Source organism: Sporichthyaceae bacterium, assembly GCA_036493475.1.
Taxonomy (GTDB): Bacteria; Actinomycetota; Actinomycetes; order Sporichthyales; family Sporichthyaceae; genus DASQPJ01.
This window is the reverse complement of the sequence record DASXPS010000070.1, coordinates 1-45,678: the sequence shown is the minus strand read 5'-3', so window position 1 is coordinate 45,678 and position 45,678 is coordinate 1. Positions and strand designations below refer to the sequence as shown.

Below are 45,678 nucleotides of genomic sequence, written 5' to 3'. Positions count from 1 at the left end.
GCCGACCGACGTCCGGGTGTGACGGACGTCGGGCGAGGGGGATCAGGGCGACGTTCCGCCGTCGGTCGGCGTGGTCGCAGGTGGATCGGCCGGCGGGTCGACGGGGGGGTCGGCCGGCGGGTCGACGGGCGGGTCGACGGGCGGGTCGGCCGGTGGCGTGACGGGTGGGTCGGCCGCCGGGGTGACGGGTGGGTCGGCCGGCGGGGTGACGGGCAGGTCGGCCGGCAGCGTGGTCGGCGGTGCGGGCGTGCTCGGTGCCGGTGCCGGTTTGGGGGCCGGCGGCGCGGGTTTGGGAGCCGGTGCGGGCTTGGGCCGTCCCAAGTACTCCAGTCCCGATTCCAGGTTGTTGAGGTAGACCCCGTTCGCCCCGTCGTTCACGATCTGAGCCAGCGTCAGCGGATGCCCCTGCACCGGCAGCACCAATTGGCCGCGCTTGACCGCCTTCTTGATGTAGTGCGCATTGACCACCGAGGTGTACGCGCTGTAGGGCACCAGCACCGGATACTTGGTCAGCTTCCAGTCCGCGGCGGTGTGCACCATACGACCGAGCCGGTGGCCGCCGGCCTTCTTCAGGTACTTCATCTCGGTCTCGTTCTCGCCGACGTAGGTGGTCCGCGAGGTGTTCAGGTGGTCGTCCTTGACCACCTTCACCAGCCGCTTGGCCTGCGACTCGGTCAGCCCGGAAAAGTTGATGTGCAAATAGATTTTGGTGGTTTTGGAGTGCTTGGCGATGTAGGTGACCGCCTCGTCCACACTCGGTACGTGTTCGTCGGAGAACGCGTGGCCGAACCAGCTGCCCGCATCGCACATGTGCAGCACGGCCCAGGTCAGGCTGCTGACCAGTCCGTCGCACTGTTTGCCGTCCGTGGTGCGGTCCACCGTGTGGTCGTGCATGGCGACCGGCACGCCGTCGGAGGTGAACTTGATGTCGAACTCGATGGCGTCTGCGCCGTCGCGGATGGCGTCGCCGAATGCGGCCAACGTGGCCTCCGGGGCGTCATTGCTGTCACCGCGGTGGGCCACCACCTGGATCTTGCTCTTCGAGACAGCCGCCGCCTCACCCGTGGCCAACGCCAGACCCGAGACGGTCAGCCCGGCGACCAGGGCGCCGCTGGTGACCAGCCGACGCACGCGAACGCGCAGCAACAACACTCCCCCAAAGGCGGCGACGGGCCCCCACCCGACGCATGCCGGGTTCGACGTAGCCGGCGCACCGGCGGTTATCCCGATCAGTTGTTGCTTGGGTCAACCTTTCGGTGCAGGTCAGGGCCCCAATCGCTACCCAATGGGGAGCAGTCGGGAACCCGTCTATCTGATTACCCGTCAGACTGAACCGGCCGGTCACAACGCGTGCCCTCACATCTGGCTCACATGTTGGATGGACCATGCTCAGCGGGTGCGCGTGCTCGTCGTCGAGGACTCGATCCGGATGGCCGGGGTCATCCGTCGCGGGCTGGAGGAAGAGGGCTTCGCGGTCGATATTGCGCACGATGGTGGCGACGGGCTCTGGATGGCCACGGAGTACGACTACGACGTGGTCCTGCTGGACTGCATGTTGCCCGGTGTGGACGGATTTGAGGTGTGTCGTCGTCTGCGCGAGGCCGGACGTTGGTCGCCGGTGCTGATGCTCACTGCCCGCGGCACGGTGGCCGATCGGGTGGCCGGGTTGAACGCGGGTGCCGATGACTATCTGCTCAAGCCGTTCGCCTTCGCCGAGCTGGTGGCGCGGGTGCAGGCGCTGTTGCGCCGCGGCGCGCCCGCCCGCCCGACTGTATTGACCTGCGGCGACCTGCAGCTGGACCCGGTGACCAAGAAGGCCGGCCGGGCGGGTCAGGACCTCAAGCTCACCGCGAAGGAGTTCGCGGTGCTGGAGCTGTTCATGCGCCGACCGGGTGAGGTGTTGTCCCGCACGCAGATCCTCGAGCACGTCTGGGACATGGCCTTCGACCCGGCCAGCAACATCGTCGACCAATACGTGGGCTACCTGCGCCGCAAGATCGACAAGCCGTTCGGTCGGTCCGACCTGAAAACACTGCGCGGCAGCGGCTACCGATTGGACGCGAGCGGGGCCGCCGGGTGAAACTGCGCGGCCTGCGCGCCCGGCTGGTGGTGACCTACACGCTCGCCGCCACCGGGCTGTTCGGGGTGTGGGCCGTGGTCGCGGTGCAGGCGCTCAACAACAACCTGCATTCCACCTTGGACACCACATTGGCCGCTCGCGCCACCCCATTCCTGCAGGCGCTCAACGAACCCGAGTCGCCGGACCTTCCGGCTGCGGCGGCCGAGCCGGGCACCGGGCGGGTCACCGATGGGCTGGCCGTGGTGCTGGGCCCGGACGGTGGCGTGCGGTACAGCGATCCATCAGCCGCGGCCGCCGGGGTGCGGGCGGTGCTGCCGATTGTCGACGTCGAGACCCCGGCGCTGCTCGACCGCGACGTCAACGGTCAGGAACTGCGACTGCGGGTGGACACAGTGGCGCGCAAGGACGGCGTGTGGCACGTGGTGGTCGGGGTCGGCCGGGAGACCACCGATGAGGCCAGCGACCGCATCGAGGCGGTACTGGCGGTCGCGCTGCCCGCGCTATTGGTGCTGATCGCCGGCGGTACCTGGTTCCTTGCCGCTTCCGCTCTGCGCCCGGTGGAGCGGATGCGCGCCGAGGCGGCGGCGCTGGGCGCGAGCGATGTCGAGGCACGCCTCACCGAGCCGGCCACCGGCGACGAACTGCACGCCCTGGCCGTTACGTTCAACGACCTACTCGACCGCTTACACCACTCCCTTGCCCAGCAACGCGAGTTCGTCGCCGACGCCGGCCACGAACTGCGCACCCCGTTGGCCATCGTGGTCGCCGAGCTGGAACTGGCCGACCGCCCGCACCGCACCCCGGAGGAACTGCGCGAGGCGATCGCCACCACCCGCAGCGAGGTGGAACGGTTGCGCAACCTCGCCGAGGACCTGCTGCTGCTGGCCACCGAGGAACGGCTGGTGCCCGACCTGTCCGACCGGGTCGACCTGCGCGAGGTGGTGGCCGCCGCGGTTACCGGCCGGCAAGGCATCGCGGATCGGCAGGGCGTGCACCTGCGCGCGGTGCTGCCCACGGGGTGTCCGGTGCAGGGCGAGTCACCGGCCCTGCGCCGGGTGGTGGACAACTTGCTGTCCAACGCCCTGGACCACACCCCGCCGGGTGGGGCGGTGAGTGTGGCATTGCGCCCGGCCGCAGCGGGCAGCGTGTGCCTGGAGATTTCCGACACCGGGCCGGGCTTCCCGCCCGAGTTCTTGCCGCACGCCTTCGACCGGTTCCGTCGCGCGCAGACCGCGCGCACCTCGAGCACCAGCACGGGGTTGGGCTTGGCCATCGTCGCGGTGGTGGTGCGCGCGCACGGCGGCACAGTCGCGGCGAGCAACCGGATGCCCGGTCCGGGCGCCGTGGTCACTGTCACGCTGCCGATGGCCCGGCCGAACGGGTGACGGGCACACCGTCCTCACATCCTGGGCCCCGCACTCTGGAAGTGCGTCACCGCACTGACCCCATGGGCGGGGGCACGTCGCCCCGGTTGCGGCAACTTCCGGGGCGACGTTGCGGTACGCCCCGCGGGGTTCAGCCCGCTCGCCGCAGTTCCTCGTGCTGGTGCGGGACGCCGGGGACCAAATGTTCGAAGCGACGCCCGTGCGCCAACACGACCCCACCGTTCGGCGTCTGCAGTTCGCCGGTGGTCCGATGCCGCGGGAACGGAACGAAGCCGAGCGGGCTGCGCCGCACGTGCGCCGCTTGAATCAGGACGAGCAGCACCAGCAGGCCGAGCAGCGCGGCCGAGCCGCCGGCCGTTCCCCACCCGAGACCGCCCTCGGACGTGGGCTTGGTCAGCGAGTCCCCACCCGCGGCACCGAGGGGGCGGGTGAGCACGAACGCGATCCAGAACAACACCACGCCGTTGATGCGGGTCAGGTAGTGCAGCGCGAGGATTCCCGCCATGATCGCCGCGATCACCAGGAAGGCATTGCGGAAGCCCAGACCGGTGTCGTCGGATAGCCAGTCCCCGCTGGCGGTGCCCAACGTGTTCGACAGCAGAATCGCGGTCCAGTAAAGGATTTCGCCCTTGCGCGTGGCGATGTTCTCCACGTCGTAGGTCTGCCCGGTCGTCCGCCAGATCACAAAGACCAAGCCCAGACCCGCGGTCAGAATCAGCATGCCCCAGCCGTAGCCGACGCCGTTCGCCTCGCTGCCGGAGCCGGGCCCACGGTCCAGGAAATCGGAGATCTCAGTGCCGACCAGGCTGGTGCCCAGAATTACCGACCAGAACAACGCGGCGTGGAATCGTCGGGCGCGCACCTGCAGTGTGACCACGATGGCGAAGAACACGGCGAAGGCCGCCGCGGTCGCCACGTAGCCCAACTTGAAGGTGATGCCGAACAAATCGCCGGCCGTTTCACCGAGCGTGACGGCCACCGTCTTCAGAACCCAGAACAGCAGCGCCACGTGCGGCAGCTTCCGCATTACATAATGAGTCGGCGTCGTGGTGCGATTGCCCGCCTCGGTCGTCGTCATTTGCCGCACTCCCTAGAAATGCCAGTGATGGTGGTGCTGGGAGTGGCAGTGGATCGGATCGTTGGACGGATCGAAGCCAGGATCACCGTTGCACTGGCTCACCACCGCGCTCGGTGCCGGGCTGACAACTGCTGCGTTGCCGACGCCGGCACCGACCACGACGAAAGCCAAACCGACGCCGACCGCAATTACAGAGCGCTTCATTGAATACACGAACCTGCTCCCACCCTGTCGAGAGATGATGGTCAGGTTCCCAATATGGAGAAGCGAGCGTGTGAAGACCATTTACCGGACGCTAACCATACGACAAGTCTTCGCCTTTTTCGTAAATGGCTCACACTTTCTCTTCACACAAATGCTCGGTGACGTGAGAAATACACAAATTCCAACGGCGAAATGTCACCAGCGGTGATGATGAGCCGAACGCCACTTTCGATCGGGCACCGGGTGCTGATAGGTGCAGTGGACCGGGTCGTTCGAGGCGTCGATGCCGGGGTCGGCGTTGCATTGCGTGACGGGAACGGCCGGGTGTGAAGCCGTGGCCGGCAGCACCAGGAAGGCCAACCCGAGGCAGGCGGCGACGGCAGAGCGGTTCAGCGGATGCATGGAGTCCTCCACGGCGCGAGGGGACGTGGGTCCCGGTGATCCCCCGGGGGGACTATCCGCCGAAGATCATTTGAAGATCATTTAGCGGTGGCCTGCTCGCGGCAGCGCCGGCACGACCGCGTTGGCCACCAGGACCCCAATGATGCCCACGGTCCAGCCTGCCACCACGTCGGTCGGCCAGTGCACGCCGAGCTCGACCCTGGTCCAGCCGATGGCGACGGCGAAGGCCGCACCGGTGGCCACGATGAGGGTGCGCGCCCACTGACTGCGCAGCAGCGCGGCCACGCCGACCGCGAGTCCGAGGTAGCCGGCGGTGGTGACCGTGGTGTGCCCGGACGGGAAGGAGTTGCCACTCGCGTCGGCGATCAACCAGCCCGATGCCGGCGGCCGGGCGCGGTCGGCCAGCAGCTTCACCACCGTGGAGATCACCGCACCGAGGGCCACCGCGCCGCCGCTGGTCAGCAACGGCCGCCAGGAGCGCAGCGCCAGGAAGGCGAGAATCCCGAGCGCACAGAGGACGGCGACCAGCGGCGCCCCATCGCCGATGCCGGTCAGGCGCTCGGCGAACCGAGCGGTACCGGACCCGGCCCGGCCGCGCAGATCGTCGTAGATGTCCCGGTCCAGATCATCCGGCGAGTGCCGGACAAAGACCGTCCACAGCGCAAGAATTACCCCACCCGCGCCCAGCACCGAGCCGACCATCGGTCGGGTCGCACGGACATCGGTCAGTTGCAGCATTGGACTCCCCCCGAAGCCCCGGCCACGACATTCGTCGCCGAACCTGCCAACAGTACCCGGCGCCCGATGTGAGGAGGATGTAACGACGTCAGTGCAACAAACCGAATGCCGCCTCGAGCGCGGGCGCCCCGGCCGCGCAACCGACCGGGTTCACGGCCAGTAGGTCGGTGATCATTCGGGACACCGCGCACTGGGTCGCGGGGGTGGCAACGCTTCTCTTCGTGGTCGTCGGTGACATCACCAGCAGCGGGATGTGGTTGCTGGTCGCCGAGCCCTCGTCCCAGGTGACGATCACCGTCAACCGGCCGCTGCGCCAGTCCGGGGCTTTCTGCACGGCGGCGGTGAAATCCCGCATCCAGTCATCGCCGGCCCGCACCAGGTCCTTGCCGCACCCCGTGCCGCCATGCATGTCGTGGCATACGTCGGGGATGGCCATGGAGAAGGCGGGTAACGTCCCGGCGGTCAGGTCGTTGTGCAGCGCGCCGTTCTGCAGCGTGCCCATCGGAATTTGCCAGCGCGCGCAGTCGGCGGAGATTGCCGGGTAGTACGGCGCAGCGGTGTGCCGCACGGCGTAACTGCCGCCGTTGCTCGCCTGGCAGTTGGTCGTCATCGACTCCGCGTACACCCGCCACTGCTGCCCGGCGTCGGTCACCCGCTGAAAGATGGTGTCCCCGGTCAGTTGGTGCTTGGCGGGTGGTCCGTCGTCGCAGACGCCGTGTTGGTCCCCGCTGGTCAGGATCAGATAGGCGGCCAGCGACGGGCACTGCGTCGGATAACCGGCGTCGAGTTGGGTTGCCACGCCGTACTTCTTGCTCATCTGAGTCAGGAACGGTGCCTGGCCGGAACCGAGTATCTGGTCAATGGTCTCGTTCTCCTCGAAGACCACCAAGACCTTGCGCTGCGCATCGGCCCGGACGACGGCGGATCCCTGCGAGGCCGGCCCGGGCGCGTGGGCGGCCGGCGCGCCGGCTTCCGTCCCGCAGCCGGCCAGGGCGGCGGTGAGCGCGGTCACGGCCACACAGATCATCGTGCGCTGACGCGTATTGCTGCGCATGCCCGGTTGGTCCCCCTTCAACGGCCGTCGGGCCGCACCCTCTCACCACAGTAAGGGGGTGGCATGTGAGCACCATGTGCGTCGACGTTTGTTCACCCGGAGGGAGTCAGGCGCCGCCGGTGGCTGGATGGAGTGCGCCGGATCGGGATCGGTGCGGCCGTGTGGTCACGAGGTGGTCGTGACGGCGACGTTCAGTCGCGATGGTGGTGACGCCACCAGTGCCGATCGGGCAGCGGATGCGCGTAGTGGCAGTGCACCGGATCGTTGGAGGGGTCGTAGTTGTAGTCGCCGTTGCATTGCGTCAGGCGCACGTTGCCGGAGGGTTCGGGTGCGCCGTCGGTAGCGGCGACGGCGGATCCGCTGACCCCAACCAGGGCCAATCCGAAACAGCTGACCGCGAGGAAGCGCTTCATCTGGCGGACGGGAATCCTCCCTGTATATGTGAGGGCGTCCGGAATGTCGTTCAACGGCATGGACGCGCACCCCGGGAGATGGCCCAAGGTGGCAGGGCGCTCGTGTGAGGAGCATTTGCCCGGCGTTAATGTGACAAACACCCAACGGCTCTTGTGCCCACGTCACTAGTACGCCTTGCGATACTACGTCGCACGTAGTTCAATCGAAGCATGCCACGAACGACTTCGCAGCCGGCGCCGCTCGCCGGTCGAGTGAACGACCCGCCGCTGCTGATCCTGACCAGCCTGGCCTCGGGGAAGAAGCACGGCTACGCCCTCATGCAGGACATCGCGGGCTTCGCCGGTGTCACCCTGGGACCCGGCACCCTGTACGGCGCGATCGGCCGGCTCGAGGAACGAGGACTCATCGAACCTGTGGGGGAGAGCGACCGGCGGCGGCCCTATCGGTTGACCCCGGCCGGGTCGGTCGCACTCGAGGCCGCGCTGGCCGAACTGCGAGCAATTCTCGACGAGGGCGCGGCGCGTTTGGCCCGCCGGCCGGCGCCGACCCGGGTGCGGCCGGCGTTGGGCGCGGCGCGATGAACACGCCTGCGTCCCACCGGGTTCTGCTCACGCTCTATCCCCGAGCCTGGCGCGCGCGGTATGGCGAGGAACTGACCGATCTCGTCGCCGGGATGCGCGCCGCCGGGGTCAACCCTTGGCGGATCCGGGCCAACGTGGTGCGCGCGGCGAGCGTCGAACGCCTCCGCGCCGCGGAGGTGGTCGGCGATGGGCCCGCGCCCGCGCGGGCCCGCGGCGGCTCGCTGATGGTGCTGTGGGCCTGGGCACTGTTCGTCCTGGCTGGGTGCACCGTGCAGAAGTTCGCCGAGCACTGGTCGGACACCGTCGCCCCGGGGAACCGCAGACTGCCCGCCATGGCGTTCGGGGTCCTGGTGGGGTCTGCGCTGTGCGCCGCGGTGCTGATGGCCTCCGCGCTCACGCTCGCGGTGCCCCGCCTGGTGGGCGGGTTGCGCTCGGGACTGTGGCCAAGGCTGCATCGCCGCGTCACGGTGGCCACGGGCCTCAGCGTCGCGGCCGGAGTCTGCACGATCGGCCTGTTGGCCCGGGCGTCTGACCTGACCGCACGTCAGCGAAACGGCCACGACCTCGCCTATGCCGTCGATTTCCTGGCCTGGACCGCGCTCGGCGCGGCCTGTCTGGTGGCCTGGACCGCCGTGGCGTCCGCCGCGGCGCGCGGGATCGAGTTGCCCGACCGCTTGCTGCGCTTCCAGGCGGGGCTGTGCGCCGGCGTCACCACGGCCATGGTGGCGATGACCGCGGCCACGATTACCTGGTGGATCGCGCTCGCCCGTCAGGCACCCTGGGTCCTGCACGGCCGACCCGCCGGCGCGCCGGCTTCCGGATATGTCGGCACGCTCGCGGTCGCGGTGGTCGCGATGGCCGCGGCGACGGGGCTTGGGGCTGCCGGATCGCGGCGCTCGGCTCGCGCGGTCCGCGAACTGGCGGGTTAACATCGGGCTAACGCTGCGTCAGTTGTCGTTTTGGGCAGGGTTTGCGCGGTATTGAGCACACGGTCCTCACACGCGGTCCCGGGCAAGGTCATGATCATGACGACGACGCGCTCACCGCAGCGCACTTTCTGGCTCAACAAGGTTCCCGAGGTCACCGTCTGGTTCTGGATCATCAAGATCCTGTGCACCACGGTGGGGGAGTCCTTTGCGGACTGGATCAACATGACGCTGGGCGTCGGTCTCGACGCCACCGCACTGCTGTTCACCGCCGTGCTTGCGGTAGTGCTGGGCATGCAGTTCAAGCTCGACCGGTACGTGCCGTTCGTGTACTGGTTCACCGTTGTGGTGATCAGTGTGACCGGCACGCTCTACACCGACATCCTCACCGACAACAAGGGCGTGCCGTTGCGGGACAGCAGCACGGTCTTCGCCATCGTGCTCGCCGTGGTCTTCGGCATCTGGTACGCGCGGGAACGCACGTTGTCCATTCACTCCATCGTCACCCCGGCCCGCGAGGGCTTCTATTGGCTGGCCATCCTGGTCACCTTCGCGCTGGGCACCGCGGTTGGCGACTGGACGCTGGAACTCACCGGTTGGGGCCCGGGCATATCGGTGCTGCTGCCCGCCGGCCTGATCGCCGCGGTCACCCTCGGGTGGCGCGGCGGGGCTAACCCCGTGCTCTCGTTCTGGCTGGCCTACATCCTGACCCGTCCGCTGGGCGCCAACCTCGGCGACTGGTTCGCGGGGCCGCACGCGGAGAAGGGCCTCGGTCTGGGCACGGCCGGTACCAGTGTCATCTTCCTGAGCCTGATCGGCGCCACCGTGTCCTATCTGACGCTCAGTAAGGCCGACGTCACCCCGGCCGGCGCCGTGGTGGTTGACCACCCGGTCGCGATCGCCCCGCTGCCTCGGCAGCGGATGGTGCTCGCCGGGTATGGCGTGGTCGCGCTGCTCACCGCGGCGCTGTTGCACCACACATCGCAGCAGCCGCACGCCAACCCGCTCGACGATGAGGAGGGTGGCTCCTCCGCGGCTGCCGCACCGGTGGTGCCAATCGCTACGGACACCACCGACGCGGGGCCGGCGACCAGGTTCAGCCCGGCGCAATTGGAGCCGTTTCAGCAGATCGCGACCGACGACCTGGCGCTGCTGCAGGCGGGCAACCAGGCGACGGCCACCAAGCGGGTCACCGACCTGGAGACCGCGTGGGATCGGCAGGAGAAGACGCTCAAGCCGCTGGACAAGGCCGGCTGGACGCTGCTGGACGGTCGCATCGACGTGGTGCTGCATCAGCTGCGCAGCAAGAACCCGGACCTGAACTCGGAGGAGACGGCTCTGCAGAACCTGATCCAGACGATCGGGTGACCACAGAGTTCCAACGTGCCTGGCGCTCAGCTTCCCCCCGCTGAGCGCCGGTACCTTGACCACCAAGGTAAGAATGAACATGCCGTAGCGATTGGACGCCTACCGTGAGCACCCACAACGCGCGCTTCGAACGCCCGATGAGCGAGGGGGATCGGGCGCACGTCGAGGCCGCACTCTGGGATCCCACGCATGCCCGTGCTCTCCGCGAACGAATCGCGCAGGGGCGCACTCCGACAGATCAATGCGACGGCCCGACCACGACGGGATGCGGCAGCGATTTCCAGCCGACCCGCGGGGTCCCGTCACCGCGTCGCCCCGACTGACCGGGCACACGGCTTGGCCTGACGTGCTGTCATGCGCAACATGGCGCGCCCCGGTCAGGGATGCAAGCGACCGGGGCGCGCAGGTAGCAGTGCGCAGACCTACCAGTCGCCGCCCCCGCCGCGCCAACCACCATCCCGGTCGTCGTCCCCATCGCCACGCCCGAACCAGTGATGGCGGTGCCAATGGTGCCGGTGATGCCGCCGGCGCCACCACCAGTCGTCCTGCGCGTGGCCGGGGAAGAAGTTCATGCGCGCCATGGCTGTCGCTCCCTTACTTCGAATCCGGGCACACCACCCGAATACGGCCGCACCGTAGTCGCGCCGTGATGTGTCGAAGATTTGCTGCCCGCGGCCCCAACGCGGGCTTTCGGCGCGGTTCCCGGGAGATTGATCCGCAGCAGATCCCGTGGAAAGGACCCGGATGAGCGAGCAGGTCGCAGCCACCCCGTCGTTGAGCAGACAGGGCACCGTTGCCGTGCTGTCGCTCGGGTCCGCCGAGGGCCGGTTCAGCGGCGAGTCCGTTGCCGCGCTGCACAAGTGCCTGGACGAGGTCGAGGCAAGCGACGCGACCGCGCTCATCACCACTGCCGAGGGCAAGATCTGGTCCAACGGTTTCGACACGGACTGGCTGGGCGCGCACAAGAGCGAGGCCGCAGCGACGATGGTGGCCACCGAGAAGTTGTTCGCCCGGGTGCTCACCTTCTCTCTCCCCACGGTGGCCGCGATCGGCGGGCACGTGTTCGCGGGCGGGGTGATGCTGGCGCTGGCCCACGATGTCCGGTTGATGCGCGCGGACCGCGGTTTCCTGTGTCTGCCCGAGGTGGACATGGGCGTGGTGTTCACCCCCGGTATGACCGAGTTGCTCACCGCGGTAATGACCCCGGCGGCCGCCCACCGCACGATGGTGCTCGGCGCCCGACTGCCCGCGCCGGAGGCGGTGGCGCTGGGGATCATTCAGGAGGCCGTGCCGCTGGAGGAGATGGCCGGGCGGGCGATGACGATTGCCGGCGAGTTGGGCGGCCGCAGCCGCGCCACGGTGGCCCGGCTGAAGCACCGCATCTATGCCGACGTGGTCGCCGCGCTCGGTGCCACCCCGCCGGACGATGCGATGTTGGATGCGTTGTGGTCCGCCACCGGTTGAAATCTCCGCCCAACGTCCGAAGAACAGTGTCCGCGCACCCTCACTTCTTCGGACGCTGCGAGGGGGTCAGGCCTCCAGGGCCTGGCGTACCGCCAAGAACTTCGCTTCGGCCTCGGCCAATTCCAGGGTCGGATCCGAGCCGGCCACGATCCCGCAGCCGGCGAACAGGCGCAGCCGCGCGCCGTCCACCTGGGCGCAGCGCAATGCGACGCCCCATTCGCCGTCGCCGTTGACGTCCATCCAGCCCACCGGTCCGGCGTAGCGGCCGCGGTCCATGCCCTCCAGGTCGCCGATCAGCCGGATGGCCGCCGCCGTCGGGGTGCCGCACACCGCCGCGGTCGGATGCAGCCGCCCGGCCAACTCCAGCGCCGGGATCTCGGTGTGCAGGGTCCCGGTCACCTCGGTTGCCAGGTGGGTCACGTTGGGCAGCGCCATCACGATCGGCTCGTCCGGCACCGACAGTCGACTGCAGAGCGGCCGGAGCAATTCGGCGGCCGAGCGCGCCGCGTAGTCGTGCTCCTCGCGATCCTTGTCCGACCCGGTCAGTCGCGCGGCCACCGCTGCGTCGGTGACCCCGTCGCCCTCCGAATGCCACGCGGTGCCCGCGAGCACCCGCGAGCTGACCCGGCGGCCCTCGCGGGCGATCAGCAACTCCGGTGTCGCGCCGACCAGACCGGCCACCGAGAACGTGAAGCACTCCGGAAAGCGGGCGGCCAGGTCGCGGACCAGGTACCGCGCGTCGACCGGCTCGCGGGCCCGCCCGAGCAGGTCGCGGGCCAGCACCACCTTGGACAGCTCACCGTCGCGGATCCGCTGCACTGCCGCGGTCACCGCCGCGGTCCAGGCGTCCGCGGACAACGCGCCCTCGCCGATCACCACCTCGGCCGGCGGCCGGGGCAGCGGGGTGGGCGCGATCACCACGTCGTCCGGCTCGCCGATGGTGGTGAGCCAGGTGCGTCCGCCACGGCGGCCCAGCAGCACCCGGGGCAGCACCAGCACCGAGGGTGTCGGTGAGTCGGCGAAGGCAAAGCTGCCGAACACCACCGGGCCGCTGCCGGGGATGCCGAGCCCGGCGTGCAGGTCCGGGCTCAACCCCAACGATTGCCACCACTCGACGGCCCGCTGGAACCGGTCCGGTCCCGAGACGGTGAACCGGGCCACCTCACCCCAGCCGACCAAGCCCTCGCCGTGCTGAATCCAGGCCAGCGGGGCGGTCGGCGGCAGCACTGCGATCAGGTCGGGGACCATCGAGGCCGTCAACTCCACCGTACGCACGGTGAGCGACTCCAGCGATGCCGCCGTGCTCAACGCTCGCCCTCGGCCATCACAAGGGGAAGGGTAACCGGCCGGCCGGAGTCCGGGCGCACCCACCCGTTCGGGCAGGATGACCCCGTGACCAGGGCGACGTTGGAGAAGCAGCCGGCCGAGGTGGCCGCCATGTTCGACGGCGTAGCGCGGCGTTATGACCTGACCAATGACGTGCTGAGTCTGGGTCAGGACCGGCGCTGGCGCCGTGCGGTGACCGACGCGCTCGCCGTCCGGCCGGGCGAGCGGGTGCTCGACCTGGCAGCCGGCACCGGTACCAGCTCGCTGCCGTTCCTCGCGGCCGGGGCGCACACCATCTGCTGCGATTTCTCGCCGGGCATGCTCGCCGTCGGCAAGCAGCGCCGCCCGCAGCTGGACTTCACCGCGGGCGATGCCATGCAGTTGCCGTTCGCGGACGGTGCCTTCGACGCGGTGGCCATCTCCTTCGGGCTGCGCAATGTGGCCGACCCGGCCCTGGCCGCCGCCGAGATGTTGCGGGTCACCCGGCCCGGCGGGCGGCTGGTGGTCTGCGAGTTCAGCCGGCCCACGTGGGCGCCGTTCCGCACCGTCTACACCGAGTACCTGATGCGGGCGCTGCCCGCGGTGGCCCGGCGGGTGTCCAGCAGCCCGGACGCCTACGTCTATCTGGCCGAGTCCATCCGCGCCTGGCCCGATCAGGCCGGTCTTGCCGCACTGCTGGCCGGGAGCGGCTGGGACCGCGTGGGCTGGCGCAATCTGTCCGGCGGCATCGTCGCGCTGCACCGCGCGCGCCGGGCGGGCTGAACCCGCCCGGCCCCCCCGCCGGCCCACCCTGCCGCCGGTGCAGGGGCACCGCTCCGCCGGGCGTAGACTCGCCCGTGGCGCGTTCTCGTGAATCGATTCACAAGGCAGGTCCCGATGGGTGATACGACCGCCCGGGACGCCGACGTCATCGTCGTCGGCGCGGGTCCTGCGGGCGCCACTGCTGCCTTTAACCTGGCCCGGGCCGGGCTCGACGTGCTGCTGCTGGAAAAATCCCGGTTCCCCAGAGAAAAGGTCTGCGGTGACGGCTTGACCCCGCGCGCGGTCAAGCAACTGGTGGCCATGGGCGTCCCGATCCGGGAATCCGACGGCTGGATCCGCAACCAGGGCCTACGCATCCTCGGCGGCGGCTCCCGGCTGGAGGTGCGCTGGCCGGACCTGTCGGCGTTCCCCGACTACGGCCTGGTCCGCACCCGGATGGACTTCGACGAGATCCTCGCCCGGCACGCGGAGAAGGCCGGCGCCCGACTGCACGAGGGCACCAACGTCACCGGCCCCATCCTGGACTCCCGGACCGACCGGGTCATCGGCGTGACGGCCAAGCAGGACGGCACCGTCACCGAGTTCCGGGCACCGATCACGCTGGCCTGTGACGGCAATTCCACCCGGCTGTCGCTGGCCCTGGGCCTGCACAAGCGTGACGACCGACCGATGGGTGTCGCGGTGCGCACCTACTACGAGTCCCCGCGCCATGACGACGACTGGCTGGAGTCCTGGCTGGAGCTGTGGGACCGCACCAGCTCCACCCCGCGCCTGCTGCCCGGCTACGGCTGGATCTTCGGGGTCGGTGACGGCACCAGCAACGTGGGCCTGGGCATCCTCAACACCTCCAGCGCGTTCGGCCGGACCGACTACAAGGCCATGCTGCGCACCTGGATGGACTCCACCCCGGCCGAGTGGGGCTACCGGGAGGAGAACCGGCGCGGGGAGATCCAGGGCGCGGCGCTGCCCATGGGCTTCAACCGCACACCGCAGTACACCCGCGGGGTGCTGCTGGTCGGCGACGCGGCCGGGATGGTGAACCCGTTCAACGGCGAGGGCATCGCCTACGCCATGGAGTCCGCGACCATCGCCGCCGAGGTCGTCGCGCAAGCGCTGTCCGCCCGCACCGACGAAGCCAGGGAACGGACCCTGCACGGCTACCCGCAAATCCTCAAGGAAACGTACGGCGGTTATTACCGATTGGGCCGGGTGTTCGTGAAGGCCATCGGGAACCCCAACGTGATGAAACTGGCCACCCGGCACGGATTGCCGCACCCGACGCTGATGCGCTTCATGTTGAAGCTGCTCGCCAACCTCACCGACCCGACCGGTGGTGACGCCATGGATCGACTCATCAACGGCCTGTCGAGACTTACGCCGGCGGCCTGACCCGGCGCCGGGGGAAACGGACAAGATCCATAGGATGGGGCGCCCTTCGCCGGGGCCACCGACCAGCAGAAGAGAGCAGGTGCGATGCACGGAAACGTCTACATCCCGATCGCCGTGCTCGCCGCACTCGCGTTCGGCTTCGCCGCATTCTCGGTGGTGATGGGCATGCTCACCGGGCCCAAGCGGTACAACCGCGCGAAGCTCGACGCCTACGAGTGCGGCATCGAGCCGACCCCGCAGCCGGTCGGTGGCGGCCGCTTCCCGGTCAAGTATTTCCTGACCGCGATGCTGTTCATCATCTTCGACGTCGAGATCATTTTCCTCTATCCGTGGGCGGTCACCTTCGACTCCTTCGGCATCTCGATCCTGGTCGAGATGGTGCTGTTCATCGTGACGGTGTTCGTGCCCTTCGTGTACGTCTGGCGCCGAGGCGGCCTGGACTGGGACTGACCGCACCGCCCACATCTGCCTAGAGGACAAGGACTTTCACCCCATGGGGATCGAGGAGAAACTCCCCAGCGGCTTCCTGCTCAGCACGGTCGAGGATATGGCCGGGTACATGCGCAAGAGCTCGCTGTGGCCCGCGACGTTCGGGTTGGCCTGCTGCGCCATCGAGATGATGGCCACCGGCACCGGCCGCTACGACATCGCGCGATTCGGCATGGAGGCGTTCCGGGCCTCGCCGCGACAGGCCGACCTGATGATCGTGGCCGGCCGGGTCAGCCAGAAGATGGCCCCGGTCCTGCGTCAGGTCTACGACCAGATGGCCAACCCCAAGTGGGTGCTGGCGATGGGCGTGTGTGCGTCGTCCGGCGGCATGTTCAACAACTACGCCGTGGTGCAGGGCGTGGACCACATCGTGCCGGTGGACATCTACCTGCCCGGCTGCCCGCCGCGCCCGGAGATGTTGCTGGACGCGATTCTCAAGCTGCACGCGCAGATCCGGGACACCAAGCTCGGTGCGCACGGCGTACGGGAGCGCAACGAACTCGAGGCCGCCGCACTGGACGCGCTGCCCACCTCGGAGATGAAGGGGCTGCTGCGATGAGCGAGCGAAGCGAGCTCATGATGAGCACCATCGCGAGGGACGAGCGATGACCGTCGAGCAGCCGGCCGGCACACAGCCGGAGAACCTGCCCACCCCGCCGGGCGCCGGGGGCACCACGGTCGATGTGCGCCAGGGCATGTTCGGTGTGCGGGGTACCGGCGACACCTCGGGTTACTCGGGTCTGGTGCGCGAGGTGCACCTGCCCGCGTCCACCGTGCCGCCCTACGGCGGGGAGTTCGACGAGGTCGCGGACCACCTGCGGCGCGCCCTGGTGCCCCTCGGCCTGGGCTGGTATCAGGCGGTCGAGGCCGTGGTGGTGGACCGCGGCGAACTGACCTTCCACGTCGTGCCCGAGCGCATCGTCGAGGTGGCTCGCGCCTTGCGCGACGACCCCGACCTGCGCTTCGAGTTGCTCTCCTCGGTGTCCGGCGTGCACTACCCGCACCAGACCGGCCGGGAGCTGCACGCCGTCTACCACCTGACCTCGATCACCCACAACCGGCGCGTCCGGTTGGAGTGCTCGGTGCCCGACGAGAAACCGCATCTGCCCTCGGTGTTCGCGGTCTACCCGACCTGCGACTGGCAGGAGCGGGAGACCTACGACTTCTTCGGCATCATCTTCGACGGCCACCCGGCGCTGACCCGGATCGAGATGCCGGACGACTGGCCCGGACACCCGCAGCGCAAGGACTACCCGCTGGGTGGCATCCCGGTGGAGTACAAGGGCGCGCAGATTCCCCCGCCGGACGAGAGGCGGTCCTACAACTGATGACCGAGCAAACCGACGCGTACGCCGCGGCCACCGACACCACCGAGGGACGGATCTTCAACGTCAGCGGCGGCGACTGGGAGGGCCTGGTCGCCGACCTCGGCGAGTCGCCCGAGGAACGCATCGTGGTGAACATGGGGCCACAGCACCCGTCCACCCACGGTGTGCTCCGGCTCATCCTCGAACTCGAGGGCGAGACGGTGACCGAGGCTCGGTGCGGCATCGGCTACCTGCACACCGGCATCGAGAAGAACTGCGAGTACCGCACGTTCACCCAGGGCGTCACGTTCGTGACCCGGATGGACTACCTCTCGCCGTTCTTCAACGAGACCGCCTACTGCCTGGCCGTGGAGAAGTTGCTCGGCATCACCGAGACGATCCCCGAGCGGGCCTGCGTCGCGCGGGTGTTCCTGATGGAGCTCAACCGCATCTCCTCGCACCTGGTGGCCATCGCCACCGGCGGCATGGAGATCGGCGCCATCACCCCGATGATGTTCGGCTTCCGCGAGCGCGAGGAAATCCTGGACATCTTCGAGGAGTGCTCCGGGCTGCGCATGAACAACGCGTTCATCCGTCCCGGTGGCCTGGCCGACGACATCCCGGCCTCCGCGATCGACAAGGCCCGGGCGCTGGTGAAGGTGTGGGGAAAGCGCAAGAAGGACTACGTCCGGCTGCTCAACGGCCAACCGATCTGGCAGGGCCGCACGGTCGGCGTCGGCTACCTGGACCTGACCGGGTGCATGGCGCTCGGGATCACCGGTCCCTGCCTGCGGGCCACCGGCCTGCCGCACGACCTGCGCAAGTCGCAGCCGTACTGCGGATACGAGACCTACGAGTTCGACATCGAGACGCACGACGGCTGCGATGCCTGGGGCCGTTACATCATCCGGCTGGAGGAGATGGGCCAGTCGATCCGCATCGTCGAGCAGTGCCTGGACCGCCTGGAGAAGACGCAGGGGCAGCCGGTGATGGTCGAGGACAAGAAGATCGCCTGGCCCGCGCAGTTGGCACTGGGCGGCGACGGGCTGGGCAACTCACTCGAGCACATCAAGCACATCATGGGCGAATCCATGGAGGCCCTGATTCACCACTTCAAGTTGGTGACCGAGGGCTTCCGGGTACCGGCCGGTCAGGTCTACCAGGCCATCGAGTCCCCGCGCGGGGAGCTCGGCGTGCATCTGGTGTCCGACGGCGGCACCCGCCCGTACCGGGTGCACTTCCGCGATCCCTCGTTCGTGAACCTGCAGTCGGTGGCCGCGATGTGCGAGGGCAGCTTGGTCGCCGACGTGATCGCCGCGGTCGCCTCGATCGACCCGGTGATGGGTGGGGTGGATCGATGAGCTTGACCGACGACGCGACCCGCGCGCAGCTGCGCGAGATCATCGCGCGCTACCCGGAACCGCGCTCGGCGTTGCTGCCGATGCTGCACCTGTGCCAGGCCGAGGAGGGCTATGTCTCCCCGCAGGCCGTGGCGATCTGCGCGGAGGAACTGGGCCTCACCGTGGCCGAGGTGGGCGGGGTGGCCACCTTCTACACGATGTACAAGCGCCGCCCGATCGGGCAGTACCACGTCGGGGTCTGCACGAACACCCTGTGCGCGGTGATGGGCGGCGACGCGATCTTCGCCGATCTCAAGGCGCACCTGGGCATCGGCAACGACGAGACCACGCCGGACGGCATGGTCACCCTGGAACACATCGAGTGCAACGCGGCCTGCGACTACGCGCCGGTGATGACCGTCAACTGGGAGTTCTTCGACAACCAGACGCCGGCCTCGGCCCGGCAGTTGGTCGACGACCTGCGCAGTGGGAACTCGCCCGCGCCGACCCGGGGCGCGAGCTCCGTGTGCACCTGGCGGGAGGCCTCCCGAGTGCTGGCCGGATTCCCGGACGGGCGGGCCGACGAGGGTCCCGCCGCGGGCCCGCCGACGCTGCTCGGGTTGGAGTACGCCAAGCAGCGCGGTGACAACGCGCCCGCGCTGCCCGACGGGGGGAACTGAGGCGATGCTCACTCCTGTGCTTTCCCGGCACTGGGACGACCCGGACTCCTGGAAGATCGGCGGCTACGAGCGGCACGGCGGGTATTCCGCTGCCCGTAAGGCGCTGAGCATGGACCCGGACGCGCTGATCGCGCTGGTCAAGGAGTCCGGTCTGCGCGGCCGCGGCGGTGCGGGCTTCCCCACCGGCATGAAGTGGAGCTTCATCCCGCAGAACGACAACAAGCCGCACTACCTGGTGGTCAACGCCGACGAGTCCGAGCCGGGCACGTGCAAGGACATCCCGTTGATGATGGCCAACCCACACGTGCTGCTGGAGGGCGTGATCATCGCGTCCTACGCAATCCGCGCCTCGCACGCGTTCATCTATGTGCGCGGTGAGGTGCTGCACGTCATCCGTCGCATGCAGCAGGCGGTGGCCGACGCCTACGCGCGCGGCTATGCCGGCAAGGGTGTGTTCGGCACCGGATACGACCTGGAGATCGTGGTGCACGTCGGTGCCGGTGCCTACATCTGCGGCGAGGAGACCGCACTGCTGGACTCACTGGAGGGCCGCCGCGGCCAACCGCGACTGCGTCCACCGTTCCCCGCGGTGGCGGGTCTGTACGGCTGCCCCACGGTGATCAACAACGTGGAGTCCATCGCCTCGGTGCCCTCGATCGTGGCCGGCGGTGCGGACTGGTTCCAGTCCATGGGCACGGAGAAGTCCAAGGGCTACACGCTTTATTCGTTGTCCGGGCACGTGGCCAACCCCGGACAGTTCGAGGCCCCGTTGGGTGTGACGCTGCGTCAGTTACTCGACCTGTCCGGCGGCATGCGGCCGGGCCACCAGCTGAAGTTCTGGACCCCCGGGGGCTCGTCCACGCCGATCCTGACCGACGCGCACCTGGACGTCCCGCTGGACTACGAAGCCATTGGCGCGGCCGGCTCCATGCTCGGCACCAAGGCGTTGCAGTGCTTCGACGAGACCACCTGCGTGGTGCGCTCGGTGCTGCGCTGGACGGAGTTCTACGCCCATGAGTCCTGCGGCAAGTGCACCCCGTGCCGGGAGGGCACCTACTGGCTGGTGCAGATGCTCAAGCGGTTGGAGAACGGCCGGGGTTCCGAAGCGGAGATCGACCAGCTCCTGGACATCTGCGACAACATCCTGGGCCGCTCGTTCTGCGCGCTCGCTGACGGTGCGGTCAGCCCGATCACCTCCGCGGTGCAGTACTTCCGCGACGAGTTCATTGCGCACCTGACCGACGGTGGCTGTCCGTTCGACCCGGTCGCCGCCACTTTGTTCGCTGGAGCATCGGTATGACAGTGGAAGTAACCCGGGCCACCGACCTGGTGAACCTGACCATCGACGGGATCCCGGTCACGGTGGAAAAGGGCACGCTGGTGATCCGGGCGGCCGAGCAGGTCGGCATCCAGATCCCGCGGTTCTGCGACCACCCGTTGCTGGATCCGGTCGGTGCCTGCCGGCAGTGCCTGGTCGAGGTTGCCGGGCAGCGCAAGCCCGCGGCTTCCTGCACCATCACGGTCACCGAGGGCATGGAGGTGCTCACCCAGCTCTCCTCGCCGGTCGCAGACAAGGCGCAGCAGGGTGTGATGGAACTGCTGCTGATCAACCACCCGCTGGACTGCCCGGTGTGCGACAAGGGCGGCGAGTGCCCGCTGCAGAACCAGGCGCTGTCCAACGGACGTGCGGAAACGCGGTTCGCCGACGTCAAGCGCACGTTCGCCAAGCCGGTGTCCATCTCCGCGCAGGTGCTGCTGGACCGGGAGCGCTGCGTGCTGTGCGCGCGCTGCACCCGGTTCTCCCAGCAGATCGCCGGTGACCCGTTCATCGACATGTTCGAGCGCGGCGCGTTGCAGCAGGTGTCCATCTACACCGACGCCCCGTTCGAGAGCTACTTCTCCGGCAACACCATCCAGATCTGCCCGGTGGGCGCGCTGACCTCGGCGGCCTACCGGTTCCGCTCCCGGCCCTTCGACCTGGTCTCCAGCCCGAGCGTGTGCGAGCACTGCTCGGGTGGGTGTGCGCTGCGCACCGACCACCGCCGCGGCAAGGTCATGCGCCGACTGGCCGGTGAGGACCACGAGGTCAATGAGGAGTGGAACTGCGACAAGGGCCGGTTCGCGTTCGCCTACGCCCAGCGCCCGGACCGCATCACCACCCCGCTGATCCGCGACTCCGACAACACCCTGGTGCCCGCGTCCTGGCGGGAGGCACTGGCCGTGGTGGCCGAACGGCTGGAGGCCGAGCGCGGTCGGGTGGGCGTGCTGGTCGGTGGGCGGATGACGCTGGAGGACAACTACGCGTACTCGAAGTTCGCCCGGGTCGCACTGGACACCAACGACATCGACTTCCGCAGTCGGCCGCACTCGGTGGAGGAGGCTGAGTTCCTGGCCGCCCACGTCGTCGGGCGCGGCATCGGCATCGGCGACGGTAAAAGCCGATCAGACAACACCAGCACGCCGGATGCGGTGACCTACCGCGGCTTGGAGAACGCCCCCATCGTGCTGCTGGTGGGGCTGGAGGCCGAGGAGGAGGCCGCGGGTGTCTTCCTGCGGCTGCGCAAGGCGTATCTGAAGCGCAAATCCCCGGTGTACTCCCTCGCCCCGTTCACCACCAACGGGTTGTTCAAGTGCGGCGGCACGCTGATCCCGACGGTGCCCGGCGACGAGGCGGCGATTCTAGACCGCATCCTGGCCGGTGAGTGGGAGCTGACCGACAAGCTGCGGGAACCGGGCGCGATCATCGCGGTCGGTGAGCGGTTGGCGGCTCTGCCCGGCGCATTGTCCGCGGTCAGCCGGCTGTCCTCGACCACGGGTGCGGCGATCGCCTGGATCCCGCGGCGGGCCGGCGAGCGCGGTGCGCTGGAGGCCGGTGCCGCCCCCAACCTGCTGCCCGGCGGCCGGCCGGTCACCAACGAGGACGCCCGGCGCGAGGTCGGTCGCGCCTGGGGTCTGGGCGATCTGCCGCGCGCGGTGGGTCGGGACACCGCCGGGATCCTGGCCGCGGCCGCGGCCGGTGAGCTCAAGGCGCTGGTGGTCGGTGGCGTGGACACCGACGACCTGCCCGATCCGCACGCCGCGCTGACCGCACTGAGCATCGTCGATTTCGTGGTCAGCCTGGAGATGCGGGTCAGCGAGGTCACCGAGCGCGCCGATGTGGTGTTCCCGGTTCCGCCGGTGGCGGAGAAGGAGGGCACGTTCCTCAACTGGGAGGGGCGGGCCCGCCCGTTCTCCCAGGCGCTGCGCGGCGCCACCTCGATGACCGACCTGCGGGTGTTGGAGGCGATCGCGGAGGAGATGGATCGGTCGCTGGGGCTGCGCGACGCGGCCGACGCGGCCGCCGAGCTGGCCTCGGTGGGCGTGTGGTCCGGGCCGCGTCCGGTGCCGCCGTCGCTGCCGGCGCCGAGCACGCCCACCCCGGCCGCCGGCGAGGCGGTGCTGGCGGGTTGGCGCATGCTGCTCGACCTCGCGCGGCTGCAGGACGGTGAGCCGCACCTGGCCCGTACCGCGCGCAAACCGGTGGTCCGGCTGTCCGCGAGCACCGCCGCGGAGATCGGTGCCGCCGACCGGTCCTTGGTGGTGGTCTCCGCCGAGCGCGGCACGATCCGGCTGCCGATGGTGATCACCGAGATGCCGGACCGGGTGGTCTGGTTGCCGATCAAGTCGCCCGGCTCGGCCGTGCTGCGCGACCTCGGGGCCCGGCCGGGCGCGGTGGTCCGGATCCACGCGGGAGGTGCCGCATGATGCCGTTCAACCACGGTGGGGCCGACGGCTCGCATCTGGCCAAGTTCGGCCACGATGTGTGGTGGATCATGCTGATCAAGGTGCTCGTCATCTTCGCGTTTCTGATGGTGATCACCCTGTTCAACATCTGGTTCGAGCGGCGCGCGGTGTCCTGGATGCAGCAGCGCGTGGGGCCGAACCGAGTGGGTCCGCAGGGCCTGTTGCAGTCGCTGGCCGACGGCATCAAGTTGATGCTGAAGGAAGACATCATCCCGAAGAACGCGGACAAAATGGTGTTCGTGCTGGCTCCGGTCCTCTCCGCGACCGGCGCGTTCCTGGCCTTCTCGGTGATCCCGATCGGGCCCGAGGTCTCCATCGGCGGGCATCACACGGTGCTGCAGCTGACCGACTCACCGATCGCGGTGCTGTTCATCCTGGCCGCGGCATCCTCGGCCATCTATGGCATCGTGCTGGCCGGCTGGTCGTCCGGGTCGACCTATCCGCTGCTCGGTGGGTTGCGTTCCACCGCGCAGATGATCTCCTACGAGCTGGCCATGTCGATGGCCTTCGTCGCGGTGTTCCTCTACTCCGGCTCGATGTCCACCTCGGAGATCGTGGCCGCGCAGCAGAACCTGTGGTTCGGCGTCGCGCTGTTGCCCTCGTTCGTGGTCTACGTGATCGCGATGGTGGGTGAGACCAACCGCCCGCCGTTCGACCTGCCCGAGGCCGAGGGCGAGCTGGTCGGTGGCTTCCACACCGAGTACTCCTCGATCAAGTTCGCGCTGTTCTTCCTCGGCGAGTACATCGCGTTGACCACCGTCTCGGCGTTGGCCGTGACCATGTTCCTCGGCGGTTGGATGGCGCCGTGGCCGCTGGGTGGGCCGATCTGGCCCGGCGCCAACGAGAACTGGTGGCCGGTGCTGTGGTTCCTCGGCAAGTTGATGGCCTTCGTGTTCTTCTTCATCTGGCTGCGCGGCACGCTGCCCCGGATGCGCTACGACCAGTTCATGCAGTTCGGTTGGAAGGTGCTGATCCCGGCATCGGTCGCCTGGATTTTGCTGGTCGCCACCATCCAGGGCGTGCGCAACCAGGGCTACGACGTGCGCAACATCGTGCTGGTCGCGGCCGGTGCGATCGTGGTGGTGCTGGTGGGCACCTGGATCTGGGAGCTGACCCAGCGTCAGCCTGTCGAGGAGAGTGGCCAAGAGGCGTTCGACCCGTACGCGGGCGGCTTCCCGGTGCCGCCGCTGCCCGGTCAGCCGGCCGCCCCGGCCTACAGCGGTGCGAGCACGCGCACCATCGGTCAGGAGGACGAAGGTGCCTAAGCTCACCGATGGCTTGGCCGGCTTCTGGGTCACGTTTGTGGCCATGTTCCGGAAGAAGACCACGGAGTTCTATCCGGAACAGGTGAAGGGCCAGGAGGGCGGACCTCCCATTGCCGAACGGTCTCACGGTCGCCACCAGCTCAACCGGCACCCGGACGGGCTGGAGAAGTGCATCGGTTGCGAGCTGTGTGCCTGGGCCTGCCCGGCCGACGCCATCTACGTGGAGGGTGCGGACAACGACGACACGGCCGGCGAGCGGTTCTCTCCGGGCGAGCGGTACGGGCGGGTGTACCAGATCAACTACCTGCGTTGCATCTTCTGCGGCCTGTGCATCGAGGCCTGCCCCACCCGCGCGCTGACCATGACGCACGAGTTCGAGTTGGCGGACTCCTCGCGGGAGCGGCTGATCTTCACCAAGGCCGAACTGCTCGGCCCGCTGCTGCCCGGCATGGCCCCCGCCCCGCACCCGATGTACCCCGGCACCACCGATCAGGACTACTACGCGGGCAAGATCACCGCGGCCGACCCGGCGCTGCGCAAGGCCGGTGAGAGCTGATGCATTCGACCTCCAACGGTGAGGCCTTCCTGTTCTGGATCCTCGCACCTTTGGCGGTGCTGGCCGCGTTGGGCATGGTCGGGGCTAAAAAGGCCGTGCACTCCGCACTGTTTTTGGCCGTGGTGATGATCTGCCTGGCGCTGTTCTTCGCCGTGCAGTCCGCCCCGTTCCTGGCCGTGGTGCAGGTGGTCGTCTACACCGGTGCGGTCATGATGCTGTTCCTGTTCGTGCTCATGGTCGTCGGCGTGGACTCCTCGGACTCGCTGATAGAAACCATCCGCGGGCAACGCTGGGCGGCCATGCTGGCCGGGCCCGGCTTCGGCATCCTGGTGCTGGCCGGCTTCGGCAACGCGGCCATCAGCACCTTCCAGGGGTTGGACCGGGCCAACTCCGGTGGCAACGTGCAGAGTCTGGCCACGCTGATCTTCACAAAGTACGTGTTCGCGTTCGAGGTGACCGGCGGTCTGTTGATCACCGCCGCGCTCGGCGCCATGGTGCTCACCCACCGGGAACGCATCGGTGCCCGGCGCACCCAACAGGAACTGTCCGTCCAGCGCTTCAAGGACGGCGGCATCGTCACCCCGATGCCACCGCCGGGCGTCTACGCACGGCACAACGCGGTGGACACCCCCGCGCTGCTGCCCGACGGCAGCCCGTCCGAGCTGTCCATCTCCCGGGTGCTGCGCGCCCGCGGTGACGTGCGCACGATCTCCTCGGCCCGTCGCGGTGCACGCACCCCGCAGGCCGACCTGCCCGAGGTCGACGACGAGGCGGCCGCCACCCACGGCTCCCAGCTGGGGAAGGGTCCCACGCCGTGAACCCGGCCAATTACCTGTACCTGTCCGCGCTGCTGTTCACCATCGGTGCGGCCGGTGTGCTGATCCGGCGCAACGCGATCATCGTGTTCATGTGCGTGGAGCTGATGCTCAACGCCGCGAACCTGTCCTTCGTCACCTTCTCCCGCCGCTACGGCAACCTCGACGGGCAGATCATCGCGTTCTTCGTGATGGTGGTCGCCGCCGCGGAGGTGGTGGTCGGTCTGGCCATCATCGTGACCATCTTCCGGACCCGACGCTCGGCCTCGGTCGACGACGCGAACCTGCTGAAGTACTGAGGGCGAGCGATGAATCTGGCAAGTGAGCAGGTGACCAACGCGACCGGGATCTTCTCGGCGACCTGGCTGATGATCGCCTTCCCGCTGTTCAGCGCGGCGATCCTGCTCTGCTGTGGCAAGCGCGGTGACTCCCGGGCCCACCTGCTCGGCTGCGCCAGCGTGTTCGGCTCGTTCGTGATCGGTCTGCTGGAGTTCGTCAAGCTGACCGACCGGGAGTCGCAGTCCCGCGCGGTCAACCAGCACTTCTACAACTGGATCGACTCCGGCCGCATGCACCTCGACGTGGGCTTCCAGGTCGACCAGCTGTCCATCTGCTTCGTGCTGCTGATCACCTTCGTCGGCTTCCTGATCCACGTGTACTCGGTTGGCTACCTGGCGCACGACCCCCGGCGACGGCGCTTCTTCGCGTACATGAACCTGTTCGTGGCCGCGATGTTGCTGCTGGTGTTGGCCAACTCCTACCTGCTGCTGTTCGTCGGTTGGGAGGGCGTGGGCCTGGCCTCCTACCTGCTGATCGGGTTCTGGCAGCACGTGCCGGAGTACGCCACCGCGGCCAAGAAGGCGTTCATCATGAACCGGGTCGGGGACATCGGCCTGATGGTCGCGATGTTCCTGATGTTCCGTAACTACGGCTCGTTCGGCTTCTCCGATGTGTTCGCCGCGGCGCCGCACTCCAGCCGCGGCATCCTCGCCGCGATCGGGCTGATGTTGCTGCTCGGTGCGGTCGGTAAGTCCGCGCAGTTCCCGCTGCAGGCCTGGCTGCTGGATGCCATGGCCGGTCCCACCCCGGTGTCCGCGCTGATCCACGCGGCCACCATGGTGACCGCGGGCGTGTACCTGATCGTGCGCTCCGCGCCGATCTACAACCTCTCGCACGACGCCCGGCTCACCGTGGCCATCGTCGGCGCGATCACCCTGTTGCTCGGTGCGCTGATCGGTACCGCGAAGGACGACATCAAGAAGGCGCTGGCCGCCTCGACGATGAGTCAGATCGGGTACATGGTGTTGGCCGCCGGGCTGGGTCCGGCCGGCTACGCGTTCGCCATCTTCCACCTGCTCACCCACGGCTTCTTCAAGGCCGGCCTGTTCCTCTCCGCCGGTTCGGTGATGCACGGGATGAACGACAACACCGACATGCGTCGCTACGGCCACCTGCGCAAGTACATGCCGATCACCTACGCCTGCTTCGGTGTCGGCTATTTGGCGATCATCGGAATTCCGCCGTTCGCGGGCTTCTGGTCCAAGGACAAGATCATCGAGGCGGCGTTCAACGACAACGTCGGGCTGGGCGTCTGTGCGCTGCTCGGCGCGGGTGTCACCGCCTTCTACATGAGCCGGGTCATGTTCCTGACGTTCTTCGGTGAGAAGCGGTGGAACGAGGACGATCACCCGCACGAGTCACCGGTCGTGATGACCGGGCCGATTCTGGTGCTGGCCGTGGGTGCCGCCGTGGGCGGTCTGCTGCTGATCAACAACGAGATCGTGAAGTGGCTGGAACCGGTGGTCGGGCACACCGAGAAAGAAAGGTTCATGCCCCAGTGGGCCAGCCTGGCCGGCACCCTCGCGGTGGTGCTGGTCGGCCTGGCCATCGCGTTCGTCATGTACCTGCAGCGCCCGGTGCCGCGCACCGCGCCAGTGGCCGGGGCGGTCGTCACCGCGGTGCGCACGGACATGTACCAGGACACCATCAACGAGGCGTTGGTGATGCGGCCCGGTCAGTGGGCCACCCGATTCCTGGTCTGGTGGGAGAACCGCGGTCTGGATGGCCTGGTCAACGGGTTGGCCGCGGTGCTCGGCGGATCGGCCGGGCGGGTCCGCCGGCTGCAGGCCGGCTTCGTGCGCTCGTACGCATTGACCATGTTCGGTGGTGCGGCCGTGATGATCATCGCGGTCCTGCTGGTCAGGCTCTAGGAGAGACTGTGTCGAACTTTCCCTGGCTGACCGTCACGGCCGCCGTCCCGCTGGCCGGCGCGGTGCTCGCCGCGTTCGTGCCGCAGCGCACGTCCGTGCGGGCCAAGCAGATCGGTCTGCTCACCACACTGATCACCCTCGGGTTCGCGATCGGGGCGGCCATCGAGTTCGACGCCAAGGGTCCGCAGTACCAGCTGGTGGAGAACCACGCCTGGATTCGGCAGTTCGGTGTCTCCTACGCCCTCGGCGTGGACGGCATCGGCATGGTCATGGTGCTGCTCACCGCGGCACTGATGCCGATCGTGATGCTCGGCTCCTGGACCGAGCTGGAGGTCGGGGAGAACGCGCAGCCGGCCATCGGTGGCGGCAGCACGGGCCTGTTCGTGTCGATGATGCTGGTGCTCGAGGCGATGGCCATCGGCCAGTTCGCTGCCCTGGACGTGTTCCTGTTCTACGTGCTGTTCGAGGCCATGCTGATCCCGATGTACTACCTTATCGGGCGCTACGGCGGCCCGCAACGGCAGTACGCGGCGGTCAAGTTCCTGCTCTACAACCTGCTCGGCGGCCTGCTCATGTTGGTCGGCGTGATTTGGCTGTACTTCGCCGGACCGGGTGGGGAGAAGGCCTACCTGCTGCCGAACCTGATCGGCTACGACTTCGGCCTGCACACCGCGCGCTGGATGTTCATGGCGCTGTTCATCGCCTTCGCCATCAAGGCGCCGCTGTGGCCGTTCCACACCTGGCTGCCGGACGCGGCGGCGGAGGCCACACCGAGCAACGCGGTGCTGTTGTCCGGCATCCTCGACAAGGTCGGGGTGTTCGGGATGATCCACCTGTGCCTGCCGCTGTTCCCGGAGGCATCACGCTGGTTCGCCCCGACCATCGTGGTGTTCGCGGTGATCAGCATCATCTACGGCGCGCTGCTGGCCATCGGCCAGGCGGACATGAAGCGGCTGATCGCCTACATGTCGGTGTCCCACTTCGGGTTCATCGTGCTCGGCATCTTTGTGATGACCTCTCAGGGCCAGGGCGGCTCGACGCTGTACATGGTCAACCACGCGTTCGCCACCGCGGGGCTGTTCTTCGCCGCCTCGTTCATGATGTCCCGGCGCGGCTCGCGGATGATCTCCGCGTACGGCGGCATCCAGAAGGTGGCCCCGTTGCTCGCGGGCTCGTTGATGTTCGCGGGCCTGGCCAACCTGTCGTTGCCCGGCATGTCGACGTTCATCAGCGAGTTCATGGTGCTGGTCGGCACGTTCACCCGCTACCCGGCGGCCGGTCTGGTGTCGGTGGCCGCGGTGGTGCTGGCCGCGTTGTACGTGCTGATCTACTACCAACGCACGATGACCGGCGAGCTGACGCCGGAGACGGAGAACACCCCGGACCTACGCGCGTGGGAACTGCTCGTCGTCGGCCCGGTGATGGTGGTGATCGTGGCGCTCGGCTTCTTCCCGAAGCCGTTGCTGGACTACATCAACCCGACCGTGGACCGGACGTTGCACGGCGTGTCCGTATCCGATCCCACGCCGGCGCACGATGCGGCACTTGCTGGAGCCAACAAATGATGCTGCTGCCGCTGACGCGTGATCCCAATCTGCCGCCGATGATCCCGGCGCCGCACATCGAGTACTACGAGCTCTCGCCGATCCTGATCGTGTTCGGAATCGCCACCGTCGGCGTGCTGATCGAGGCGCTGGCACCGCGGCGCAACCGCCTGTTCCTGCAGGTGCTTCTCTGCCTGGCCGGTCTGCTCGCCGCGTTCATCGCGGTGTGCACGCTGCACGGGCACGCAAGCATCGATGCGGTCGGCGCGATCGCGATTGACGGCACCACGCTGTTCCTGCAGGGCACGATCCTGCTGCTCGGCATCCTCGCCGTGCTGCTGATGGCCGAGCGGCGGGTGGACCCGGGCGGTGCGTTCGCCACGCAGGGCGCCACCGTGCCCGGCTCCGCGGCGGAGCGACAGTCCGACGCGACCGGCTGGGTACAGACCGAGGTCTTCCCGCTGCTGATGTTCTCCATCGGCGGCATGCTGGTCTTCCCCGCGGCCAACGACCTGCTGCTGATGTTCATCGCGCTCGAGGTGCTCTCGCTGCCGCTGTACCTGCTGTGCGGGCTGGCCCGCCGCCGCCGCCTGCTCTCCCAGGAGGCGGCGATGAAGTACTTCTTGCTCGGCGCCTTCTCCTCGGCGTTCTTCCTCTACGGCGTGGCCATGCTCTATGGCTACGCGGGCTCGGTGCGCCTGTCCGACATCGACGCCGCGGTCTCCGGCAGTGCGGACAACGACGCGCTGCTGCTGATCGGCATGGCGCTGCTCGGCGTCGGCCTGCTGTTCAAGGTCGGCGCGGTGCCGTTCCACGCCTGGACCCCGGACGTGTACCAGGGTGCGCCCACCCCGATCACCGCCTTCATGTCCGCGGCCACCAAGGTCTCCGCGTTCGGTGCGCTGCTGCGCGTCTACTACGTGGCGCTGGGCGGGGCGAAGTGGGACTGGCACCCGATGATCTGGGCGGTCGCCATCGCCACCATGATCTTCGGTGCGCTGGTCGCGATCGTGCAGACCGACGTCAAGCGCATGCTGGCCTACTCCTCGATCGCGCACGCCGGGTTCATCCTGGTCGGGGTGGCCGCGACCAACCAGAAGGGCCTGTCGGCCACGCTGTTCTACCTGGCCACCTACGGCTTCGCCACGATCGCCGCATTTGCCATCGTCGGCCTGGTGCGCGACGCGGGCGGCGAGGCCACCCACTTGTCCCAGTGGGCCGGGCTGGGCCGGCGTTCGCCGGTGGTGGCGGGCACCTTCGCGCTACTCCTGCTGGCGTTCGCCGGAATCCCGCTGACCAGCGGTTTTGCCGGGAAGTTCGCGGTGTTCTCCGCGGCCGTCTCGGCCGGCGCCACCCCGCTGGTGGTGGTCGGAGTGTTGTCCAGCGCGATCGCCGCGTTCTTCTACGTCCGGGTGATCGTGTTGATGTTCTTCTCCGCCCCGCTGAGCGACGGCCCCCGGGTGGTGGTGCCCTCTCCGATGACCACGGTGGCGGTCGGCCTGGGCGTGGCGGTTACCGTTGTCCTGGGTGTCGCGCCACAACCGGTGCTGGACCTGGCCAACAACGCCGCTTATTTCGTCCACTGATTCGAATCTTCGGGGGCGCGCCGTGAAGAGCAGCTTGGGGTTGGACCCCGAACTCGAAGCTGCCGATCCGGCGTTGATCGAGGACCTGCGAACGGGCATGGATGCCATCGAGATCCTGCTCATCGACGCGTTGAAGGCCGATTACCCATTCGTCACCGAGACCTCGCGACACCTCGTCGAGGCGGGCGGCAAGCGGTTCCGGCCGCTGCTGGTGCTGCTGGCCTCGCACTTCGGCAACCCGCAGGCACCGGGCATCCCGGCCGCGGCGGTGGTCTGCGAGCTGACCCATCTCGGCACGCTGTACCACGACGACGTGATGGACGAGGCGACCGTGCGCCGGGGTGCCGAGAGCGCCAACGCGCGGTGGGGCAACTCCATCGCCATCCTCACCGGGGACTTCTTGTTCGCCCGCGCCTCGGACCTGCTGGCCGACCTCGGCCCGGAGTGCGTGCGCATCCAGGCGCGCACCTTCGAGCGGCTGTGTACCGGTCAGATCCGGGAGACCGTGGGTCCCGGCGAGTCCGACGACCCGCTCGAGCACTACATGCAGGTGGTCGCGGACAAGACCGGCTCGCTGATCGCCACCTGCGCCCGGTTCGGGTCCATGCTGGCCGGCGCCGAGGAGCAGGTGGTCGACCAGTTGACCCGGTTCGGTGAGCGCATCGGCATCGCCTTCCAGCTTTCCGACGACCTGCTGGACGTGGCCAGCACCTCGGCGGAGTCCGGCAAGACGCCGGGCACCGACCTGCGTGAGGGTGTGCCGACGTTGCCGGTGTTGCACGCGCTGGCGTCGACCGACCCGGCCGACGCCCGGCTGCAGGAACTGCTGCGCGCCGACCTGACCGACGACGCCAAGCACGCCGAGGCGCTGGACCTGCTGCGCGCACACCCGGCCATGGACGCCGCCCGCGCCGACGTGCGGGCGTGGGCGGACGACGCCCGCCGGGTGTTGGCGCGCCTGCCCGACGTACCCGCCCGGGCGATCCTGGAGTTCCTCTGCGACGCCGTGGTGGACCGCAGCGTCTAACCCCCCGCACCTCTCATGGCGTGTCGGGGTATCGGCGGGCGTTGATAGCCCCACACGCCATGAGCGGACGGGTGCGCAACTCCTCCGCCAGGTGGTCGCGCGCCGCGGTCAAATAGACCAGCAGCGCATCGCCACGACGTCGCTCGATTCGCCCGTCGATGATTTCTGACGTCATGTGAGCAGCGCATCGGCCCGGTCACGGTTGGGACACGAACCGCTGTGAGTACCTGCCATCAGGCGTCCGGCCCCCTTGGGGGCACGAATCCCAGGTACTCGACCATGTGGAGGAAACACTCATGCGTTCAACCATCAAAGTCCTCGCCGCGGGTGCGGCGGCCGCGACCGTGGCGCTCTCGCTGAGCGCGTGCGGCAGCGATTCCACCGCCAACGCGGCCGATGTGCCCGCCGGCCCGGTGGCCAACATCAGCAACCTGCAGGGGGAGAAGACCGAGGTGATCCTCGACCAGTCGTTCCTCGACGGTCTGAAGTCCCTCAAGCTCACCCCGGGCGTGCTCGGTAAGGCCACGCTGAAGAGCGGCACCCTTGCCTTTCCGATCACCGGCGGCGCCGCGACCTACTACACCCCCGGCACCCGTGAACCGTATGTGGAGAGCACGATCTTCCACGACGGCAGCGGGATCAGCCTCTCCGACGGCAAGACCACGGTCGAGCTGACCGATTTCGTGGTCGACGCCGGACAGTCGCTGCTCTACGGCGACGTGTCGGCCAACGGCAAGTCGGTGGTACACGACACCCCGTTGTTCATCCTCAACGGCGCCACTTTGGAGCCGCTGAAGGTGGACAAGTCGGCCGGCACCGCGGTGCTATACGGCACCAAGGTCGGCCTCACCGACGGGGCCGCGAAACTGCTGGACCAGACCTACAAGACGGACGCGCTCAAGGAGAACTTCCCGATCGGCACCGCTCGCATCACGTTGAAGCTGCCGCAGTCCTGACCCGACGATCGGCGGGGGGCGGCGGAAGGCGGGCTCTCGGATCAGCTCGGTGTAGTGCGGGTACGGATCGTCGATGAAGCCGGGGTGAGCGGGTTGAGCACGAGCGGTTCGCTCACAGACTCGCCACCATCCTGTCGATCACCCGGCTGATCACCGCCCGCGACGTGCCGAAATTCAGTCGCACGAAGCCGTCCCCGGTCTGCCCGAACGTGGCGCCCTCGTTGAGCGCCACCCGACCCCGGGTCAGGAACACCTGCTGCGGGTTCGGGCCCAGGCTCAGCCCCCTGGCGTCCAACCAGGCCAGGTAGGTGGCCTCCGGCAGGAACCACTCGATCCCCGGCAGCCGGGTGCGCAACTCCTCCGCGAGGTGGTCGCGCGCCGCGGTCAAATGGATCAGCAACGCGTCCAGCCACCCCTCGCCGGCGGAGAACGCGGCCACCGCGGCGTCGATGCCCAGAATGCTCGCCGCGCCGCGGTGCCGATAGCTCAGCCCGCGCAGCCAGGCGTCGTCCTCGGCGTTGCCGCAGACCGCGACCGCGGCGTGCAGTCCGGCCAGGCTCCAGGCCTTGGTGGCCGAGTGCAGGGTCAGCGTGCGCGCCGCGATCTGCTCGGACAGCGCGGCGAACGGGATGTGCCGGTGCGGGGCGAACACCAACGGCGCGTGGATCTCGTCGGAGACCACCCGCACGTTGTGACGGACAATCAGTTCACCGAGGGCACGCAGTTCTGACTCGGTATACGCACGGCCCACCGGGTTGTGCGGGTTGCAGAGCAGGAACAGCTTGTGCCGACGGAACGCGGCGTCCAACCCGTCGAGGTCCAACTCCCAGCGTTCGCCGCCGCGCACCATCGGTACCTCGATCACCTCCCGGTGTACCGCTCGGGTGCCCTCCAGGAACGGGTAGTAGACCGGCGAGGTGATCACCACGCCGTCGCCGGGCGCGGTGAACCTTTCGATCCACAACTCGACGCCGCGCATCACATCGCGCAGCAGTACGACGCGGTCCGGCTCGACGTGCCAGCCCCAGCGGCGCGCGGCGAATCCGCTGAAGGCCTCGGACAGTTCCGGGGCCACCAGGTCGACGGCGTAGCCGAAGTCCCCGCCGCGGGCCAGCGAGTCGCGCACCGCCGCGGCGATCGGCGGCGCGATGTCGAAGTCCATCTCGGCCACCCAGGCGGGCAGCACGTCCGGCGGGTAGGCCCGCCACTTCATGCTGTGCCGGCGGTGCAGTGCGGAAAGGTCGAGATCGTCGAAACCGTAGGCATCCCCCACGTCGATCATTCTCGCCTGAACTTGAAGGAACCGCCGAAGCGCCAGTACAGGTAGGTGAAGGGAACCGCGGTGGTCGCCAGCAAGATGCAGACATCGCGGGCACCGGACACGCCGCCGCTGGCGATGGCTACCGCGTCGATCAACACGGAGATCGCGGTGGCGATGAGGAAAGCCCGCCGCAACCGCCGAGCCTTTCCGGCCAGGTAATGCCCGCGGCGGCGGTCGCCCCGGGAGAACAGCACACAGAGCACCAGCACTGCGACGAGCGCGAGAAAGAGGCGCCCCCGCATGGCTTACCGACGCGAGGGCAGCAGGCCGACGATTGAGTCCACCACGTTGCGATCGGTGGCCGGCGGCGCCGGCTTGTCCTTGCGGTTCGGGTCCGGAGGCGTATTGCCCAGCGGATCGGGGTTCGCGCTGGCCCCGTACTTGGTGAAGCCCGGCTGCGGCATCGGGATCCGGTTGCACTTCACGTCCGGACCGTCGCCGGCCTTGCGCGCGGGCAGCGCGCCGTTGGCCAGGTAGTCCGCGATGCGGTCCTCGATGCACGGGTTGCCACCGAGGGAATTTGCGTGGCTGGTGGCGCCCTGCTCGGCGATCAGCCGGGCGCTGGGGAACAGCGCGCGCACATGCAGCGCGTCGGTGTACGGGGTGGCCCCGTCCAACGTGGCGTTGACCAGCAACACGCCGGGGGAGGACTTCTCCTTGGCCAGGACCGTGCCGTCCACGGTGACCGGGATGCCCGGCTTGGCCGGCCAGTACAGGCAGGAGGTGTTGTACCAGACGTTGCTCCACGTCATGAACGGCGCCTTGGCCGCGGTGGAGAACGCATCCGGCCGCCAGGTCTTCTCGTACGAGCCGGGCCACGCGGCGTCCGTGCAGTTCACCGCGTTGTACACGGCGAAGCCGTTGTCGTCGGCATCGAGGGAGTTGTTGTAGGCCACCCGCGCGGCGCCGATGTCACCCTTGTCGTTGATGTAGGAGGCCAGCGCGTCGGCGGTGTCCGGCCACAGGAACTCCGCGTACATGCCGTGCACGAAGGCGTCGGTCCACTCATCGGCGCCGATGGTGCCCTTGGGCTTGGCCTCCAACGCCTTGAGCACCTTGTTGTAGTTGGCCTGCACCGCCGCGGTGGTGGTACCCACGTTGTAGGTGTCGTGGTGCTTGGCCACCCAGCCGAAGAAGTGGTCGGCCACGCCCTGGAAGGCGCGGTCCTGGGCGAGTTGCGAGGTGTACCAGACACCGCGCGGGTCCACGTTGCCGTCGAGCACCATGTGGTCGACGTGCGTGGGGAACATCGTTGCGTAGACCTCACCGAGGTAGGTGCCGTAAGAGAAGCCGTAGTAGTTGATCTGCTTCTCACCCAGCGCCTGGCGGAGGTAGTCCATGTCGCGCACGGTGTCGGTGGTCTTCATGTGCGCAAGCAGGTCCGGGTACTTCTTGCCGCAGGTGGCCGCGTACTTCTTCGAGCGCTCCAGCCAGACGGTTTCCGTCTTGGACAGCTTCGCGGTGTGCGTGTCCGGGACGTAGTCCGGCCGCGGGCCCTTGGTGATCGTCGGATCGCAGGAGATCGCGGGCTTGCTGGCACCCACCCCGCGCGGGTCGAAGCCGATCCAGTCGTAGCTCTTCCCGGCGTCGTTCTTGATCACGTCGCGCAGTGTGGACAGGCCCAGCCCGGACCCGCCGGGGCCGCCCGGGTTGACCAGCATGACGCCCTGGCGCGCGGTCGCGGGCACCGTGGCCTTCATCCGGGACACCGCGAGCTCGATCTTCTGCCCGGTCGGCTTGTCCCAGTCCAGCGGCACGGACAGGAACCCGCACTCGGCACCGGTGGCGGACAGCGAGGACTGGCTGCAGGTGCTCCAGGAGATCTTGGGGGCGGGTGCGGTGGCGGCACCGGCCACGCCGCCCGGGCCGAGCGTGGCGAGCCCGAGCCCGGCAAGGCTCAACGCTGCTGCCGAACTCAGGGCCACGACTCGATTGCCGAGCTTCACGATTGCGTCCTCCAGGTCAGCTCAAAGCGGCGGACACCCACGAAGTCCACCCCGATCAGTGGCGCGCCGTCGGCCAGCGGCGGCAGCGCCACAGCGGTCTCGGCAGGCACTGCACGATTGAACACCGAGGGTTCCGGCAACGGTTTGCGCGCACAGGTCGCGTCCGCCTTGTCGCCGTGCACCCGGCCGGGCAGCGTGCCGTTCTCCAGGTAATCGGCGATGTGATTGTCCACGCAACCGTTGCCCTGCAGCGACCCGGCGTGCGTGGTCGCGCCCACCTCGGCGACCAACGCCGAGGTGGGGAATTCCCGGCGCACGGCCAGGGCACCGGCGAACGGCGTGGCCCCGTCCTCGGTGGCGTTGATCAACAGGATCGGGGTGCCCAGCACGGTGAGCATCCGGCCGTCGATCTGCAACGGGGCAGCGGGTTTCACCGGCCACCAGGTGCACGGCGCGGAGAACCAGAACCCACCCCAGGACGGCACCGGGGCGACCCGGGCGATGGAGAAGGCATCCGAGCGCACCTTGCGGTAGTCGGTGGGGAACGGGCCGTCGGTGCAGAAGGTCGCGTTGAACGCGGCGAAGGAGTTGTCGTCGCCCGGGCTGTCGGTCTGCGCGTACAACGACTCGATGAGTTCGTGGTTGCCGTTGCCCCAATCGGCCATCGCAGCGGCCAGGCCGGGCCAGCGCGACTCGGCGTAACCGGCCACCAGGAACACGTCGTCCCACTCCGCCGGACCGATCTGGCCCACCGGTGACGCGGTCAACTTCGCCTCGATCGCGTCATAGGCGGCGTTCACTTCGGTCCCCGTGCTGCCCAAGTGGTAGACGGTGTCATGCGCGGCGATCCAGCCGAAGAACTTGCCGATCACGTTCTGGAAAGCCGTCATCTGGGCGCGGCCGCCGTCACCGTAGCCGGGGTAGTCCGGCGGGACATTGCCGTCCAGCACCATGCGTCCGACGTTGGCCGGATGCAGCGTGGCGTAGGCCTGGCCGAGGAAGGTTCCGTAGGAGAACCCGTAGTAGTTCAGCTTCTGCTCACCGAGCGCGATGCGGATTGCGTCCATGTCCCGGATGGTGTCGGCGGTGTGCATGTGCGCGAGTAGCGCGCCGTTCTTCGCCAAGCAGGTCTTGGTGTAGTTCTTGGTCCTGGTGATCCAGGTCTTCTCGTTCGGTGACTCCTGCGACTCGCTGGTCGGCTTGTAGGCCGGTCGCGGGCCGTCAAGGTAGTTCGGGTCGCAGGAAACCGCGGGCGTGCTGGCCCCGACCCCGCGCGGGTCAAAGCCGATCCAGTCGTAGGTGTGCCCGATGTCCCGCGGGACGGCCCCCGGCAGGTAGGCGGGCAACTCCAGCCCGGAGGCTCCCGGCCCACCCGGGTTGGCCAGCATGACGCCCTGCCGGTCGTGCGTTGCCGCGACCTTGGACAGCGCCAGGTGCTCGACGCCGGCCGCCGGGTTGGTCCAGTCGATCGGCACGTCGAGAGTTCCGCACTGCGCGCCGGCCTGGATCAGCGTCGCGTCCTGGCAGGGCCCCCAGGAGATCGAGGACTGCAGCAGCGCAGCGGGCCCCGCCGCGCGGGCCGGGCCGCCCGCGGCGGTCAGCCCCGCCAGAGCCAGGGCGGCCGCACCCGTCAGTGCGGTCGCGCGCGAGAGCATTGCCTTCACTCCACTAACCCCCGGGCACTGTTACCGATCGGCAGATTTCGTCAATGTATCGCCGGATGTGGCCTTCGGTGGTCGACCTGACCCGGTCTGTGGATTATCAGGGCTTTGGGGTGGGCAGCGGGGAGCGCTTGCAGGAGACGTCGGGTCCGTTGCCGGGCTTGCGCGGCGGCAGTTTGCCGGTGCGCAGGTAGCTGATGACCGCGGCGTCCACGCAAGAGTTGCCGTTGAGGCTGTCCGCGTGACTGACCGAGCCGACCTGCGCGACCAGCGCCGCGTGCGGGAACGACCGGCGCACGGCCAGGGCACCGGGGTATGGCGTGGCGCCGTCCAGCGTGGAATTGACCAGCAGCACCTCGGGGGTGAGCAGCCCGTTGATCGACAATGGACGCCCGGCGGGCACCGGCCAGGTCAGGCAGGGTGCGTCGTACCAGACGTTCGGCCAGGTCTCGAACCCTGCGTGCGCGGATAGACGTTGCGCGTCGCGCTGCCAGGTCGCGAAGTCCCGCGGCCACGGGGCGTCGACGCACTGCACCCCGAGGTACATCGCGTAGTCGTTGTCCTGGTCCTCCAGGTTGTCGCGGTACCGGCCGAGGAACGGGGCGCGTTTGCCCGCGTCCCAGTCCCGCCAGGCGGCGGCGATGTCCGGCCAGTCGGACTGGAAGTATCCGGCGTCCAGGAACACGTCGTTCCACTCGTCGCCGCCGATCACGCCGACCGGCTTGCGGTCCAGCGCGTGCTGCTCCCGGACGTTACGGGCCTGCACCGCCTTCTGGGTGGCGCCCAGGTGCAGCACCTTGTCGTGCGCGGCTACCCAACCGAAGAAGTGCTCGATTGCGGTCTGGAAGGCCACGTCCTGGGCATGTTCGGCGCCGTACCAGACTCCGCTGGGGTCCACCACGCCGTCCAGCACCAGCCGTCGGGTGTGGGTGGGGAACAGCGTCGCGTAGACCTGGCCCAGATAGGTGCCGTAGGAAAAGCCGTAGTAGTTGATCCGGCGCGCGCCCAGCGCCTGACGCAACTGGTCCAGGTCCTTGGCCGCGTCCACCGTGGTCAGGTGCGGAAGCAGCGCCGGTTGATTCTTCGCACACGCGCGGGCGAAATCCGCGGACCGCTTCAGCCAGGTTTGCACCGTGGGGTCCTGCGCCGAGCGCGGGGTGTACCGCGGTCGGACACCGCTCTGGTAGCCCCTGCTGCACACCAGTGCGGGTCGGGAGCGACCCACCCCGCGGGGGTCGAAGCCGATCAGGTCGTAAGCGGCGGCGACGTCCTTGGGCAGCGCGCTCGCCAGGTACGCGGGCTGGGTCAGGCCGGAGTCGCCCGGGCCGCCGGGATTGATCAGCAGCGGGCCCTGTCGCTTCGCGACCGGGGCGGTGGCGCGGATGCGGGAAACCGCGATGGTGATGTGCTGCCCGCTCGGGTGGGCGTAGTCCAGCGGGACGGACAGGGACCCGCACTGGGCGTGCGCCTTGTGCAGGCCGGCGTCGACGCAGTTGCCCCACGCGATGGACGGACCCACCGTGAACGTGTTGGGCAACTCGCTCGCGGCCAGCAGGGAGTTCGCGGGCAGCATCGCCCCGGACATGGTCGCGACCAGCATGGACAGCCCGGACAGCCAGATCCAGACCGCGGAAGTCAGCGATCGCATCGGCGTTTGTCCCGCTTCGTCCGGTTTTCTGGCCCCGGCCAGCGTCTGACGCAACCCCGGACGCCGTCAACGGGTGCGGGCGCCGCGGACCTCGTAACTGGACAAGTCTTGGCGGACGATGGTGAAAACGCTCAGACGGCTGGGGGCAAGCGGGAGAATCCCCCGCCTTCCCTCAGCCGTCTGAGAGGGGTGGTGGGGGGAGCGGGGGGACACGGTCCCGCTCCCCACACCGGCTTGAGTTCAGTGACCGGAGCCACCCAGGGTGTTGCCGAGCAGGCCGCTGGTCAGGCCGTTGACCGCGCCGGTGACACCGCTGACCGCTCCGGTGACCGCACCGACCGGGTTGGCCGGGTCGATGGGCAGGCCGCCGGTGCTGGGCACCAGGCCGCCGGTGCTCCCGGTCACCTTGCCGGCGGAGCCGGTCACGCCGCTCACGGTGCCGGACACCGCGCCGGTGACACCGCTGACGACGCCGGTGGCCCCGCCGACCACACCAGTGACCGCGCCGGTGACGCCGTTGACGGCGCCGGTCGGGTTGGACACGGTGCCGGTCGGGTTGGAGACCGCGCCCTTGCCAGCGTTCACCACGGCGTTGATCGCGCTCAGCGCGGCGCTCAGCGCGCTGTTGACCTGGCGCATCGCGGTGTTGAACGCGCTGTCGTACTGCCCCTGGACGGTGAGCAGCGTGCTGTCGAAGGTGTCCAGCGCCTTGATGCCGGTCGCGTCGGCCTGCGCCTTGGCCAGCTTGACGGTGTTGCGGGCGGTGGTGAACGCGCCGTCCACGGTCGTCTTCGTGCCGGCCAGCTTGGTCTTCACGGAGTTGACCTGGGTGGTCAGCGCGTCGGCGGACAGGTTGCCGCCGTTGAGGATGCCTTGCACCGAGGCCAGCAGGTCGTTGGCGGTCTGCAGCGCGCCGCTGACCTGCGAGGTCAGCGTGGACTGCACACCGGCCACCGGGGTGCCCGACAGGCCGGGCACGTTGTTCAGCAGGGCGCCGGCCGCGCCGAGCGCGTCGGAGGCCTTGCCGGTGGAGGTGTTCAAGGCCGTGTGCGTAGTGCCCAGGCTCTTGTTCAGGGTGCCGATCGCGGCGGCGTTGTCGTACGTGACCGCGGCGCCGGCCTTGCCGTTACCGGCAGCGGCGCATGCGGCGGCCGAGGAACCGTTGCCGCAGCCCGCGTCCGAACCATTCACCTTGACCGCGGCGGTGGTGATACCGCCCACGAGCAGCGCGCCGCTGATCACGCCCGCCGCCCAACCGATGCCCGGCTTCACCATCACTGACACCACTCCGTCTGCTGTAAGGCGCCCCATGCGCCAAACTGCCGACGAGCCTGTGTCGCCGGCACCCGCTGCGGCGTGGGCCCGGTGGGCGGGCAGCACGGCAACGCGCAACCGGTCAGATGGACCCGGGTGCGCCACAGGTTCCGGAGCCGGGCGGAAACCGTTCCTTCGTCAAAAATGAATCAGCCTTACGTCCCATCAAGGGTGCAGTTGATCCGCAGCTGTCCGGGCGAAGGACTTAGTTGATGGTCCAGGTGTCCGTTCCGCGCAGCAATCGTTGCAGGTCCGACGGTTTGGCCGCGGCACTGCGCAACTGAGCCGTCATGCTGGCGTCGTAGGTCGGTCGGGTGACGTCGCGGAACACCCCGATCGGTGTCTTGTCCAGGGTCAGGTCGGTCAGCCGGGACAACCGGAAGGCCAACCCCGGGTCGTCGGCGTGCGCGTCGAACACCAACACCTCACCGGCGTTGTCCTCGGTGACCTCGAGAACCTGCAGCGAGGCGTTCGGGCCGCGGAACACTCCTCGTTCGCCGTTGGCGCCGAACCGGATCGGTGCGCCGTGCTCCAGGCGGATCAGGTGGTGGTCCGCGGTGGCCTGGTCCTTCAGCGGCTCGAAGGCGCCGTCGTTGAAGATGTTGCAGTTCTGGTAGATCTCCACCAGCGCGGTGCCGGAGTGTTCGGCGGCCGCGCGCAGCACCGAGGTGAGGTGCTTGCGGTCGGAGTCGAGAGTGCGGGCCACGAACGTGGCCTCCGCGCCCAGCGCCAGCGAGACCGGGTTGAACGGGTTGTCCAGCGAGCCGAGCGGGGTGGACTTGGTGACCTTGCCCAACTCCGACGTCGGGGAGTACTGACCCTTCGTCAGACCGTAGATCCGGTTGTTGAACAGCAGGATCTTCAGGTTGACGTTGCGGCGCAGCGCGTGGATCAGATGGTTGCCGCCGATGCTCAGCGCGTCGCCGTCACCGGTGACCACCCACACCGACAGATCCGGACGCGTGGTGCACAACCCGGTGGCGATGGCCGGCGCACGCCCGTGGATGGAGTGCATGCCGTAGGTGTTCAGGTAGTAGGGGAACCGCGAGGAGCAGCCGATACCCGAGATGAACACGACGTTCTCCCGGCGCAGACCCAGCTCCGGCAGGAATCCCTGCACCGCGGCCAGAATCGCGTAGTCCCCGCAGCCGGGGCACCAGCGCACCTCCTGGTCGGACTTGAAGTCCTTGGCGCTCTGCGACCGGTCGGTCTTGGGCACCAGTTCCAGGCTCTTGTAGGCCAGGCCGGGCGGCGGGCCGGCTTTGGCACTGTCGCGCGGGGGCATCAGTTGGCTCCAGGTGTTAGCGGTTTGCGGCGCTTGCTGCGCTCGACCCGTTGGGCCTCGGCCAGCATGTTGATCATGTCGTTGATGGCGTCGGTGAGCTCGCCGACGCTGAACGGCAGGCCACGCACCTTGTTGAACCCGACCACGTCCACCAGATATTTCGCGCGCAGCAGCAGGCTGAGCTGGCCCAGGTTCATCTCCGGGACGATGACCCGGTCGTAGTTGCGCAGCACCTCGGCGATGTTCGCCGGGAACGGGTGCAGATGCCGCAGGTGCGCGCTGGCCACGTTGCCGCCGGCCTGGCGCACCCGCCGGCAGGCCGCGCCGATCGGGCCGTAGGTCGACCCCCAGCCCAGCACCAGCACGTTGGCCTGCCCGGACGGGTCGTCCACGGTCAGCGGCGGGATGTCGTAGGCGATGTTGTCGATCTTCGCCTGGCGGGTGCGGACCATCAGGTCGTGGTTGAGCGGGTCGTAGGAGATGTTGCCGTGCCCATCGGCCTTCTCGATGCCGCCGATGCGGTGCTCCAGGCCGGGCGTGCCGGGAATCGCCCACGGGCGGGCCAACGTCTGCGGGTCCCGCTTGTACGGCCAGAACGTGCGGGCACCGTCCTCGGTCTCGTGGTTGGTCTCGGTTGCGAACGTCACGGTGAGATCGGGCAGGTCGTCCACGTCCGGGATTTGCCACGGCTCGGCGCCGTTGGCCAAATACCCGTCGGAGAGCAGGAAAACCGGGGTGCGGTACTTGGTCGCGAGGCGAATCGCTTCCACCGCGGCGTCGAAGCAGTCCGCGGGGGACTGCGCGGCGACGATGGCCACCGGCGCCTCGCCGTTGCGCCCGTACATGGTCATCAACAGGTCGGCCTGCTCGGTCTTGGTGGGCAACCCGGTGGCCGGTCCGGCACGCTGCACGTTGACGATGACCATCGGCAGCTCGAGGCTGACGCCCAGCCCGATTGCCTCTTGCTTGAGCACGATGCCCGGCCCGGAGCTGGCGGTGACCCCCAGCGCCCCACCGAACGCGGCACCCAGCGCCGCGCCGATTGCGGCGATCTCGTCCTCGGCCTGGAAGGTGCGCACGCCCATGCCCTTGTGTCGGGACAGCTCGTGCAGGATGTCGCTGGCCGGGGTGATCGGGTACGCGCCCATGAACAGCGGCAACTTGGCCAACTGCGCTCCGGCGATCAGGCCGTAGGACAGGGCGAGATTGCCGGTGATGTTGCGGTACATGCCCGGTGGCATCCTGGCGGGTTTGACCTCGTAGGAGACCGCGAAGTCCTCGGTGGTCTCGCCGTAGTTCCAACCGGCCCGGAATGCCGCGATGTTGGCGTCGCGGATGTCCGGCTTGCGGGCGAACTTCACCGCGAGGAACTTCTCGGTGCCCTCCGACGGCCGCCCGTACATCCAGGACAGCAGGCCGAGGGCGAACATGTTCTTCGCCCGCTCGGCGTCCTTGCGGGTCAGCCCGCTGTCCTTGAGCGCCTCGACGGTCAGGGTGGTCAGCGAGAGGGCGTGCACGTGGTAGCCCTCGAGGGAGTGGTCCTCCAAGGGGTTGTTCTTGTAGCCGACCTTGGTCAGGTTGCGGTTGGTGAACTCGTCGGAGTCGGCGATGATCGTGGCCCCGCGGGGCAGGTCGGCCATGTTCGCCTTCAGCGCTGCCGGGTTCATCGCCACCAAGACGTTCGGGGCGTCGCCCGGCGTCATGATGTCGTGGTCGGCGAAGTGCAGCTGGAAGCTCGAGACGCCGGGCAGCGTCCCGGCCGGGGCGCGGATCTCGGCGGGGAAGTTCGGCAGCGTCGAGAGGTCGTTGCCGAAGCTCGCCGTTTCCGCGGTGAACCGGTCACCGGTGAGCTGCATACCGTCGCCGGAGTCGCCGGCGAAGCGAATGATGACCCGATCGAGTTGTTGGACCTGCTTATTCACGGTGCTGTGTCTCCGAGGCCGGTGGCGCGGTCGGGCGGACGCAATCCTGCCCGCCCCTTTGCGAATTCTCAGGTTACCTCTGTACAGGGTTCATCGATCGGCGGGGCGGATGTGTTTCAGGCGGTGCCGGCCGCAGCCACCAGCGCAGTGGCAATGACCTCCAGTTCGGTCTGCGTGCAGATGTAGGGCGGCATCGTGTAGATCAGGTTGCGGAACGGTCGGATCCACACCCCGCGTTCCAGCGCGGCCGCGGTTGCGGCCCGCACATCGACCGGCCGTGTGGTCTCGATCACACCGATCGCGCCGAGTACCCGGACGTCGGCCACGCCGGGCAGGTCCCGGGCCGGGGCCAGCCCCGCGGCCAGGGCCACGCTGATCTGCGCGACCCGGCCGGCCCAGTCCTGACCCAGTAATAGGTCGATGCTTGCGCAGGCCACCGCCGCGGCCAGCGGGTTCGCCATATAGGTGGGTCCGTGCATCAGGGCGCCGCCGGCCTCCGGCGCGCTGACCCGAGCGGCGACCTCGGGGGTGCACAGGGTGGCGGCCATGGACAGGTAGCCGCCGGTCATCGCCTTGCCCACGCACAGGATGTCCGGGCTGATCCCGGCGTGCTCGCAGGCGAACAGCGCGCCGGTGCGGCCGAAGCCGGTGGCGATTTCGTCGAGGATCAGCAACACCCCGGCGGCATCGCACAGCTCGCGCAGCGCCCGCACACAGGCCGGGGAGTGGAAGCGCATGCCGCCCGCGCCCTGCACCACCGGCTCCACGATCACTGCGGCCACCTCGTCGCGGTGCTCCGCCAGCAACGCCTGCACCGCGGCGAACCAGGCGTCATCCAGCCCGGCGTCGAAGCCGTCCGGCGGCCGCGGGGCGAACAGGTGCTCGGGCAGTGCGCCGGAGAACAGGTGGTGCATGCCGCCGACCGGGTCGCAGACGGCCATGGTGGCGAAGGTGTCGCCGTGGTAGCCGCCGCGCACCGTGAGCAGGCGGTGCCGCGGCCGACCGGTAGCCCGCCAGTACTGGATGGCCATCTTGATGGCGACCTCGACCGAGACCGACCCGGAGTCGGTGAGGAACACGTGCTGCAATTCCTCCGGGGTAATGGCCACCAGCCGCTGCGCCAGGCCGACCGCGCTGGGATGGGTCAGCCCACCGAACATCACGTGCGCCACGCGGTCGAGTTGGTCGCGCACCGCGGCGTCGAGCACCGGGTGGCGGTAGCCGTGGATGGCCGCCCACCACGAGGACATGGCATCGACGACCTCCCGGCCGTCGGCCAGCTGCAGCCGCGCGCCCGAGGCGGACAGCACGGGCTGCACCGGGCCCGGTGCGGTCATCGAGTCGTACGGATGCCACAGCAGACGTCGGTCGAGCTCGCGCAGCCGCGCGAGGTCGTCCCCTGCGGTGGCCAGCTCAGGCCTTGGTCTTGGACGTGGCCGTGGGCTTGGCCGTCGTAGCGGCGCCCTTGGTGTAGGTGATGATGGCGTTGTCCCGGGCCGGGCTCATATCGGCAGCTTAATCCGGTGTTCATTGCAAGCCCGCACATGGACGGACTCCGGGTGGCAATGCCACCCGGAGTCCGTGAGGTCGGGCCGGAATCCGGCCGATCGCTTACTGCGGCGAACCGCCGGCCGGGTTGAGCGCGCTGCCGGAGTCGGCCCCGGAGTCACCGTTGTTCGCGGCGGGGGCCGCGGCGCCGGACTGTTCGCCGTTCGGGATGCTCGAGCCGGACGACATCGCGCTGCCTGCTGCGCCGTCCTGCCCGTCCGGGCCCGAACCGCCCGCAATCGATCCGGTCATCGGATCCGGGCTGCTGGACTGGGCCGGGGCCGGAGCGGCGGGCGCTGCCGGA

The 45,678-nt window shown here is 68.7% G+C and carries 44 protein-coding genes; 24 read left to right on the top strand and 20 right to left on the bottom strand.

Annotated features, from left to right (window positions below):
- Window positions 1–42 precede the first annotated feature (42 nt).
- Window positions 43–1,146 (bottom strand): glycerophosphodiester phosphodiesterase family protein, encoded by a 1,104-nt coding sequence (locus tag VGJ14_07870; GenBank protein HEY2832323.1) that lies wholly within the window; start codon window positions 1,144–1,146, stop codon window positions 43–45.
- Between the two features lie 250 nt (window positions 1,147–1,396).
- Here VGJ14_07870 and VGJ14_07865 point away from each other — a divergent pair, with 250 nt between their 5' ends.
- Together VGJ14_07865 and VGJ14_07860 are read left to right on the top strand one after the other, a co-directional pair.
- Window positions 1,397–2,080: a response regulator transcription factor gene (locus tag VGJ14_07865; GenBank protein ID HEY2832322.1), complete on the top strand. Its 684-nt coding sequence runs from the start codon at window positions 1,397–1,399 to the stop codon at window positions 2,078–2,080.
- Window positions 2,077–3,465 (top strand): ATP-binding protein, encoded by a 1,389-nt coding sequence (locus VGJ14_07860; GenBank protein ID HEY2832321.1) that lies wholly within the window; start codon window positions 2,077–2,079, stop codon window positions 3,463–3,465. The genes VGJ14_07865 and VGJ14_07860 overlap by 4 nt, the downstream gene beginning before the upstream one ends.
- Window positions 3,466–3,595: 130 nt before the next feature.
- Here VGJ14_07860 and VGJ14_07855 read toward each other — a convergent pair whose 3' ends face one another.
- The 6 genes from VGJ14_07855 to VGJ14_07830 form a co-directional block, all read right to left on the bottom strand.
- Complete coding sequence (locus VGJ14_07855) at window positions 3,596–4,543, bottom strand: hypothetical protein (protein HEY2832320.1); 948 nt, start codon at window positions 4,541–4,543, stop codon at window positions 3,596–3,598.
- Window positions 4,544–4,555: 12 nt separating this feature from the next.
- Complete coding sequence (locus tag VGJ14_07850; GenBank protein ID HEY2832319.1) at window positions 4,556–4,828, bottom strand: hypothetical protein; 273 nt, start codon at window positions 4,826–4,828, stop codon at window positions 4,556–4,558.
- A 114-nt stretch (window positions 4,829–4,942) separates the two neighbouring features.
- Complete coding sequence (locus tag VGJ14_07845; protein HEY2832318.1) at window positions 4,943–5,161, bottom strand: hypothetical protein; 219 nt, start codon at window positions 5,159–5,161, stop codon at window positions 4,943–4,945.
- Between the two features lie 69 nt (window positions 5,162–5,230).
- Window positions 5,231–5,887 carry a phosphatase PAP2 family protein gene (locus VGJ14_07840; GenBank protein ID HEY2832317.1) on the bottom strand — a complete coding sequence of 219 codons (657 nt, stop codon included), beginning with the start codon at window positions 5,885–5,887 and terminating at the stop codon, window positions 5,231–5,233.
- 88 nt (window positions 5,888–5,975) lie between these two features.
- Window positions 5,976–6,941 carry an alkaline phosphatase family protein gene (locus tag VGJ14_07835; GenBank protein HEY2832316.1) on the bottom strand — a complete coding sequence of 322 codons (966 nt, stop codon included), beginning with the start codon at window positions 6,939–6,941 and terminating at the stop codon, window positions 5,976–5,978.
- A gap of 191 nt (window positions 6,942–7,132) precedes the next feature.
- The gene (locus VGJ14_07830; protein HEY2832315.1) at window positions 7,133–7,354 is read right to left on the bottom strand and encodes a hypothetical protein; all 222 of its coding nucleotides are present in this window, start codon (window positions 7,352–7,354) and stop codon (window positions 7,133–7,135) included.
- Window positions 7,355–7,564: 210 nt separating this feature from the next.
- Here VGJ14_07830 and VGJ14_07825 point away from each other — a divergent pair, with 210 nt between their 5' ends.
- From VGJ14_07825 to VGJ14_07815, 3 genes are all read left to right on the top strand, one after another.
- Complete coding sequence (locus VGJ14_07825; protein ID HEY2832314.1) at window positions 7,565–7,936, top strand: PadR family transcriptional regulator; 372 nt, start codon at window positions 7,565–7,567, stop codon at window positions 7,934–7,936.
- Window positions 7,933–8,865 carry a hypothetical protein gene (locus VGJ14_07820; protein ID HEY2832313.1) on the top strand — a complete coding sequence of 311 codons (933 nt, stop codon included), beginning with the start codon at window positions 7,933–7,935 and terminating at the stop codon, window positions 8,863–8,865. The genes VGJ14_07825 and VGJ14_07820 overlap by 4 nt, the downstream gene beginning before the upstream one ends.
- A 96-nt stretch (window positions 8,866–8,961) precedes the next feature.
- A complete protein-coding gene (locus VGJ14_07815; protein ID HEY2832312.1) occupies window positions 8,962–10,230 on the top strand; it encodes a hypothetical protein in 1,269 nt (422 codons plus the stop codon).
- 422 nt (window positions 10,231–10,652) lie between these two features.
- On the opposite strand, the gene VGJ14_07810 is transcribed toward VGJ14_07815, so the two are convergent.
- Window positions 10,653–10,811, bottom strand: a complete 159-nt coding sequence (locus VGJ14_07810) for a hypothetical protein (GenBank protein HEY2832311.1) — start codon at window positions 10,809–10,811, stop codon at window positions 10,653–10,655.
- 163 nt (window positions 10,812–10,974) lie between these two features.
- Here VGJ14_07810 and VGJ14_07805 point away from each other — a divergent pair, with 163 nt between their 5' ends.
- Window positions 10,975–11,694, top strand: a complete 720-nt coding sequence (locus tag VGJ14_07805) for an enoyl-CoA hydratase/isomerase family protein (GenBank protein ID HEY2832310.1) — start codon at window positions 10,975–10,977, stop codon at window positions 11,692–11,694.
- Window positions 11,695–11,760: 66 nt separating this feature from the next.
- Here the strand turns inward: VGJ14_07805 and VGJ14_07800 are convergent, their stop codons facing one another.
- On the bottom strand, window positions 11,761–13,002 hold the full coding sequence (locus VGJ14_07800) for an isochorismate synthase (GenBank protein HEY2832309.1): 1,242 nt from the start codon (window positions 13,000–13,002) through the stop codon (window positions 11,761–11,763).
- A gap of 84 nt (window positions 13,003–13,086) precedes the next feature.
- On the opposite strand from VGJ14_07800, the gene VGJ14_07795 reads away from it, so the two are divergent.
- From VGJ14_07795 to VGJ14_07715, 17 genes are all read left to right on the top strand, one after another.
- Entirely contained in the window at window positions 13,087–13,782 is a 696-nt protein-coding gene (locus tag VGJ14_07795) for a demethylmenaquinone methyltransferase (protein HEY2832308.1), read from the top strand.
- A gap of 114 nt (window positions 13,783–13,896) precedes the next feature.
- Entirely contained in the window at window positions 13,897–15,171 is a 1,275-nt protein-coding gene (locus tag VGJ14_07790; GenBank protein HEY2832307.1) for a geranylgeranyl reductase family protein, read from the top strand.
- Between the two features lie 84 nt (window positions 15,172–15,255).
- On the top strand, window positions 15,256–15,621 hold the full coding sequence (locus VGJ14_07785) for an NADH-quinone oxidoreductase subunit A (protein HEY2832306.1): 366 nt from the start codon (window positions 15,256–15,258) through the stop codon (window positions 15,619–15,621).
- A gap of 43 nt (window positions 15,622–15,664) precedes the next feature.
- Window positions 15,665–16,219 (top strand): NADH-quinone oxidoreductase subunit B family protein, encoded by a 555-nt coding sequence (locus VGJ14_07780; GenBank protein ID HEY2832305.1) that lies wholly within the window; start codon window positions 15,665–15,667, stop codon window positions 16,217–16,219.
- 46 nt (window positions 16,220–16,265) lie between these two features.
- Window positions 16,266–16,988, top strand: coding sequence for an NADH-quinone oxidoreductase subunit C (locus VGJ14_07775; GenBank protein HEY2832304.1), 723 nt, complete (start codon window positions 16,266–16,268; stop codon window positions 16,986–16,988).
- Complete coding sequence (locus VGJ14_07770; protein HEY2832303.1) at window positions 16,988–18,328, top strand: NADH-quinone oxidoreductase subunit D; 1,341 nt, start codon at window positions 16,988–16,990, stop codon at window positions 18,326–18,328. The genes VGJ14_07775 and VGJ14_07770 overlap by 1 nt, the downstream gene beginning before the upstream one ends.
- A complete protein-coding gene (gene nuoE / locus VGJ14_07765) occupies window positions 18,325–18,987 on the top strand; it encodes an NADH-quinone oxidoreductase subunit NuoE (protein HEY2832302.1) in 663 nt (220 codons plus the stop codon). Before VGJ14_07770 ends, nuoE begins: the two co-directional genes overlap by 4 nt.
- A gap of 4 nt (window positions 18,988–18,991) precedes the next feature.
- Window positions 18,992–20,287, top strand: coding sequence for an NADH-quinone oxidoreductase subunit NuoF (gene nuoF, locus VGJ14_07760; protein ID HEY2832301.1), 1,296 nt, complete (start codon window positions 18,992–18,994; stop codon window positions 20,285–20,287).
- Window positions 20,284–22,731 (top strand): NADH-quinone oxidoreductase subunit G, encoded by a 2,448-nt coding sequence (locus VGJ14_07755; GenBank protein HEY2832300.1) that lies wholly within the window; start codon window positions 20,284–20,286, stop codon window positions 22,729–22,731. The genes nuoF and VGJ14_07755 overlap by 4 nt, the downstream gene beginning before the upstream one ends.
- Entirely contained in the window at window positions 22,728–24,035 is a 1,308-nt protein-coding gene (nuoH, locus tag VGJ14_07750) for an NADH-quinone oxidoreductase subunit NuoH (protein ID HEY2832299.1), read from the top strand. The genes VGJ14_07755 and nuoH overlap by 4 nt, the downstream gene beginning before the upstream one ends.
- Complete coding sequence (gene nuoI, locus VGJ14_07745) at window positions 24,028–24,591, top strand: NADH-quinone oxidoreductase subunit NuoI (protein ID HEY2832298.1); 564 nt, start codon at window positions 24,028–24,030, stop codon at window positions 24,589–24,591. The genes nuoH and nuoI overlap by 8 nt, the downstream gene beginning before the upstream one ends.
- The gene (locus VGJ14_07740) at window positions 24,591–25,409 is read left to right on the top strand and encodes an NADH-quinone oxidoreductase subunit J (GenBank protein ID HEY2832297.1); all 819 of its coding nucleotides are present in this window, start codon (window positions 24,591–24,593) and stop codon (window positions 25,407–25,409) included. The genes nuoI and VGJ14_07740 overlap by 1 nt, the downstream gene beginning before the upstream one ends.
- Window positions 25,406–25,705, top strand: coding sequence for an NADH-quinone oxidoreductase subunit NuoK (nuoK, locus tag VGJ14_07735; protein ID HEY2832296.1), 300 nt, complete (start codon window positions 25,406–25,408; stop codon window positions 25,703–25,705). The genes VGJ14_07740 and nuoK overlap by 4 nt, the downstream gene beginning before the upstream one ends.
- 9 nt (window positions 25,706–25,714) lie before the next feature.
- Window positions 25,715–27,616 (top strand): NADH-quinone oxidoreductase subunit L, encoded by a 1,902-nt coding sequence (nuoL, locus tag VGJ14_07730; protein ID HEY2832295.1) that lies wholly within the window; start codon window positions 25,715–25,717, stop codon window positions 27,614–27,616.
- Window positions 27,617–27,624: 8 nt separating this feature from the next.
- The gene (locus VGJ14_07725; protein ID HEY2832294.1) at window positions 27,625–29,181 is read left to right on the top strand and encodes an NADH-quinone oxidoreductase subunit M; all 1,557 of its coding nucleotides are present in this window, start codon (window positions 27,625–27,627) and stop codon (window positions 29,179–29,181) included.
- A complete protein-coding gene (nuoN, locus tag VGJ14_07720; protein ID HEY2832293.1) occupies window positions 29,178–30,746 on the top strand; it encodes an NADH-quinone oxidoreductase subunit NuoN in 1,569 nt (522 codons plus the stop codon). The genes VGJ14_07725 and nuoN overlap by 4 nt, the downstream gene beginning before the upstream one ends.
- Window positions 30,747–30,768: 22 nt before the next feature.
- Window positions 30,769–31,773 carry a polyprenyl synthetase family protein gene (locus tag VGJ14_07715; protein ID HEY2832292.1) on the top strand — a complete coding sequence of 335 codons (1,005 nt, stop codon included), beginning with the start codon at window positions 30,769–30,771 and terminating at the stop codon, window positions 31,771–31,773.
- A gap of 13 nt (window positions 31,774–31,786) precedes the next feature.
- Here VGJ14_07715 and VGJ14_07710 read toward each other — a convergent pair whose 3' ends face one another.
- Window positions 31,787–31,948 (bottom strand): hypothetical protein, encoded by a 162-nt coding sequence (locus tag VGJ14_07710; GenBank protein HEY2832291.1) that lies wholly within the window; start codon window positions 31,946–31,948, stop codon window positions 31,787–31,789.
- Window positions 31,949–32,069: 121 nt separating this feature from the next.
- Between VGJ14_07710 and VGJ14_07705 the strand changes: the two genes are divergently transcribed.
- On the top strand, window positions 32,070–32,729 hold the full coding sequence (locus VGJ14_07705) for a hypothetical protein (GenBank protein ID HEY2832290.1): 660 nt from the start codon (window positions 32,070–32,072) through the stop codon (window positions 32,727–32,729).
- A gap of 112 nt (window positions 32,730–32,841) precedes the next feature.
- Here the strand turns inward: VGJ14_07705 and VGJ14_07700 are convergent, their stop codons facing one another.
- The 10 genes from VGJ14_07700 to VGJ14_07655 form a co-directional block, all read right to left on the bottom strand.
- Complete coding sequence (locus VGJ14_07700) at window positions 32,842–34,002, bottom strand: MalY/PatB family protein (protein ID HEY2832289.1); 1,161 nt, start codon at window positions 34,000–34,002, stop codon at window positions 32,842–32,844.
- Between the two features lie 5 nt (window positions 34,003–34,007).
- Window positions 34,008–34,292 (bottom strand): hypothetical protein, encoded by a 285-nt coding sequence (locus tag VGJ14_07695; GenBank protein ID HEY2832288.1) that lies wholly within the window; start codon window positions 34,290–34,292, stop codon window positions 34,008–34,010.
- A 3-nt stretch (window positions 34,293–34,295) separates the two neighbouring features.
- Entirely contained in the window at window positions 34,296–35,996 is a 1,701-nt protein-coding gene (locus VGJ14_07690) for an alpha/beta hydrolase (GenBank protein ID HEY2832287.1), read from the bottom strand.
- Window positions 35,993–37,651 (bottom strand): alpha/beta hydrolase, encoded by a 1,659-nt coding sequence (locus tag VGJ14_07685; protein ID HEY2832286.1) that lies wholly within the window; start codon window positions 37,649–37,651, stop codon window positions 35,993–35,995. The genes VGJ14_07690 and VGJ14_07685 overlap by 4 nt, the downstream gene beginning before the upstream one ends.
- A gap of 106 nt (window positions 37,652–37,757) precedes the next feature.
- Window positions 37,758–39,305 carry an alpha/beta hydrolase gene (locus VGJ14_07680; protein HEY2832285.1) on the bottom strand — a complete coding sequence of 516 codons (1,548 nt, stop codon included), beginning with the start codon at window positions 39,303–39,305 and terminating at the stop codon, window positions 37,758–37,760.
- Between the two features lie 240 nt (window positions 39,306–39,545).
- Entirely contained in the window at window positions 39,546–40,580 is a 1,035-nt protein-coding gene (locus VGJ14_07675) for a hypothetical protein (GenBank protein ID HEY2832284.1), read from the bottom strand.
- Between the two features lie 244 nt (window positions 40,581–40,824).
- On the bottom strand, window positions 40,825–41,904 hold the full coding sequence (locus tag VGJ14_07670) for a 2-oxoacid:ferredoxin oxidoreductase subunit beta (protein ID HEY2832283.1): 1,080 nt from the start codon (window positions 41,902–41,904) through the stop codon (window positions 40,825–40,827).
- A complete protein-coding gene (locus VGJ14_07665; GenBank protein HEY2832282.1) occupies window positions 41,904–43,826 on the bottom strand; it encodes a 2-oxoacid:acceptor oxidoreductase subunit alpha in 1,923 nt (640 codons plus the stop codon). The genes VGJ14_07670 and VGJ14_07665 overlap by 1 nt, the downstream gene beginning before the upstream one ends.
- A gap of 116 nt (window positions 43,827–43,942) precedes the next feature.
- Window positions 43,943–45,208, bottom strand: coding sequence for an adenosylmethionine--8-amino-7-oxononanoate transaminase (locus tag VGJ14_07660; GenBank protein HEY2832281.1), 1,266 nt, complete (start codon window positions 45,206–45,208; stop codon window positions 43,943–43,945).
- A 229-nt stretch (window positions 45,209–45,437) separates the two neighbouring features.
- The coding region (locus tag VGJ14_07655; GenBank protein ID HEY2832280.1) for a hypothetical protein at window positions 45,438–45,678 on the bottom strand (241 nt) is incomplete at its 5' end.

Coding starts and splice junctions, on each gene's coding strand:
- VGJ14_07815 (HEY2832312.1), top strand. CDS start 8,962: ATGACGACGACGCGCTCACCGCAGCGCACTTTCTGGCTCAACAAGGTT.
- VGJ14_07790 (HEY2832307.1), top strand. CDS start 13,897: ATGGGTGATACGACCGCCCGGGACGCCGACGTCATCGTCGTCGGCGCG.
- VGJ14_07685 (HEY2832286.1), bottom strand. CDS start 37,651: ATGCTCTCGCGCGCGACCGCACTGACGGGTGCGGCCGCCCTGGCTCTG.
- VGJ14_07710 (HEY2832291.1), bottom strand. CDS start 31,948: ATGACGTCAGAAATCATCGACGGGCGAATCGAGCGACGTCGTGGCGAT.
- VGJ14_07770 (HEY2832303.1), top strand. CDS start 16,988: ATGACCGAGCAAACCGACGCGTACGCCGCGGCCACCGACACCACCGAG.
- VGJ14_07850 (HEY2832319.1), bottom strand. CDS start 4,828: ATGGTCTTCACACGCTCGCTTCTCCATATTGGGAACCTGACCATCATC.
- VGJ14_07825 (HEY2832314.1), top strand. CDS start 7,565: ATGCCACGAACGACTTCGCAGCCGGCGCCGCTCGCCGGTCGAGTGAAC.
- VGJ14_07855 (HEY2832320.1), bottom strand. CDS start 4,543: ATGACGACGACCGAGGCGGGCAATCGCACCACGACGCCGACTCATTAT.
- VGJ14_07680 (HEY2832285.1), bottom strand. CDS start 39,305: ATGCGATCGCTGACTTCCGCGGTCTGGATCTGGCTGTCCGGGCTGTCC.
- VGJ14_07705 (HEY2832290.1), top strand. CDS start 32,070: ATGCGTTCAACCATCAAAGTCCTCGCCGCGGGTGCGGCGGCCGCGACC.
- VGJ14_07840 (HEY2832317.1), bottom strand. CDS start 5,887: ATGCTGCAACTGACCGATGTCCGTGCGACCCGACCGATGGTCGGCTCG.
- VGJ14_07820 (HEY2832313.1), top strand. CDS start 7,933: ATGAACACGCCTGCGTCCCACCGGGTTCTGCTCACGCTCTATCCCCGA.
- nuoH (HEY2832299.1), top strand. CDS start 22,728: ATGATGCCGTTCAACCACGGTGGGGCCGACGGCTCGCATCTGGCCAAG.
- nuoF (HEY2832301.1), top strand. CDS start 18,992: ATGCTCACTCCTGTGCTTTCCCGGCACTGGGACGACCCGGACTCCTGG.
- VGJ14_07785 (HEY2832306.1), top strand. CDS start 15,256: ATGCACGGAAACGTCTACATCCCGATCGCCGTGCTCGCCGCACTCGCG.
- VGJ14_07805 (HEY2832310.1), top strand. CDS start 10,975: ATGAGCGAGCAGGTCGCAGCCACCCCGTCGTTGAGCAGACAGGGCACC.
- VGJ14_07695 (HEY2832288.1), bottom strand. CDS start 34,292: ATGCGGGGGCGCCTCTTTCTCGCGCTCGTCGCAGTGCTGGTGCTCTGT.
- VGJ14_07780 (HEY2832305.1), top strand. CDS start 15,665: ATGGGGATCGAGGAGAAACTCCCCAGCGGCTTCCTGCTCAGCACGGTC.
- VGJ14_07755 (HEY2832300.1), top strand. CDS start 20,284: ATGACAGTGGAAGTAACCCGGGCCACCGACCTGGTGAACCTGACCATC.
- nuoE (HEY2832302.1), top strand. CDS start 18,325: ATGAGCTTGACCGACGACGCGACCCGCGCGCAGCTGCGCGAGATCATC.
- VGJ14_07675 (HEY2832284.1), bottom strand. CDS start 40,580: ATGGTGAAGCCGGGCATCGGTTGGGCGGCGGGCGTGATCAGCGGCGCG.
- VGJ14_07835 (HEY2832316.1), bottom strand. CDS start 6,941: ATGCGCAGCAATACGCGTCAGCGCACGATGATCTGTGTGGCCGTGACC.
- VGJ14_07830 (HEY2832315.1), bottom strand. CDS start 7,354: ATGAAGCGCTTCCTCGCGGTCAGCTGTTTCGGATTGGCCCTGGTTGGG.
- nuoL (HEY2832295.1), top strand. CDS start 25,715: ATGAATCTGGCAAGTGAGCAGGTGACCAACGCGACCGGGATCTTCTCG.
- nuoN (HEY2832293.1), top strand. CDS start 29,178: ATGATGCTGCTGCCGCTGACGCGTGATCCCAATCTGCCGCCGATGATC.
- VGJ14_07670 (HEY2832283.1), bottom strand. CDS start 41,904: ATGCCCCCGCGCGACAGTGCCAAAGCCGGCCCGCCGCCCGGCCTGGCC.
- VGJ14_07740 (HEY2832297.1), top strand. CDS start 24,591: ATGCATTCGACCTCCAACGGTGAGGCCTTCCTGTTCTGGATCCTCGCA.
- VGJ14_07810 (HEY2832311.1), bottom strand. CDS start 10,811: ATGGCGCGCATGAACTTCTTCCCCGGCCACGCGCAGGACGACTGGTGG.
- VGJ14_07775 (HEY2832304.1), top strand. CDS start 16,266: ATGACCGTCGAGCAGCCGGCCGGCACACAGCCGGAGAACCTGCCCACC.